Below are 57671 nucleotides of genomic sequence, written 5' to 3'. Positions count from 1 at the left end.
GCACCAGGTGAACCAGCGGATCTGCCAGCGCCTCAACCAGATTCTTGTCCAGATCGGTATCTTCGCCGTGCATCACCAGGCTGACTTCTTTGTTCAGACTTCGCGCCAGATCCCGCACCACCCGTGGAAAGCGGCCGAACACCTTTCTGATCGGCTGCATCCGGGTGTGCATGACCGCCGCCTGCAGGTCGGTGGTCACCACGTCCAGATTGGAGACCGCTTGCTGCATGTGCTCATCCCCGCTCTCGCCCCCCAGGCGCTGCAACCGGTTGCGCACCAAAACCAGCTCACCGACCATGTTCATGATATCGTCGAGGCGTCGGGTATCCACCCGGACGGTGGTTTCCGCAGCCGGTGCGGTATCCCGTGCCGGCGCCGTTTTCTGAGAGGCGACCGCCGCCGTCACCGGCGCGGCGTCCGCCTGTGAGCTGGCGTGCTCCGGGGGCGCAGACGAAGGCCCCGCCGCCGTCGGGCCGGTACCTTGGCCATGCAGTTCATCCAGCAGGCTGTTGAATTCAGCGTCGCTCATGGCGTCGTCAGCGGCGGCAGATCCGGGCTCCGCCGACACCGCCCCCTTGAACTGCCCTGCTCCGTGCAGCTCGTCCAGCAGCGCTTCGAACTCGTCGTCGGTGATGGCATCGTCCCCGACGGTGTCTCCGGCTGTCGCCACCGCCCCCTTGAACTGCCCTTCCCCGTGCAGCTGGTCCAGGAGCGCCTCGAATTCGTCGTCGGTGATGTCATCGCCGCCGGTGCCTGAGTCGTCGGACGGCACCTGACCCGATACCGGTGCTGCGGGTGCGTCTTCCGTCAACGCATCCAGCAAACGCTCGAATTCGTCGTCGGTAATATCGCCATTCCCGGGGTTCTCAACAACGGGCTGCCCGGCAGTGGCCGCATCCGCGACCTCGGCGGATGCGGGTATCGCAAACGCATCCAGCGCGGCAATCAACTCGACGGGTGCCGGCGTCAGCGCCTCCTGTCGTCGCAGTTGCTCGAATATGGCAATGATGTGGTCGTGGGTTTCCAGCACCACGTCCATCAACTCGGCATCGACACGGCGTTTGTGGTTTCGGAGGATATCAAACACATTCTCCGCAGAATGGAGGCAATCCACCAGGGCATCCAGCTGCAAAAAGCCTGCACCGCCCTTGACGGTATGAAAACCGCGGAAAATTGCGTTGAGAAGTTCGCTGTCGTCCGGGTTCTGCTCCAGTTCAACCAGCTGTTCCGAAAGTTTCTCCAGGATCTCGCCGGCTTCAACCAGAAAGTCCTGCAGGATTTCGTCATCCGCATCAAAGGCCATGCCACATCCTCACTCAGAAACCAAGACTGGACAACAGGTCGTCAACATCACTCTGCCCAGATACCACATCCGTCCGTTCCGCAGCATTCATTTGCGGGCCCACGCCCTGCTCGGCACTGATCGCCATGCTGCTCAGGTCATGCACCGTGCCGGTCATCTGATCGACATGGCTGGCCATCACCACCAGACTCAACAGGTTTTCTTCCACCTCCCGCACCAGGCTGGTCACTTTTTGGATCACCTGCCCGGTCAGGTCCTGGAAGTCCTGTGCCAGCAAAATTTCCGACAGGCTGTTGTAAATGCCCTCGGACTCTTCACTCAGGCTGACGAAAAACCGGTCAATGCGACCGTAGAGTTCCCGAAACTCGGCCGGCTGCATTTCGCGACGGCGCAAGCGCTGCCAGTCGTCCCGCAATGAGGTCGCCTGAGCCTGCAGGGCCCGGGCGCGGGGCATCGCATCCTCCACCAGGTCCATGGTGCGGTTGGCCGCCTGACTGGTCATCTGCACCACGTACTCCAGCCGGTCCGAAGCATCCGCCATTTTAGACAGGGCTTCTTTTTGCTCGGAGTTGCGCGGGTCGATCTGAAAGTTATTGATGGCCTCATGGAGGCTCCGCGTCAGCCTGCCCACTTCCCGGTAGAGACTTTGATCACGCACCTCATTGAGATCATTGATCAACGTCATGGCGCGGGCATAGTCGCCGGCATTGACCTGCGCCACCAGCTCGGTCGCCTGGGATTTCAGCGCGTCCACAACGTCCGGATCAAAACTGGAATTTTCTATGCTGTTATTGCCCATGGATAAACATCCGGAAACAGTTACTGAATACGCTCGAAAATCTTCTCGATTTTTTCTTTTAGCACGGCCGCGGTAAACGGCTTCACCACGTAACCGTTCACGCCCGCCTGAGCGGCCGCGACGATCTGGTCCCGCTTGGCCTCGGCGGTCACCATCAGTATCGGCAGGGTATTCAGATTCTCGTCGGCCCTGACTGCCTTGAGCAGGTCAAAGCCTGACATGCCCGGCATATTCCAGTCGGTGACCAGAAAATCGTATTTGCCCGTTTTCAACATGGGCAAGGCTGTGGTGCCATCGTCCGCTTCGTCCGTGTTAGCAAACCCAAGATCTCGTAACAGGTTTTTTATAATCCGACGCATTGTGGAAAAATCGTCCACAATCAGGATCTTCATATCTTTGTCCAATGGGACCTCCAGTTAATAGCGCCCGGGAAAACACCGCGTATTGTGTTAGCTTTGCTCGCTGTGTAAAGCGACAGTTACCAAATGACTACAGTAATGCAACGAGACTGACCATGTGCACCGGGGTTAACCGGTGTTCGGTTGCTGCCAGTCAGCCAGCCTCGCCCGCAACCGCAGGGCAGCCTGACTGTGTATCTGACTGACCCGGCTCTCACTCACGCCGATCACTGCACCGATTTCTTTAAGGTTCAGCTCTTGATCGTAATACAGGCTCAGCACCAGCTGTTCCCGTTCGGACAGCTCGGTAATGGCCTGTGCCAGGCTCTTGCGAAACGAACCTGCCGCCAGGGCCCGCAGCGGATTATCTTCACCGTCTGATTCTTCTATCGGCAGCTCGCCCGATTCATTGAGCTCGTCAAGGCTGAACAGGCGACCACTGCTGGCGTCGTTCAGGCAGGCGTGGTACTCATCGAGCGTCATACCCAGCTCGTCGGCCACCTCAGAGACTTGCGCTTCCCGTCCGTGACGGTCTTCGACCGCCTTGATGGCGCCGGCGACCCGCCGGGCGTTCCGGTGCACGGAACGGGGTACCCAGTCGCCCCGGCGCATTTCGTCGATAATGGCCCCGCGAATGCGAATGCCGGCATAGGTCTCGAAAGACGCGCCCTTGTTGGCCTGGTATTTCTGGGCGGCCTCCAACAGCCCTACCATACCGGCCTGCACGAGGTCATCCAGCTGCACGGAGTCGGGTAGCCGCCCTAGAATATGGAGGGCTATTTTCTTGACCAGCGCGGCATGCTGCTCCACCAGTTGGCGGGTTTGCTGTGCCCCTGTCCGCTGATACACATCAGGACTGGTTGTCAAAGTCATGTATCCCGCTCGCCCACCTCAAACACCCACGAGCCGCTCGACAAAAAACTCCAGATGGCCCCGCGGCGCGGACAAGGGGGGCCAGCGATCCACGTTTGCAGCCAATTCCTTGAGGGCGAGAGACGCCGGAGCGCGGGGGTAAGCGTCGATGACCGCCCGCTGCCGCTGAACCGACTTTTTGACCGCCTCGTCATAGGGCACGTGCCCCTCGTATTGCAAGGCAACGTCAAGGAACCGCTCAGTGACCCGGGCCAGCTTGGCAAATAACTGACGCCCCTCGGCGTCGCTGCGCACCTGGTTGGCCAGCACCCGGAAACGGTCTACCGCGTAATCCCGCTCCATCAGCTTGATCAGGGCATAGGCATCGGTGATGGAGGTGGGTTCATCACACACCACCAGCAACACCTCCTGAGCCGCTCGTAAAAAACTGACCACCGACTCGTTGATTCCGGCGGCGGTATCAATGATCAGCACATCGATCTGATCACTCAGTTCGCTGAAGGCGTTGATCAGACCGGCATGTTCCATGGCGCTCAACTGGGTCATTCTCTGGGTGCCAGACGACGCGGGCACCACCTTGATACCACCCGGCCCGTCCACCAGCACCTCGCTCAGGCTGCACTCACCGGCGAGTACATCCGCCAGGTTGCGCCTGGCCGTGAGCCCCAGCAACACATCCAGGTTTGCCAACCCCAGATCCGCGTCCAGCAACACCACCCGGCGCCCCATCTGGGCCAGCGCAATACCAAGATTGACGGACACATTACTCTTGCCAACGCCACCCTTGCCGCCGGACACTGCAATCACCTGCACAGGACGTGATTTACCCATACCCAATTAATCTCTTGCGATATAGTCGCTGACGCCCGCCCAGCGGGACGCCAGAATGTATTCCCGGGCCGCGTTCACGCGCCCTCCGCCATTATTTGCTGCTGCCGCATCTGCTTTACGCGACCCACTGCCTGTCGCACCAGTGACACCGCACTGGCGGGATGAAGATCGTCGGGGATTTTCTGGCCGTCGGTATAATAGGCCACCGGCAGAGACGTCTCTACGGCAAAACCGAGCGCCTCGCCCAGCGTAAGTGCTTCATCAAGCTTGGTTAATACACAGCCTGCGAGGTTGGTTATCTTATAACAATGCCAAACAGATTTCATGATGCGCGCCTGACTGGTGGCCGCCACCACCAAATGGGAGCGGACGCCGTGACGACTTTGCGCCAGCTCGGTCAGCTGCTCCTGATACCCCTTATCCGAAGGCGTCAATCCCGCAGTGTCAATCAGCACCAGGTGGCGATCGGACAATTCATCAAGAATCGCATCCAGTGAATGGCTGTCGTCGACAACCCGCACCGGCACATTCAGAATCCGGCCAAACACAAACAGCTGCTCATGGGCAGCGATACGATACCGGTCGGTGGTAACCAGGGCCAGCGAGTCAGCACCGTGCTCCAACACGTAGCGCGCCGCCAGTTTGCCGATGGTGGTGGTTTTCCCCGAGCCGGTCGGCCCCACCAGCGCGTACACCCCACCGGTCTCCATCCATTCCGTCCGTGGCGTTTTCACGCCGGCCGCCAGGGTCTTGAGCGCCTGTTTCCAGCCGTCTTCCAGACGCCGGCCTCCCTGGTTAGCGGCGATAGCCTCGGCCAAAGTGGTGCTCAACCCGAACTCCTGCAAGCGTTCCACCAGCCGCTGCTGCACCGCACCCACCGGCGCTGCCGCTGCAGCAACCGCAGTCTGACCCTGCACCAGGTCCCGCAGGGAACTGATCTCCGCCCGCATCATGGCCAGCTCGTCGGTACGGGCACCCCCCGCCTCAACCCTGGCACTACCTTCCGCAGCGACCTCCCCCGCGCGTCTTTCGCGCACCTCCAGAATGCGCTCCCGGGAACGCCCCAATTCCTGTTCGAGGCGGCGATGCTGCTCAGCCTGCAATTCGGCCAGACGCGCACCGTTAGGTGCGGCAAGCCCTGCCTCCCCCAACCGCTGACGCGCCATATTCTCGTCGTAATCCAGCGCCGTCACAATTTCAACGCCATCGTCTACTTTGCGATTGGAGAGGATGACCGCATCCGGCCCCATTTCTGCCCGAACCTGCTTGAGCGCTTCTGCCATGCTCGCTGCAAAGAACCGTTTGACTTTCATCTCTTCCTCCACCGATACCGGCTCACGCCGCCACCTGATTTACCGTTGCGTCTGTAGGGTCACTGCCCCACCGACGCTACTATCGTAATTTGCTTGTTGTCCGGCACTTCCTGGTACGACAGGACGTGCAAGCGATCCACACCGTAACTGGCGAACCTGGCCAGCACCGGGCGCAGCGGTGCCGAAACCAGCAGTATCGCCGGCTTACCCATCATTTCCTGCCGCTGCACGCTGTCCTGCAACGACCGCTGCAGTTTTTCGACCATATTGGGCTCGAGCACCAGACCGATATCCTCGTGGCCGCCGGATTGTTGACTCTGTTGCACTGACTGAAGCAACAACTGTTCCAACTCCGGATCCAGGGTGATGACCGGTATTTCCGCGTCATCGCCACAGATGCTCTGCACGATCATGCGTTTTAACGCCTGGCGGGCGGCTACGGTCAGCACTTTGGGGTCCTGGCTACGGGGATGGATATTCACCATCGCCTCGGCAATCGAGCGCATATCCCGGATCGGTACCTCTTCCTGCAACAGATTCTGGAGCACGCGTAACAGCAGGCTGATGGTGACCGTCGCGGGTACCAGTTCCTCGGCGAGTTTCGGCGAGATTCTCTCCAGTTGATCCAACCACTGCTGCACCTCTTCATGGCCCAACAGCTCGTGAGCGTGTTTTTGCAGTATCTGGTTGAGATGGGTCGCCACCACAGTGCTGGCGTCCACCACCGTATACCCAAGGGTCTGGGCCTGGTCCTTTTTGTCCTCTTCGATCCAGCACGCATCCAGCCCGAACGCCGGATCCTTGCCTTCAATCCCTTCAACTTTCCCGAACACCTGCCCCGGGTCGATGGCCAACTCCCGGTCCGGATGAATTTCCGCTTCGGCAATGGTGACCCCCATCAAGGTGATGCGATAGACGTTGGGCATCAGATCCAGATTGTCGCGAATGTGCACCGACGGCATCAGAAAACCCAAATCCTGCGACAGCTTCTTGCGCACCCCCTTGATGCGCGTCAGCAACTGGCCGCCCTGGGTTTTATCCACCAGAGGGATCAGCCGATACCCCACCTCCAGACCGACAATGTCCACCGTCGGTACGTCGTCCCAACCTAACTCCCGGGTTTCCTGGGGCGCCGACAACAGGGCGCCGTCCTCACCGGTCGCCCCCGGCAACTCCTGACCGCCCGCAGACGCCCGGGGGGCACCTCCCCGGGCCGGGAAGACCGCACCGGTTTCCACCGTTTGCCGGTCACGCTTCCAGATCAGGTAGGCAGCCCCGGCAGCCAGCCCCCCCAGCCCCAGAAAGGCCAGGTGCGGCATGCCCGGAATAAGCCCCAGCAGGATTAAAATGCCTGCTGCAATCGCCAACGCCCGTGGGGCGGTGAACATTTGCTGCAGAATCTGACCGCCCATGTCCTGGGACACGGTTACCCGGGTGACCATGATAGCCGCCGAGGTGGACAGCAGCAGCGACGGAATCTGGGCGACGAGTCCGTCGCCGATCGTCAGCAGGGCGTAATTCTGCATCGCGGTGCCAAACGCCAGCCCGTGCTGCAGCATACCGATGGCAACCCCGCCAATGATATTGATGGCCAGGATCAGCAGCCCAGCCACCGCATCGCCTTTCACAAATTTGCTGGCGCCGTCCATGGAACCGTAGAAGTCAGCCTCCTGGGCAACCTCTTCCCGCCGGGCACGGGCATCGTCCTGACCGATCAGCCCCGCATTCAGATCGGCATCGATGGCCATCTGCTTGCCCGGCATGGCGTCCAGGGTAAAGCGGGCGCTCACTTCCGAGACCCGTCCGGCCCCCTTGGTCACCACCAGAAAGTTAATGATCATCAGAATGGCAAACACCACCAGACCGACGGCGTAGTTTCCGCCAATCAGCACCGCACCAAACGACTCGATCACTTTCCCGGCAGCGTCGCCGCCCTCGTGCCCGTGCAGCAACACCACCCGGGTTGACGCCACGTTCAGCGCCAACCGCAACAGGGTGGCCACCAGCAGCACCGTGGGAAACGCCGCAAATTCCATGGGCCTAAGGGCGTAGACACACACCAGCAGGATCACAATGGACAGGGTTATGTTGAAGGTGAACAGCACATCCAGCAGAAACGCAGGCACCGGCAGGATCATCATGCCCAGCAAAGCCATCAGCAGCAGCGGGACCCCCAGACTCCCCTGAGTCAAGAATTTGACGTTATTCAACATTGACACTCGATCCATGCCAGCATTCACTCCCCATGCCACCCTCCCTTGCGGGATCGGGTTGGTATTTTGACGCTTTCGCGCTTGCCGGGGGAATTAGCGCAAGATCTGTACCAGTCTTGAAAATCAATCAATGAGCGCCTGACGTCAACGCCCATATACGCTATCCTTGCGCTGGATATTTTGCGCCCACTGACAACTGATCCTATAGAAGGTAACCCCATGCCCATTCACGAGGTTCGACACCCGCTGATCCGCCATAAACTGGGACTGATGCGCCGCCGCGAAATCAGCACCAAAAACTTCCGCGAGCTGGCTCAGGAACTGGCCGCATTGCTGACCTATGAAGCCACCAAGGACTTTTCGCTGCACGAGCAGACCATTGACGGCTGGGCAGGCCCGGTCACCATTGAACAAATTTCCGGCAAGAAGGTCACGGTTGTCCCGATTCTGCGTGCGGGTCTGGGCATGCTGGACGGGGTGCTCAGCCTGATCCCCAGCGCCCGGGTCAGTGTGGTGGGCCAGGTACGCAACGAGGAGACCCTCGAAGCCAGCACCTATCTGGAAAAACTCGTGGGTGAGCTCGACCAGCGCATGGCCATCATCGTTGATCCCATGCTGGCCACCGGCAACTCGCTGATCGCCACCATCGATCTACTGAAAAAAGCCGGCAGCACCGAAATTCGTGCGCTGATCCTGGTGGCCGCACCGGAAGGGATCCAGAAAGTTCTGGAAGCTCACCCGGATGTGTCCATCTACACCGCGTCGATCGACCAGGGTCTGAACGACAAAAGCTACATTCTTCCGGGGCTTGGTGACGCCGGCGACAAAATATTCGGCACCAAGCAAAAGGACAACTAAACATGCAAGCAGTACCCGACAACTCCCACTGGCGCAACGCCCTGGCCGGTTCACAAATGCTGCTGGTGGCCTTCGGCGCATTGGTGCTCATGCCGCTGATCACCGGCCTCGATCCGAACGTTGCGCTGTTTACGGCGGGGATGGGCACGCTGGTTTTCCAGGTGGTGACCGGCGGCCAGATTCCAATCTTCCTGGCCTCATCGTTTGCGTTCATCGCGCCGATCCTGGCGTCAAAAACCCGCTTCGGGCTGGAAGAGACCCTCGGTGGGCTGGTCGCAGCCGGGGTGCTCTATGTCATTCTCAGCGGCGTCATCCGGCTGCGCGGTACCGGTTTCATCAGCCGGCTGCTGCCCCCGGTGGTGATCGGCCCGGTGATCATGGTGATCGGCCTGAGTCTGGCACCGGTGGCGGTGCACATGGCATCCGGGCGCAGCGGAGACGGCAGTGCGGTACTGGTGCCTGAAACTCTGGCGCTGGCCATTGCGATGGTGTCCCTGGCGGTGACGGTAATCGCCACCGTCTGGTTCAAGGGGATCTTCCGGCTGCTGCCCATCATGTTTGGCGTGGTGGCCGGCTATGTACTGTCGGTGGTTGCCGGCATTGTAGACTTCACTCCGGTGCAACAGGCCCCCTGGCTGGCAGTGCCCAATTTTGTCGCGCCTGCGTTCGGCTGGTCAGCGATCCTGTTTATGATACCGGTCGCCATCGCACCGGCAATCGAACACATTGGTGACGTCCTGGCGATCGGTAACGTTACCGGCAGAAACTACCTCAGCAAACCCGGTTTGCATCGCACTCTGCTGGGCGACGGTCTGGCCACCAGTTCGGCGGCGCTGCTGGGTGGCCCGCCCAACACCACCTACTCCGAAGTTACCGGGGCGGTCATGCTGACCAAAAACTTCAACCCGAAGGTGATGATCTGGGCCGCCTTCACCGCCATTGTGCTGGCCTTTGTGGGCAAATTCGGGGCGGTCTTGCAGACCATTCCGGTGCCGGTGATGGGGGGCATTCTGTGCCTGCTGTTTGGCTCGATCGCGGTGGTTGGAATGAGCACCCTGATCCGTCATCAGGTGGATCTGTCCGCCGCGCGCAATCTGGTGATCACCGGGGTGACGCTGGTGTTTGGCATCGGCGGCATGATCATCGGCCACATGGAAGGCATTGCGCTGTGCGCGGTGGTCGCTATTGCCCTGAACTGGTCGTTACCGGGCGACCGGGAGGCCTGGGGCAAGGCGGTTCACCAGAACGACAGCGTCTGAATACCGCGCTGACCTGCGGCCGGCTCAGCGGTCACGGCGCAGGTCACCGGGAATCGGAAATTCCGGCAGGGTGGGTTTCTCACCCTGCCCCCGGCGGAATTGGCGCAACTGAAACAGGTACGCCAGCACCTGGGCTATCGCCATATACAGACCGTCCGGAATCTCGCCCCCTATGTCGGTGTTGTGGTAAACCGCCCGGGTCAGCGGCGGCGTACGCAACACATCCACCTTGTGCTCCCGGGCGATTTCCATAATCTTGAACGCGACCTGATCGGCCCCTTTGGCCACCACTATGGGCGCCGCCATGGTGTTCTGGTCGTACTTCAGGGCGACCGCGTAATGGGACGGGTTGGTGATGACCACGTCGGCGCCCGGCACATCCTGCATCATCCGGCGCTGCGCCATTTCACGCTGCAGTTGACGAATGCGGCCCTTCACCTCCGGCTTGCCTTCGGTGTCCTTGTACTCGTCCTTGACTTCCTGCTTGCTCATTCTGAGCTTTTTATGATGGTCGTAGATCTGGAACGGCACGTCGATGGCGGCAATAACCACCGTGGCACAGGCCAGCAGAAAGAAACTCCAGCCAAGGGTCGTGACCACATGCGCCATCGCCGGCACAGCCGGCTGCGAGGCAATGCTGAGCAGGTCATCCGTGCGCAGCCGGAGTATCAGTATGGCGACCGCCATCACCAGCCCCACCTTGGCGATTGCTTTGACCAGTTCCACCAGCGAGCGGGTCGAGAACATCCGCTTGAGCCCTTTGAGCGGGTCCATCCGGTTCAGCTTTGGCATGATCGCCTTGCCGCTGAACAACAAGCCGCCTATACCAATCGACCCGGCAATGGCAGCGATCAACACCAGCAGCATGAAGGGCGCCAGCGCCAGCGCGGCCTCCTGTGCTGCCGCCAGCAGCTTCAGCCCCATAAAATGGGTGTCGAACGCCTGCTCCCGCGCAAAGGAAAAACTGAACCGCATGATGCGCTCGAGGGCCTCTCCCAGCATGGCGCCGAATATCAGCAAACCACTGGCACCGGCCAGCAGGACCGCCATGGTGGCCAGTTCTCTGGAACGCGCGGTCTGGCCATCCTCCCGTGATTTTTCCAGTCGTCGGGGGGTGGCTTCTTCGGTTTTCTCCTGACTGTCGTCGCCGGCTTCGGCCATCGGACACCCTCAGCAAATGTGCGGCTGCGCCCTCAGGGCTGCCCCTGCAACTGCCGCATGAATTCAAAGGTTTGTTCGGTGTACAGCTGAAAGTGGGGCGCAAAATTGGCGTGCAACACCCAGATCGAAAACAGCCCGAAGATGAGCCCGATGGGGAAGCCCAGGGCAAAAATGTTCATCTGCGGCGCCGCCCGGGTCATTACCCCGAACGAAATGTTGACGATCAGCACCGCGGTCACCGCCGGCAGCGCCAACAGCATGGCCGACACAAAAATCCAGCTGATTCGATGGGCCAGATCCCACGCGCCCATCTGCCCCAGACCGGCCAATCCGATCGGCAGGGTGTAGAAACTTTCGATAAACACCTCAAAAGCCACCAGATGGCCGTTCATGGCCAGATACAGCAGGGTGATGGTGATGCTGTACAACTGGGACAAAACCGGCACGCTGACGCCATTCGTCGGATCCACCATGGACGCAAAGCCCAGCCCCATTTGCATGGCGATCATCTGCCCGGCCACCACAAACAACTGAAACAAGGCGGTGAGCGCAAACCCCATCCCCACACCGATCAGGATCTGTTGCAGGGTAATGATGACCGCGTCCGCGCTGAGCGCGTCCACCTGGGGCACCGGCCCGATCATCGGCACCACCAGAATGGTGATCAGCAACGCCAGTCCCAGTCGCACCCGCGCAGGCACCAACTGGGTGCCGATGAACGGGATCACCATCATGAAACTGCCGAGCCGGAACAGCGGCCACAGGTATTGGCCCACCCACTGGCCCAGCAAATCCGCACTGAGTTCGACGCCCATGACGGTGTTACCCGATCAGGAAGGGTATGCTGGATATCAACCCCTGGGCGTGGTCAAGCAGCTGCCCCAGCATCCAGGGCCCGGCAAATATGATGACCAGCAGGGTGATGATAAGGCGGGGCAAAAAACTCAGGGTTTGTTCGTTGATCTGGGTCGCCGCCTGAAAGGTACTGACCACCAACCCGATCACCAGCCCGGGGGTAATGATCAGCCCGGCCAGCATCACTATCATCCACAAGGCATCCCGCATGATGTCGATTACGGTTTCCGGCGTCATCGCAAACGATCCTCTCTGGCAGCCTGTCGGACTTGACCGGTCGTCACGGGGGGAAGTCCGTATTGAGGCCGTGTTAATACGCTTTGGGGACGATTCGTGGTGCTGTTTATCGAACCAGAGCTTGAACAGCCACCAAAACCGGCGTTTTGGCAGCAGGTCCGTGGCAAGCCCGATCGGTTACTAGATGCCATAACTCGCCGCCAGGGTGCCAATGATCAGCGCCCAGCCGTCCACCAGCACGAACAGCATGATCTTGAAGGGCAGCGAGATGATGATGGGCGACAGCATCATCATTCCCATGGCCATGAGCACGCTGGCCACCACCATGTCGATGATCAGGAACGGGATAAACAGGATGAACCCGATCTGGAACGCGGTCTTCAGCTCGCTGGTGACAAACGCCGGCATCAGCACCCAGAACGACACCTCCTCGGCACTGTGGTATTGCTCGTCGGCGATGCGGATAAACAGCGCCAGATCGTCTTCCCGGGTCTGCGCCAGCATAAACGCGCGGAACGGTTCACTGGCTCGGGCCACCGCCTCCAGGGGGGATATTTCCTCCGCCATGTAAGGCTGCAAGGCCACCCGATTGGCTTCTTCGAGCACCGGCTTCATGATGAATATACTGAGAAACAACGCCAGCCCCAGCAGGATCTGATTCGACGGGGTCGCCTGCAGTCCCAGGGCCTGGCGGAGAATGGCGAACACCACGATGATGCGGGTGAACGAGGTCATCATCATCAGCATCGCCGGCAGAAAGGTCAGCGCGGTCATGACCGCCAGAATCTGCAGGGTCACCGAATACTCGGCAACACCTTCGCTTTCACCCGGCGTTACGGTGAACGCGGGAATACCGGGAATACCAGGGGTATCGGCCAGTGCCAGGGGCGCGCCCAGCATCAGCAAGAGTCCCAACCACGCAAGCCTGTTAGCTTTTTTCATTTCTTACCGATCAGTCCTTGCAATCGCTGGGCAAACACACTGGACTCGAACTCACCTGCGTTCACCACCGGCTCAGCAAATACATGCAGCGTGCGGATCGCGGAGGGCGTGATACCCACCAGGATCTGCTGCCCCCCCACATCAATCAGGGCAATGCGCTCGCGGGCCCCCAGGGCCATCACCGACACCACCTTCATGGACTGATTGTGCATGCCACTCAACCCGTTCATGCGTCGCACGAACCAGGCGCAGGCAAAAATCACCGCCAGCACCACCAGCAGGCCCAGCCCCAGACTGACCAGCGAACCGGCCGAGCCGCTGACCGAAGCGGGCGCAGCGGCGGCGGGCTGCGCGGATACGCCATAATGAGGCCCCAGCCAAAGCACGGGCATTGCCAGCGACAGCGATCCGAAGCGCATGTTATTTCTGCAACCGTTTTATGCGTTCTGCGGGGCTGATGACATCGGTCAGCCGAATACCGAACTTGTCGTTAACCATCACCACTTCCCCATGGGCAATGAGGGTGCCGTTCACCAGCACATCCAGCGGCTCACCCGCCAGACGGTCCAGTTCAATCACCGAGCCCTGATTCAACTGCAGCAGATTGCGGATGGGGATCTGGGTGTTGCCCACTTCCATGGAGATAACCACCGGTATGTCCAGGATAACGTCCAGATCCGGGGCTTCACCGGTAGCGGCAGTACCCTGATCGAATTCTTCCATGGGCGCGGTCCGCACACCCGGGGCTGAGGCCTGGTCCACTTCTCCCGCTTCCGCCATGGCGGCTGCCCATTCATCGGCACGGTCCCCCGTGTCGCCGGCCGGTTCGGCATCATCCGATTCGGCCATAGCGACTTGCCATTCGGCGGCAAGCTTTTCATCCTCACTCATTTCCTGCTCGCTTCTGATTCCGTCGTCAGCCATTTCGCCCTACCTTCAGTTGTTTTTTAACTTTGGGCCGGTCGGCCCGATCACTGATCCGCAACGCCAACTTGCCATCCCGGGTGCCCAGAGTCGCCTTGTAGACCGGGATACCGTTGGCGGTAACCATCAACTCGTCCGGCACTTCAACCGGAATGATGTCTCCGGTCTTGAACCCGGCCACCTCCCGCAACGAGATCCGACGCCGGCACAAGGTGGTATTGATGGGCACCAACACCTCTTTGATGTCCTCCTGCAACGCATTGACCCAACGCTCATCCAGGTCATCAATGTCACTTTGCACACCGGCGTCGAGCACGTCGCGGACAGGCTCAATCATGGAATATGGCAACGCCATGTGCACCTCGCCGCCACCGCCATCCAGTTCCACATGGAAGGTGCTGACCACCACCACTTCACTGGGGCTGACTATATTGGCCATTGCAGGGTTGACCTCCGAGTTGATGTACTCGAAATCGATTTTCATTACCGCCTGCCACGCTTCCTGCATGTCATGGAACATCTGGTCAAGCACCATCTGCACTATGCGGCTTTCGGTCGGGGTAAACTCACGGCCCTCAATCTTAGCGTGCCGGCCTTCGCCGCCGAAAAAGTTGTCAACCAGCTTGAACACCAGTTTGGCGTCGAGAATGAACAACCCCGTGCCCCGCAACGGCCGGACCTTCACCAGATTGAGACTGGTGGGCACGTAAAGGGTATGGATATACTCGCCGAATTTCATGATCTGGACGCCGGCGGCAGACACGTCGGCGGTGCGCCGCAACAGATTAAACAGACTGATGCGGGTATAGCGGGCAAATCGTTCGTTGATCATTTCCAGCGTGGGCATGCGGCCGCGCACGATCCGGTCCTGACTGGCGAGGTCGTAGGTTTTGACGCCCGCCCCGTCCGTTTCCTCATAGGTGTCGATATCACCGTCATCAACACCGTGCAACAGCGCGTCGATTTCTTCCTGTGAGAGTAAATCCTGCATACTCAGCCCTGCTCCCGACCGTTGTTAGTCCGCATGGGGACGTTATTGCAATACAAAATTCCGCAGCAACACCGCACGCAGACCCGGTGCGCCTTCCTGTTCGAGGACACGATTGACCGCCGCCAACAGCTCGGAGGTCAACGCGGCACGCCCGTTGGGCGCCTGCAGCGCCATAAAGTCGCTGCCGCTGAGCACCCCGATCATCTGGCTCCGCAGCAACGGCAGGTGTAACCTGGCGGCTGCCAGCGCCTCGCCGTTATCGGCCTCAAAAGCCAGGTGCACTTGCACATACCGTTGCCGGCCTTCCGCCTGCACGGTGGTCACCAATGCCTTATCAAGCACCTGATACTGACTCGGGGTGAATGCCGGTTCCTGAGCGGCCGCCAGCTCTGCCGGATCATCGGTGCCCCCGCCCGCCTCACTGCGGTCTGCCAAAAACCAGAGTGTGCCGGCAATCGACAGGCCGATGGCCAACACCGCCAGGGTCGCAAGTAAAACCGTGGTTTTCAGTGTGCCGCTTCGCGGAGTCACATCCGCCTCAGGTTCCGCTGCCATAATTCGCTTCTGCCAAATTTCCGCCGTTTCAAGAGTCGCACCCAGGATAAAGCAAGAGATGGGCCAACATGCCGTGCCTGCAGCGCGAACGCAGCAGTTTAGCGCCACTGCACGCAGGGGGCAAAAGAGATGGGAAAACGCTGGCGTGGCCGGCGGCTATCAGGCGTAGAGGTCTATGGCTCCGGTCCAGCCCAGATCGATGCTGGTGGCGGTGGCCGCCAGATCTTCGTCGTCCTGACCGGTCGCGGCGGCAACCACGCTGCCGCTGCTCTGGCCCTGTGCATCCGGTTCCTCACCGGACTGGTTTGCTGAGGAGTCGGTCACATCAAACCCGCTCAGCTCCATACCCTGTTCACTCAACATGTCCCGCAGGCGGTGGCTGTTCTGTTCCAGCTGATCCCGCACCGCCTGATTGGCCGAATGCATGCTGATGTGGGCCTGATCCTGCTGCACCTGCACCCTGACCTCCATGGGCCCCATATCCGGCGGGGTCAGGTGAATCTCTGCCGCGGTTAATTTGTTGGCGGCCAGCCAGGTGAGCTTGCCAACCACCTGCTCGCCCCACTGCTGGTGACCCACCGGCAGCTCGACACTGGTTGTATAGGCGCGCAGGACCGGCGTCGCCTCGGGGAGTTTGTGACTGGCCACGGACGTCAGCGAAGACGCACCCGGGGCGACCCGCGCCGCTGGGGTGCGGGCTTCAAGCTCTGCGAAGCTGCCGCTGTCTGCACCTTGCCCTTCAAGGAAGTTTTGCAGTGCCTGAGTAAGGCCCGGATCCGCCCCCAGCACCGCGGCCGGGCCAGACTGTGCCCCCGCTGCCAGCGCCGGGCTCAACAAAGCCGAACCCGTCGCAGATTCGCCGGTAACGCCCCCCGCGCCGCTCCCGGGTAACGGGCTGACCCACGCTTGCAGGGCGGCGAAGGTAAACCCGGCCGAGGCGTCGTCAGCCCCGGCACCGGTCGTTTCCGCCAGGCCGGTGGCGGGGGGCACGGCAGTTTTTGGGGGGGGACTGATCGACCGGCGGGGTCCCGTCTCCGGACCCGCTGCTCTCGGGCTCGGTGTTGCGGGCAGCGCCCTGGCGCTGATCGAGCTTGCGTTGCTCGGCACGGGAGATCGTGTCGTACTGACTGTCACCGCGTTTGTCACGGGGTGAGGCAGATTTTTGTGCCGCCGGCCCGACGGATTCGGGGGCCGGCACCTGGGGAAACACCATTCCGGACATGGCAACCTCTTGCCGCTTAGTGGGATCAGATGCATCTACCACAGTAGCTCAGCAATTAGGATGCCAACATCGACCGCCGGCCCACTGCCCGGCGTATCAGGTTGCCGAGCACAACCAACGTTCAAACAGCAACTCCACGACATGAAACTCATTTTCGATTTCCGCAAGCAGGGCGCGCACTTCGGTCATCTGTCCGGCCCGCCCGGCGACCTCGGCCTGGGCGCACAGCAAACCCAATTGTGGCGCCCCGATGTTGGTGGAACTGCCTTTCAAGCTGTGCACCGAGTTCATGAACGCGTCGTTATCACCGCTCGCCAGGGTCTGCCGCAACGTGGCGATCCGGCTTTTGGAGTCCTCTATAAAGGTTCGGATCAGCACCCCAAATTCGTCTTCCATTACATCTTGCAGTTCGGCCAGTGCGTCCTGGTCCAGGTGCGGTCGGATAGTCATGCCAACTCCCCCGTGATTACGGAAGCCGCCAGTGATAGACGACTTCAATGTGATTACCTTGTGCGTGAAACCGGACGGACTCACTCAGTCCCTGGATGAGAGCCAGCCCTCGCCCCGCATAGGGTGTCCGCCCATGTCCGTTATTCAGGTATTGCTGGACATCGAAACCTTTGCCGGAATCTTCGCAGGCGATAACGAGTTTTCCGCCGGTGTCGGTTGCCGTGTGTCGGAAATGAAAGCGGATGAAGTGTCCGTGGATGTTCTTCAGCCGACGTTCTCTTTCAGCATAGTACCGGCTGAAGCCTTCGGGTGAGTTTTTCCACGCCGATGACAGTTCGAGCACGCCGTGCTCCAGAGCATTCGCGTACAGCTCGGAGAGCAAGGTGTACACGTCGCTGCTGCGATGGCGCAGACCGGGCACTTCAAGACAAATGTGTAGCAGCAATGGCAGCGGATTGAAACTGCTTAACGTGGGCCCCTCGATTTTGTAACTCGATTCCCAGTGCATTGGCCCGTTGCGCGCCTCCAGCACCAGCTGGGCCGACACGGCGGGCAACAGGCTCCCGCTGACCATTTCCAGCACCACCAGGGTCGCATCGTCCTGCATTTGCTGGTCGCCGGTGAACGCCTGCAAGCCTTCCTGCAGGGCCTCAAAGACCGCCGCTGCTCCGGTGTGCGGGCCCAACGCCGCCTGCAAACGCGCTTCACCGTACATTTCACCGTCCCGGTTGGTGGCTTCGACCACACCGTCTGTCGCCATAAGCAGCACATCGCCCGGATCCGTTTTAATGATGACCACGTCGGTGGAAAAGCGGTCGGCATCCAACACCCCCAGGGGCAGATGCGCCGAGCGGACCAGCTGAAACTCGCCATTGGGTCGCAGCAGGTAGCCGTCCGGCAAGCCGCCGTTCCAGATGCGCAGTTCACCCTGATGGAAATTGGCCTGCACCAGACAGGCGCAGCAAAACATGCCGGTGGGCAGTATCCGGTTTAACTTCTGATTGATTTCGCGCAGGATTTCCCCGAGATCAAACCCTTTACTGGTCATGCCGTAAAACATTTCGGCAATGGGCAGCGCTCCGACTGCGGCCGGCAACCCGTAGCCGGTGAAATCGCCGATAAATATGTGCAGTCCGCCGGAAGGCCGGGGGCACGCCAGCAACAGGTCCCCGCTGAACACAGACAAGGGTGAGGCGCGATACATGATATGGGGGGCGTCAAGGCACCCGGTGTGGGCGATGTTGTCGAACACCTTTCTGGCAAGGCGCTGCTCGGCCAGCAATTGCTGATTGTGGGCGTGAATCACGTCCCGTTGCCGACTCAGGGTTTCATGCATCTGCCGCATGCGGTTGAAGGCCTTGATTTTGGCTTCAATGATGACCCGGTTGTAGGGTTTGGGCAAAAAGTCATCGCCCCCCGCCTCCAGACAACGGGCCAGCGCATCCGCCTCTGACAGCGAGGTCAGAAAGATCACCGGCACCATCTGTTCGCCCGCCAGTGCTTTGATTTGCCGGGCCGCCTCCAGACCATCCATCACCGGCATCATCACGTCCAACAACACAATATCAGGGCGGTGCTGGCGGTACCTGTCCACCGCTTCGGCGCCGCTGACCGCTTGGTAGACCCGGTGCCCCAGCCGTCGCACCAGAGATTTCAGAATCAGCCGGTCGACGTCATTGTCGTCCGCAATGAGTATCCGCAATGGGTGTTTTTCCGGCAGATCCTGGTCCATCACAGCGTCCATTCCCGCAGCCCCGACGATTGATCAGCGTGTGATCAGCGGATGTCGAACAATTGCTCGAAGTTGGAAATCGCAAGTATCCGGCGGACGTCACCGTTACAGTTTTCAATGTGGATTCTGGCGGCATCCCCACCGGCGTAATCCCTCAGTAACAGCAACATGCCCAGGGCCGAGCTGTCCAGGTAGGTGGTTTCCGTCATATCGATCACGTAGTGCCCGGTGTCCGTGTTGCCGTCTTCGTAGGCGTCTCGGAATGCCTGATGGGTGCTGAAATCGAACCGTCCGGTAATTTTAATCGTCAGAGTCTGGCCATCGTCACTTCGGCGCGTCTGAATCGGCATTCAGGTATCTCCCTGTAAGGTTGCACGGGTTGGGTATTAGAAGGATAGCGCAGCGCCAACCAACGCACCGAATTTTTACCGCGCCCTACCTCCGCCGCCGGAAGGCAGCAGCGGCCGCTTCGTCCTGTTCTTGCTGCTCGCGGCGGTCGGCTTCCCGCTGCTCCTGTTGGCGACAGCTGGCGATGAAGTTCTCCATGCCCCGCCGCCGTTGGTAGGCTTGCTGCCAGTGTTGCCGGCATTCAGCCAGCCTGGCGTCGGCCTGATCCAGTTGCTGTTGCTGCTGGGCCAGCACCTGATTCAGTTGCGCCACAAAGGCCTGCAAACCTTGCAGGCGATTTACGGCAACCACTCCCAGCTGACTTTCCCGCAGCTGGGCGCAGTAGTCCCGCTGGTAGTCTTCAAGCTCTTGGCGGCGTTGTTGCATGGTCTGGTAGGCCTCCCGGGCCTTGGCCAGTTGCTCCAACGCCTCCTGCTCGCGGCGCCGCTCCAGCGTCAGTACCACTTCCAGTCGCTGAGATCGCAACATTACCCTGCTCCGTTCCCGGCCGCCGGAACAACGCCCAGCAACCCGTCAATGCACTGGTCCATGGGTGCCCGCTCACGCAGCCCCTGTTGCAGGAACCGTCGCATGCTCTCGATATGGGCCATGGCCAGATCGGTTTCAGGGTCGCTGCCCTGCACGTATGCCCCGACGCTGATCAAGTCGCGGGCCTGCTGGTAACGGGCATACACCTGCTTGAAGCGTTGCGCCTGCGCAAAATGAGCGTCGTCGGTCACCTGCGGCATCACCCGGCTGACGGATGCCTCCACATCGATAGCCGGGTAATGGCCTTCTTCGGCCAGTCGGCGGGACAGCACAATGTGGCCGTCCAGAATGGCGCGCGCCGAGTCGGCGATTGGATCCTGCTGATCGTCCCCTTCAGTGAGCACGGTATAAAACGCGGTGATCGAGCCGCCCCCGGGACGGCCGTTGCCGGTACGCTCGACCAGCTGCGGCAATTTGGCGAATACCGACGGCGGGTAACCTTTGGTTGCCGGGGGTTCTCCCACCGCGAGCGCGATTTCCCGCTGCGCCTGGGCGAAACGGGTCAAGGAATCCATCAGCAACAACACACGCTTACCCTGGTCCCGGTAATATTCGGCGATGCGCGTGGTCAGCATCGCGGCCCGGAGGCGCATCAGCGGGGAATCGTCAGCCGGAGAGGCGACCACCACAGCGCGGGCCAATCCTTCTTCACCGAGAATGTCCTCAATGAACTCCTTGACCTCACGGCCACGCTCGCCGATCAACCCGACCACGGTGATGTCGGCATCGGTAAACCGGGTCATCATGCCCAACAGGACACTTTTCCCGACCCCACTGCCGGCAAACAGCCCGAGCCGCTGCCCCTGACCGACCGTCAGCAGGGCATTGATCGCACGGATCCCCACGTCCATGGGCTGGCGCACCGGGGCGCGATCGAGCGGATTGATGATCTCGCCGTGCAAGCTGACGTGGGCCGATGGGGACAAGGGCCCCTTACTATCCAGCGGCACCCCCACGCCATTGATGACCCGGCCGAGCATTTCCGGGCCCACCGGGACCCGGCTGGCGGCCGCCAGAGGGACCACCCGGGCACCGGGGCGCAACCCTTCGATGGCCGTCAGCGGCATGAGGTACACCCGGTCGTCGTCAAAGCCGATGACCTCCGCCTCCACGCTGTCACCGCCCTGTCCCTGAATAAGGCAGCGGTCGCCGACCACCATGGGGCAGCCCACACATTCGAGGGTCAACCCCACCATGCGGGTCAGCCGGCCGGACAATTCCGGGGTGATGTTATCGGGCAGGTAATTTTGCAAGTGCCGAAGACGGTCAGCCAGCGTTGTGGTCGTCATGCTCACCCTGAGTTTCGCCCTCTGTCAGCAGGTCGCGGTGGAAATCGGTTAACTCCCCCATGGCCGCCCCCAACGCCGGCGAATCACCGCCGACGTCGCTGGCAAGCTCCCTGTCCAGCATACTCTGTACCGCTTTCTGGAAGCGCTTTTCAACCGTGAAATCCACCAGACTCTGGCGGGTCTCGAGCGTGCAGCCGCCCGCCAGAATACCGGCGTCTTCCACAATGCTGGTGGCGGCGTCGAACCGCTCAGCCACCTCGCGCACCCACTTGGCATCCTCGGGGTTGACCCGCACAGTGACGCTGTCACTGCTGGAAGGTAAGGAGGCCAGGGCCTGGGCCACCACCTGGCCCACATGGGACGAATCCATGCGCAGTTCCCGATAGACCACCGCCCGCGCCAAGGCCGTGGTCAAATTGACCAGCGCGGCTTCCACCTCGTCCTGATGTTGGCGGACCGGGGCCAGCAATGCCCCCATCAGTGTTTCGAGTCGCGCCAGACGGGCCTCCACTTCGGCCCGGGTATCCCTGACTGCCGTGTCATGGCCTTCAGCTCTGCCGGCGGCCAGGCCGGTTTCGTACCCCTCCTGATAGCCGGCTTCCCGCCCTGCGGCAAACCCTTCGGCATGACCGGTCTGCCGCCCTTCAGCGTGTCCGTCTTCAATGGCTGCCGTACGGATTGCTTCCAGGTCGGCCGCAGTCAGGGGCTGCACGGGACGAACTTCTTCCCGGGGCACCTCGTTACCCTGCTGATCAAGCAGCGGCAACTCCCAGCGCTCGTAGGCGGTCAGCTCCCGATCAGGAGCGTCGCGGTAGTCCTTGTCGTCATCTTTCATCACATCATTTCTTCGCCTGAGCCGCCGAGACTGATCTCACCCGCCTCCGCCATCCGGCGGGCTATGGTGATTACGTCTTTCTGCGCCGCTTCAACCTCACTGACGCGCACCGGGCCCTTCGCTTCCAGGTCATCCTGGAGCAATTCCGCCGCCCGCCTGGACATATTGCGGAAGATTTTTTCCTGCACCGCTTCGTCCGACCCTTTGAGCGCGATCACCAGCACATCGGACGACACTTCGCGCAGCAGCGCTTGTATTCCGCGATCTTCAATATCCTTGAGGTTATCGAATACGAACATCAGGTCTTCGATGGTGGTCGCCAGATCGGCGTCGAGATCCTTGATGGAGTCCATCAGGCTACCCTCAATGCTGCGGTCCATGAAGTTCATGATGTCCGCTGCCCGTTTGACGCCGCCGATGCGACTGGTCTTGGCGGCATTGCCGCCGGAGAACTGTTTTTCGAGTATGTCGTTGAGTTCCTGCAAGGCCTGCGGCTGAATGGTTTCCAGTGAGGCCACCCGCATCATCACGTCCAGGCGGACCTTGTCGTTGAGTGTCGCCAGTATTTCGGCGGCCTGATCGGGGTCCAGATAGGAAATGACAATGGCTTGAATCTGCGGATGCTCGTAGCGGATGATATCGGCCACGGCACGGGGTTCCATCCATTTGAGCGTGTCCAGCCCGGTGGTGTTGCCACCGATCAGAATGCGGTCAATCAGACTGGCGGCTTTGTCGTCGCCCAGGGCCTGGGTGAACATGGCGCGGATATATTCATCGTTGCCCACCCCGAGGCCGGTCTGCCCGCCCACCGCATCCACAAACTGGTTCAGCACAAAAACCACATCGTCCTTGCTGACGTCCTTCATCTGGGCCATGGCGATGCCTACACGCTCCACTTCTTTGGGGCCCATGTGTTTGAGAATGGCCGCCGCGTCTGTTTCCCCCAAGGTCATCAGCAGGATGGCGGCTTGCTCAACCCGGGAAATCTTGCGTTTCGGCGCCGGGGGCGTTTGCCCTGCTGCGTTGTTCTGATCAGTCATCGACGTTCACCCACTGGCGCATCACCTGAGCTACCCGGGCCGGGTCCTCAGCAATCAGCCCTCTAAGCGCATTAAGCTGCCTATCATAGCCATCTGTGGCGCCGGGCAAAAGCAACTCGTTGCTTGAGCCCAAGGCGGCCTGCAACGCGTCGTCGCCGCTTTGGTCTTCAATACCGTCAAAACTGTCATTGCCCGCCAACTGGCGGTCGCGACCCAGCCGACTGCCGCCAGACAGGCTTTTCAGCGTCGGCCGCAGTAACCCCAGCACCAGCACCAGAATAACCAGCCCTGCCAGTACCTGCTTCATCAGATCCCAGAACCAGGGCTGCTCCCAGAAACCCGGAGGGTCGAACACCAGCGCTTCTTCGGGCGCAAACGCGGTGTTCATGACGGTCACGCTGTCCCCACGGACCGCCGAGTAACCAACCGCGTCGCGCACCAGCATGGTCAGACTCTGGAGTTCGTTTTCAGGCCAGGGTTTGTAGCTGACTTGCCCGGTTTGCGGATCCACCACTTTCATATCGTCGACGGCGACCGCCACCGTCAATCGTTTGATCCGTCCCTGCTGCTGGCGCACATAACTGACCGTGCGATCCATTTCATAATTGCGGGTCGATTCACTGCGCACATTGACGGGGGGAGACGCGGGTTCGCCGGTATCGTCCACAACCGTAATTTCATTGTCCGCCACTTCAGGAACGGTGGCTGCCGCCGGAGGCTGGTTGGACAATGCCCCGGGCACACCGCCCTGAAAACCACTGGTGCGCTGTTCTGTTAACTGACGCTCACTGCGAATGGCCTGGGGCTCGGGCCTGAACTGCTCTTCTGCCTGTTCCACCGATGAAAAATCCAGATCAGCGGCTACTTCGGCGCGGAAGCGGCCCCCCCCACAATGGGGCTCACAATCGATGCGACCCGCTGGGTCAGGCGTGCCTCCACCCGGGCGTGGTAATCGTACTGATCCTGCATCTGCTGGCGACCGGTGCCTTCATCCCGCCCGGTCAACAGGTTGCCGTTCTGGTCCACCACGGTCACATTGTCTTTACTCAGTTCCGGAATGCTGCCCGCCACCAGATTGACGATCGCGGCGATCTGCTCCTTCTCCGGTACCCGCCCGGCCAGCACCTCAAGAAACACCGACGCGGTAGGCGCCCGGGCATCGCGGACAAACACCGAGCGCTTGGGAATGGCAAGATGCACCCGGGCGTTGCGCACCTGCCGCATGCTGCTGATGGTGCGGGCCAGCTCCCCCTCCAGGCCGCGCCGATAGCTGATGGTTTCCATAAACTGCGACGTGCCCAGCCCCCGGTCCTGGTCGAGCAGCTCGAACCCGATGGCCCGGTCGTCGGTCACGCCCTGGGCTGCAAGCCTGAGTCGGGCGTTGTACACCTGATCGGAACGCACCAACAGCGCGCCTGATCTGGGGTCCATCCGGTAATCAATGCTGCTTTGATCCAGGATGGTGGTAACGTCCTGAGGGTTGTAACTGGAAAGATCGCCCAACACCGGCTGGTAATTGGGCTCCTGAGCCCACAGCACCACAGCGACGCCCAGCGCGACGCTGGCCGCCAGCCCGACCATCAGGCCGATTTGCCGGAGCAAGGTCAGGCGGTTGAAGCCGAAAAACAACTCACTGTGCTTCTCCAGTCCGCCGCCGGAGTCGGTCGCGGGCAGGCTGCTGGCTGTTGGTTCTGCAGGTACACTCGCCATCTCGGGACTCCGCTATTACATCGGCATGTTCATGATGTCTTCGTAAGCTTTCACCACCCGGTTGCGCACCTGGGTGAGCGCTTCAAAAGACACAGTCGCTTTTTGCGAGGCGATCATAACCCGGGTTATATCCACCGACGGATCGCCCATATCATAAGCGGTACGCAATTCGTTCGAATTCTGTTGTAACTCGTTGACCGAGCCGACCGCCTTGCTGAGCATATCGGTAAACGTGGCGGGTTCCCGGGTTTTTTGCACCCTGGCGGGGTTGTCCACCCCGCCGCGGATCGCATTCTCCTGCTCGACCCGCTGGTTTTGCATCATTTGCGAACGCAAGGAACGAATGTCTGCAAGAACACTGTTGATGTCAGCGCGCTGAACCATGATTACCTCTCTGCCTCCCGGCCGCAGCCGAAGACCGTCTTAATTGTTAACCTTACCCCCACTCAAGCAAGTTACCGGCCACTTATAAATTACCATTTAACATCAACAGCTTATGACGACAAAATCGCACACTAACTGACATCACGCCAAACATTTGACGCCTCCTGCGCGTACAAAAAACGGCACCCGAAGGTGCCGCTTGAAGACATCTGGGTGCACCGGCTCAGGCAACTGCCAGCTCGGCCTCCAGATCAATGCCGGCCTCACGCATTTGCGCCAGCTTGTAACGCAATGTACGGGGACTGATGCCCAACGCCTCGGCGGCCCTGTTACGGCGCCCTCCCTCACGTTTCAGGGTGTCAATAATGATGCGAAACTCCTGCTGCCTCAGGTCCTCGCCCAGCGACCCCGGCTCTGCCTCTGGCACCGCATCGACCGGGTCGGCAGCCACCACTTCAGCTCCCCGGGGTGGCGCCACCGCCGCGGACGGGGTAGTCGTCGTCACAGGGACACTGCCATCAACCCGGCCTGAAATGCCCAGATCGAGACATAAATCGCCGGCGTGAATCACGTTGCCCTGGTGCAACACCAGGGCCCGCTGGATGGCGTTGTCCAGTTCCCGTACGTTGCCGTACCAGGGGTGCGCCATGAGCGCTGCCTGCGCATCCGCGGCAAAGCGGATACCCGCGAGTTTCATTTTCCGGCAATGCTGCCTCAACAATGCCCGCGCCAGAGGCATTATGTCGAGCGGGCGCTCGCGCAAGGGCTGCCAGTGCATGGGGAAAACCGTCAACCGGTAATACAAATCTTCACGAAACTGTCCTTCCCGGACGTAGTCCGACAACTCCCGGTTGGTGGTGGCCAGTACCCGGACATCCAGCTTGATCGGTTTCCGGCCACCCACCCGCTCGACCTCCCGCTCCTGCAGCACGCGCAGCAATTTGGACTGCAGTCCAAGCTCCATTTCGGAGATCTCATCCAGCAGGATGGTGCCGCCATTTGCCTGCTCAAACTTGCCCGGCGACGACGCATGGGCACCGGTGAAGGCACCTCGCTCATGGCCAAACAGGATGGCTTCCAGCATATTTTCAGGGATGGCGGCGCAGTTGATGGCCACAAAAGGTTGCTTGGCGCGGGGTGATTGCTCATGAATATAACGGGCCAGCACCTCTTTACCGGTACCACTCTCACCGGAAATCATCACTGTGGAATCGGTTGCCGCTACCTTAGCCGCCAACTGAAACAGGCGCTTGCTGACCGGATCTTCGGCCACCGGCGCGTCCGCTGAGGCCGACTGGGCACCGCCGACAATGCGCCGGACGGCATCCGTGAGCACCTGCGGCTCAAAGGGCTTGACCAGATAATCCGTGGCTCCTGCTTGCATCGCAGACACGGCGTGACTGATCTGGCCGTAGGCGGTGATCAGCATCATCGGCAACCCCGGGTACAGGCGTTTCACCTCACCCAGCAAATCATGCCCGGACATGCCGGGCATGTTGACGTCGCTGACCACCATATCGACCGGACCTTCCGCGAGTCGCCGCAATGCCTGCTCGGCACTGTCCGCCTCAGAGACCCGAAATTTGGCCAGCTCCAGTGTTGTTACCAGAGCCTCCCGCAAACCATGATCATCTTCCACAATCAGTATGTTCGGCCTTGACACAATGCTTCCCCCCTATTGCTGACAGCCACTCGATACCGGCGCACCGGTCATTGCTGGCAGGCGGATAACGGCGCGCACCCCCCCTTCCGCCGGTGACGTCATCACAAATTCCCCCTGGTGCGCCTTGGCGACCGCCTGGACCACCGCGAGCCCCAGGCCGGTGCCGTGGGATTTGGTGGTGTAAAACGCCTCCATCAGCTGCTCGCGCAGGGCGCCGTCAAATCCCGGTCCGTCATCGGTCACCCGAATTTCAAGCTCCCCGCCGGCAGCCACCACCGCCAGTTCAACATGACTGGCGCCGGCCTCAAGTCCGTTATTGACCAGATTCATGCAGGCGCCAACCAACGCCTCCCGGTTGCACATCAGGCGCACTTCCGTGGTCGTCTCGGCAAAGTGGATCAGCTTCCTGGATGCGGGGGGCAGGCCCTCAAGCGCGGACTGCAAGGACTGCACCAAGGCAGCCGAGCTCAATTCTTCCGCCAACCGGGTTTCACCCCGGGCGAAAATCAGCATATCCCGGACCTGCTGTTCCAGATGGGCCAGTCGTTCCATCAACCGGGTGGCACAGCGTTGGCGCAGCTCGACATCCAGATCGTCCTGGCACAAGTGGCCTCCGTACAGGATCGCTGCAGACAAGGGGGTGCGGATCTGGTGGGCCAGTGACGCCACCATCTTCCCCATGGCCGATAACCGTTGGGCATGGGCCAGCTGAGCCTGCAGCTGCCGGGTTTCGGTGAGGTCGGTCAGCAAAATCAGCTGGCCCGGCTGGTTTTCCATGGTGCGAATCTCAATGCTGACCCGCCGACCGTCCCGCAAGGAGATCTCGTGACCGTCATCGCTTCGGGGCGCAAAACAGCGTTGAATCACGCTCAGCCAGCGCTCTCCCTCAAGCGGTTCCCCCAACAGATTAACAGCGGCGGGGTTGGTCTGGGTGATCACCCCGTGGCTGTCCAACACCACAACGGCGGCCGGCAAGGCTGACAACAGGGTCGACAGCCGGTCCGCCAGACGTTCCTTTTCCTCCAGCTCGCGCTGGCGCTGCTGGGTTTCCTCGTTCAACTCCCCGGACAGCTGATTAACACGGGACTCCAGGGTGCGGTAGGAATCGGTAATCTGGCGGGACATCTGATTGAACAGTTCCAACGCAGAGTCAACGGGCTGCTTTGCCTGGTGTTGCGGAAACAGTGCGGTGACTTTGTCGTTGGCATCGGCGGCGGCACCGGCGCCTGCGGCCAGATGCGACGACGATCCTATGGACTGCAGTTGACTCATGACATCCCCCTGATGAACACCTCGACCCCAGCAAACGGAAGCCGACACAATCACTTTGAGGGATACTATGCCACTTCTGTGCCACCACAGTTATTGCCAATTAAATCAATAAGTTACCAGAGGCGGCCAAATCGCAGCGTCATTATTTTGTCGCTCAACCCTGCTCCGCCTCGGTTTCGCGGAGCCCGTACTTGCGCACCTTTTCTACCAGCGTGGTGCGGCGTATGCGCAGTTTCTCCGCCGCCCGGGCCACCACCCCGGCAGTGTCCTCCAGCGCCTGCTGAATCAACTGCTTTTCGAGACTGGCCAGATACTCACGCAGGTCCAGGCCGTTCACGGGCAGTAACGCGGGCGAATCCATCCCGGTCAGACCCGGCGACGCGGAGGGCAGGGTAAATTCGTCCACCTCGCGACCTTCATCAATGTCGTCAACGTAACGAAATTTCTTTGGCAACTCTTGCACCCCGATCACACCATAGGGGTTCATGATCGCCAGACGCTCCACCAGATTAGCCAGTTCACGCACATTGCCCGGCCAGTCGTGCCGGCACAGGCTCATGATCACCGCCGAGTTCATGCGCAACGAACCCCGCTTTTCCTGCTCCATGCGGGACACCAGCTCGTTGATGAGCAGCGGTATGTCCTCGACCCGCTCCCGCAGGGCCGGCATCTCGATGGGGAACACATTCAGACGGTAATACAGGTCTTCGCGGAAATCACCGCTCTCAATCATGTCTTCCAGATGCTGGTGCGTCGCGGCAATGATGCGCACATTGGCGTGCAAGGTGCGGTTGCCGCCCACCCGCTCGTAGGTACGCTCCTGCAACACCCGCAGAATTTTCACCTGCATCCCCAGCGGCATATCTCCGATTTCATCCAGAAACAGGGTACCGCCCTCGGCCATTTCAAACCGTCCGGCCCGGGCGGTGATGGCGCCGGTGAACGCGCCTTTTTCATGGCCAAACAATTCACTTTCCAACAGCTCGGCCGGTATGGCACCGCAGTTTACCGGGACAAACGGCTTGTCACGGCGACTGCTATGGTAATGCAAATTGCGGGCAACCACTTCTTTGCCGGTACCGGATTCACCGGTGATCAACACACTGACGTCTTTGTCGGCGACCTGTTCAATCAACCGTCTGACCGCCTGAATACCCCGACTGGTGCCCACGAGGCTGCGGAACAGTTTCACGCTGCGCTGTTGCCCCTGTGGCCGGGAGTGCCTGTGCTGGTCGCTGAAAACGTGGGCGCGATACAAAGAGTCGATAACTTTGGTGTAGTTCAGCGGCCAGGCGAGGCGGGCGATAATGCGTTTGCTCTCCTGCTCCGACAGCCGGGGCAAATCCGGGTCGCCGATCAACAGGATGGGGACACTCTCGCCGAGCGCGCAGACCGCCTGCACGGCCCGGGTGGCACCGGTGTCTTCACCATTAATGACCGCAACCGATACCGCCATTGCCTGCTGGGGATCAGCGGTTTCAAGCAGCTGCCAGGCCTGTTCGCCAGAACAAAGCTGCGCCTCACCGACAAAACCAAAAATCGTCTCAAGATCATGCCGACGAGCTTCGTCCTCACTTAAAATCAAAGCGATGTTGTTGCTGGACATTCCGTGAAATCTCTCTTTCTGGACCTTGCCGGTTTGGGTGCCGCAATGGGCACGTTGATCAGAAGCGGCGTGAAGTTGAAGATTACAGGGCTGTCATTTAAGACTGTTCGCACAACCGAGTCAATTTAATGGCGCGGAATCTAAGGTTATTTCAGCTGATTCATGGCGATCTTGTGGTACGCGGATACCGCTTGTCGGTTTTGCCGCATCTCATCCAGTGCGGTTTTAGCCGCTGCGCGGGCGGCCTGCGCGCCCTGTAGCCCCAGATCACACACCCGGCGCAGTTCCTCCAGTCGCTGCCGCACCACGTCAGCACTGTATGCCCCGGTGGCAACAGCGTTCATAACCCGGGCCACATTCGGCTGCACCGCTTCATGGAGTTCACTCAGACGGTCCCAGTTTTCGGTGGCTGCGGCGTGACGCAGGTCATCGATCAACTGATCAAGCTGTTCCAGGTTTTCGGCCATGCTGTTCTCCTGTGTAACAAGTAGGGGGACGTGCCGCTCCGATCATACCGCAAACGGTTCAGCCCGGCGGCATGCTGCGCATGCCGCCCGGGGCATTGCATGATGCTGCCTGAACGTCGATTAGAGGCGCCCCAGCCATGACGCCTCCCGGGCGCTGGTTCTGACCGCCACCCACAGATCTCCACCCTGCCGCCCGTGGTTGCGGTGCGGTTATCTCACAAAGCAGGCAACGGGACTGGTTAGCTGGTATGATGGAGGGCTTGTAGATTCAAAACTAAAGGTTAACGGCATGTCACCATCTTTTTTCGAAATAATACAACTGAGTGACGGGGACTACGCACTGCGTCGTGTTGATGATGACAGCGCCCCTCTGGTACGGATCGCCTTCTCTGAGGAAGCCCGGGAGATTATGGACGGCCGGGATCTGGCCGTCGCCAAGGCCATGATTGCCGCCGGCATCGAGGCGGTGGGCAATATTGCGCACGACATTGACTGGGAAGACGAAGACCTCGAAACATTTGAAGCGCGCCCTGCCTATACCCTGCACTGAGCCGGGCGTTGCCGCAAAACGACTCCGTGACTGTTACCGCTGGCGGACGCTTGCTGTAAGGTGACCAGCGCACTGCGGCTCAGCTTGCCGGTCCACATGACCACGGCGTGACAGGTGCCGGCGCGGAGTGCGCGCTCGGCGAGCTGCTGGGCGGAATAGCCTGCGGTCGAGCGCAACACCAGCAACTGGTTGGCAACGATTCCGTGCATGGTCTGCCACCTGGCCACCAGACGCTGTGGTGGATCAATCCATGCCAGCCAGCGATGCTCCCGGTTCAACTGCGTCAGCATGGGCAACAATAACTGGAAATTCTCCACCTGCCCCTCGGGCACGATGATTTCCGTTACATTGCCTTCCACGGCCGGTGCCGCGTCCGGTTGCGCCTGCGGCACCGTCAGAGCTCCCGTGCGCCGGCCCCGCCCTCCAGCCCGCGCCAGGGCAGCGACGCTGAACAGCTGGTCATGGTTGAAACTCGGACCCTGATTGAAACTTAGTTGCTCCATGATGCTCCGTACCCCCGAACCTGGTTCTCTGTCTGCGTCAGCTGCGCTCAATGCATGTCGGAACGGCGAATGACGCCCACCCCGAGCCCTTCGATAAATAGTTCGCTCTCGCGCAGGTCGATCTCAATGGGTGCAAAATCCTCATTTTCCGCCAGCAGAAACACCTTGCTACCGTCCCGCCGGAAGCGCTTCACGGTCACTTCATCGCCCACCCGGGCGACCACTATCTGGCCGTTGTGCACATCCTGGGTACGGTGCACCGCCAGCAAATCACCCTCCAGAATGCCAATATCTTTCATGCTCATGCCGCGCACCCGCAGCAGGTAATCAGCGGCCGGCGCAAAAAAATCAGGCGCCAGCGCACAGTAGTCTTCAATGTGCTCCTGGGCCAGGATCGGGCTACCGGCGGCAACCAGACCGACCACCGGCAAACCGGTATCGTCCGCAGTTTCTGGTAAACGGATGCCCCGACTGGTGCCCGGGACCATTTCAATGGCGCCTTTGCGAGCCAGCGCACGCAAATGTTCCTCCGCCGAGTTGGCTGAGCGGAACCCCAGCTCAGAGGCGATCTCGGCCCGCGTGGGGGGGTAACCGGTTTCATCAAGGTGGCGCTTGATGATGTCCAGCACCTGGCTTTGACGTACAGTCAGCTTCATGATCAGCCCCTGTTCTTTTATACAGTAACTGGAATATATACAGTGTTTTGACCTGTGTAAAGGCTTACCGGGGCATTCCCGCTCCTCCGGCGAGGCAGGGGTGCGCGAAATCCGGTCTGCAGGGTCAGAAGTCCCGGGTGTAGAAAATATCCAGTGACGCGGCCAGGCCGCTGGCCGCCTCCAGGTAAAAATAGCGCCCCAGGTCATAACGCAAAGCCACCGTAGTGGTCGGGCTGAATATGCCGACCCCGTAACGCAGACTCAGATCCTCGGTGATATAACCACTGGCCACCACCGAAGCGTCTTCACCCGCCCCTTCGGCTTCGAGCGTCAGCTCGCGAATACCCAGCTCCTCGCCCAGCCCCTGAGTCACCTTGCTGGCCTGGGTAAGCCCCAGTGACAATGCCGCCTGGCGCATATCCCCTTGTTCGCCACTGTCCTGCAGCGGCCGGCCGAGTATGACGTAAGACAGGGCTTGATCCTGGGGCATGTCCGGCTCCGAAAATACTTCGGTTTCCGGACTGGCTGCAGGGCCGCTCAACCGGATCCCGGCCACCACATCGTCGACCCGGCGAATCGCCTCGATGTCCAGATAGGGCTCGGAGATGGGGCCCACAAAAACCAGTCGCGCACGCCGCAGAGTCAGCTCCTGGCCGTAGGCTTCGTACTTGCCGTCCACCAGCTGGAGAGCCCCCCGGGTATCCATGGCGTTACCTATACGGATGCTGCCCTCCAGATTTCCCTCGACACCAAAACCGCGAAAACTGACCCGGTCCTCCCCGACCACTACGGTCACGTCCATATTCAGCGCCCGCAACGCCGGCGCTTCTTTTTCCACACCCACGATTTCTTCATCGGCAGACACGGATACCGCCTGGTCTGGCAGCCGGCGCACTTCAATCGAGCCACGGGGAACCGCGACCCTGCCACTCACGGTGAGATCGCCACCACGGAAGGCGATGGTCAGGTCCGGGCTAAGCTGCACCTGGGCGTAAGGCTCGTAATGCAGCGGAATCCGGTCACCACGGATCGCCAGCTCCAGCGACGGCTCACCGGCCCAGTCAATATGCCCGCCCAGCTGACCCTGGCCCTGCTCAGCACTGCGCCAGCGGCCGTTGAAATCCCCCTCGGTGCCGGTCAGCGTTAACCCCAACTCAATGGCTTCCAGAGGCACGGGGATGCGTTCATCGATCAGTCGGCCGCCGCTGAGGGTGACGTCCCCATAGATTTCCGGCGCCAGCAACGGCCCGCGGATCCGGCCTGCACCGCTCAACTCCCCGGCTACCTCGTCCAGATCGGCGAGGGCAACCAGCAACGCCAGATCCAGACCGGTGAGGCTGAAGTCACCTGTTACCGGGCGCTCTGCCGCATGGGGGTCAACCTGTATGTTGATCGCCAGCTGGCCCAGATCCGGCCCTTCCAGATTGAATGCCAGCTCGGCGACATCCGGTTTCAGATTGACACTCAGTCCAAGCCTGCTGTAATCGAGAGCGACCCAGTCATCGTCGACACTCACGTCAATACTGCCAGGGGACACGTTGAGTTCGATGCGACCATCGGGCTGCCCCTGATTCATTTGCACCCGCAGTTCCGCGTCAATTTCTGCCTGCCAGCGCACACCCTCCGGAAGCAACGGAGCCAGTGCCAGCGTGGGGAAGCGTTCCAGCCGGTAATGGATATCCGGCTCCGGCAACAAAGTCTGGTCCTGCGCGCACACGGCACTGCCTTGCCAGCGCCAGCAGTGAGCCCCCACACTCAGATGATTATCGTCCGTTCTGTAACGAATATCGGCAGGCCCGGCAAGTCGCCACAACTGTTGCTGCTCGATCAGGTCCAGCCTTCCTTCACTCAACTGCCCGTCCCACCCCCGGTGCCACCGGCCATTGAAACGCAGGTAGGATTTCAACTGGTCGAGTACGCCGGCCACCGTCAGCTGATGGTCATCCGGGGTGCCCGTTAACCGCACCTCAAGCTCATCAATGACCTGCCCGGCTGCTTCAATACGGGCCGCGGCCAGATCACTGTCAAGAGTCAGCTGGTCACGGAGACGGGCAGTCAGGGTGAGGGTGTCAACCTTGAGGCTGTCCTGCCAGGCGAAATCACTGCCCTGCAATTCGAGCTGACCATTGGGTTCGTCAAGGGTTCCCGACGCCGACGCCCGCCCTTTGATCTGGCCCTGCAGTTGCGGCACAAACGCACTCAGGTCGGGGAACGCCACAGTCACTTCGGCCGTCAACCCTTGCCCCAGCTGGCCATTCCCGGTCAGGGTATTCTGTCCCACCTGCAGGTCCAGACCGGTCAACGCCCAATCGCCCTGCTGCGCGTTCAAGCGGCCCGCAACCCGAGTCTCCTGATCCCGCCAGCTGCCCGTCAGGCGCCAGTTCGCCGCCAGTTCGGGGGCTCCGTTGGGTGGCAGCGCACCCCGGGTGGTCACTTCGCCGTCCAGACTGGCCTGCAAAGGGGGTACCCAGTAACCCGGATTGAATCCGGCCAGCTGCAGACGGGCCTGCCAGGTCAAGGGTCCGTCGAAACCCAGCGTGCCCTCACCCTGCAGACTGCCCGCCCCGGTTTGCGCGTTGAATTCGGTGATTTTCACCCCGGCGAGGTCACCGGTGAGTGTGGCAGACGCCCGGGCATCGCCCATGGGCCCGCTGGAGGTTAGTGTCAGGGAGCCCTGGTAGCGACCGTCGTCGTATCGGACACGGCCGCTCAGATGCTCGAGTGCGACCGGTGGCGGCTCCACCCCGGGCAGCAGGCTGTACCATGGGAAACGGTCGAGCTGAAGATCGGCGCTCGCCTGCAACCCCTCGCTCCAACCCGCCTCTCCGGTGATTTTCACCGTCCCTTGAGGGGTGTCCCCACTCACCGCAGTGTGTTCCTGCGGCCCGGTCAATTCAATCTCCAGATCGCGGGCGCCGGTGGCCGTCACCACACCACCGACCGACGCCGCAATGTCGCCTTCGGTCCCGGGCAGCCGCGCCCCCGTTGTCACCCGGACACCGTTGGTCAGGTCGCCTTCCAGGGTGGCACGCCAGTCCTTCAGGGTCAGCGTGGCGGGAAGTGCACTGTGGGTCCGAAATCGGTCTGCCTCGAGTTCCAGGCGCAAGGGCAGGTCCGGCTGCAGCGGTGCGACCCGCCCCTCAAAATCCGCATCCAGGTAACCGGAACTGGATCCCAGCAAGCGCAGATCGGCCACACTGCCCCGCGCATCAATCTCTATGCGCCACTGGTCGCCCTCCGGCGGTGGCAAACTTGCGCCCAGATCCACAGCAACCGGCCAGTCTCCCCGGGTCGACACCCGTCCGGAGGCGTCCACCACCATGTCGTCACGCTGATAGCGCAGTGTGGTCAGCTCCCAGTCGGCCCCCGACCCCCGGGCGCTCGCGTCGAGACGATCCCAGACAGGCGTGCCGTTGAGCGTAAAAGGGCCGAGACGGACATCCTCGACCACCACCCCCAAGGGCGACCGCAGGGTGGGTAAGGTTAGGGTCTGGCGGTCTGCCTGGGCAGTCGGTTCCCGCGGCTGTATTCTGAGATCGAGGTGGTCGGCATGGATCACATCCACACACAGCCGCTTCTCAAACAGGCACCCCGGCGACCATTCGACCACCGGGGAATCCACGTCCAGCCCCACGCCATACCCCTGCCAGTGGAGACTGTCGGCCTGCCACCGGCCCAACAGGGAACCCTGCCCGCGCGCTACGTGCAATCCGGGAATCTGATCGATCACCCATTGGGTGCCGGTTTCGGAGCGCAGCGCCAGCAACACGCCCGCGACCAGCAACATCGGAACAATGACCGCCACCAGCGAGACCACAAGCAGCCAACGCTGATACCGTTTCATTTTGTTCCAGAATGCTTTCATGGTTATGCCAGCCTGGTCATAGCTCGGGGCCCATGGAAAAGTGCAGCCGCCAACCGCCCCCGAAATCGGGGTTAAGGCCTTTCGCGATATCGAGCCGCAAGGGTCCTACCGGACTGATCCAGCGCACCCCGACACCCGCGCCGGAGGCCAACGGGTCGTTCAGGTTATTGATCGCATTGCCCGCGTCGTAAAATGCAGCAACGCGCCAACGATTGGCGAACGCATACTGATACTCCGCACTGCCCACCAACAGATACCGCCCACCCTCAGTATTCCCCGCGTCGTCCTGCGGAGAGAGGGTTTCATAACCGTAGCCCCGCACACTCTGATCACCACCGGCGAAGAAACGCAACGAGGGCGGAACATCGTCAAAACTGCTGGTTGCTACCCCACCCGCTTCCAGCCTGACCAGCAAGCGGTGTTTGTCGGCCAGGGTCATCAGCCCTTTGGCCATGATTTGCAGGTGCAGCAGGTCAACGTCTGACAACACACCACGGTGTGCACCGGCCACGCCAAGCTGCAGGCGGTACCCCTTGGAAGGATCGAGGGCCGAATCCGCCTGCAGCTTGGTATAGTCCGCCCCCGGCAACAACAGCTGACTGGACTGTTTCACTTCACGGCCGATCCGGTAGCGCTCGCCCTCCCAACGCAACGACAAGATCTGCATCCACCCCGACTCGAGCCCATGCTGCCATTGCTGCCCGAAGGTCAGGCGCTCAGAGGTCACATCTTCAATATCTTCACTCTGGTAACCCGTGGTAAAGCGGATGGCATCCGTCATCGGCGGGTCCAATGGCAACTCGTACCAGGCGCTGATGTTTTGCCGGGGCGCAGAAAGCTCGGTGTCCGCACCGCGGCGGTGCCCGCTCGGGTTCACCCAGTGTTCGGTCCAGGTACCGCGAAAACGGGGGCCGACATCGGTCGAGAAGCCCACACCGGCGGCCACCGACCGCGGCGCCCGGGGCCGTAACCGTACGTTTACCGGTATCACGCGATCCTCTGCGTCCGAAGGCACGGCATCGACCAGCACCTGGGCAAAGTAACCACTGTTGAGCAGGTCCCGGTTGAGGCCCGCCACCTTGTCGGCGTGGTAAGGCTCGCCGGGCTCGATGGTCACGAATTGCCGCAACAGCATCTCATCAAAGCCGTGGCCGTCTTCGAACGTTACCGCACCAAGCTGGTAGCGCTCACCGCTCTCATAGACCAGCACAATATCGGCAACCCCGGCTTCCGGGTCGACAATCAGTTTGTGAGTGGTGAATTCGGCATCGAAATACCCCAGCCGTGACCCGCGGTTTTGCAGGGTCTGCCGCAACGCGTCGTAACGACCGTGATGCAGCACATCGCCCACCTCGGGCCGGCGAGGCAGGGTCGCCGAAAACTGGGGGTCCGACCGGGCGGGGCCGGAAATGTCCACGGTGCGACTGCGAATGCGCACCGGTTCGCCGGGCACTGCGGTCAGCCGCAGTTGTGGTTCCGCGCCGTTCGTCAGCTCCCAGCGCACCTCCGGGTGGTAATAACCCAGTGCCTGAAAGGCCTGCTTAACCTGCGCGACGGCGGTGGGTGCATAACGCCGCAAACTCGATTTGCTGCGTCCGCTGACTTCGCCCAAGAATACCCGCGCATTATCTTGCAGTTCAGGATAATCCCCCTCCACGGTGACACTAACCTGCTGCGCCACCAAAGGAAGCGGCAAGAACAGCAGCAACAGTAGGCGTCGCAGTATCAGCATGCGCAATGTCCGTATCGCCGGGCGCTCAGGGTGGACTGGCAGCAGATCCAGGGTGACCGCCACTCGCAGGTAACATGGACCCTTGAGTGTACCGGCACACAGGCCACCCATGCCAGCTTCACGCTGCGCTCGTCCCTTGTCTGTGCTCTGCGACCGGCCATGCTATTCAATGTGCATTACTCTACCGCTAACCTTATGATCAAGACAGACAATCATCCACATGCCTGCGGACACCCTGCCACATGGTAACAATCAACAGAGCAAACCTCCGGGCCAGTCACCAGCTTCCCTGGTTCCTTCTCGACTTGCTGATGCTCGGGCTACTGCTGCTCAATCTGGCGCTGCTGGTTTTTGATTCCGTATACAGTTTTATAGCCGTTCAGAACCTGCTGGCACAACACGCCCCGGTGATTACTCAGTATTACCAGCCCGTTCACGAAAACTTTATTTTTTACGACTTGCTGTTCGTCACCGTGTTTCTTGCCGAGTTTCTGCTGCGCTGGGGTTACGCCGTCAAATCCAACAGTTACGCCCGCTGGTACTTTTACCCCTTCATCCACTGGTACGACCTGGTGGGTTGCATTCCCGTCGGAAGCCTGCGTTTTTTGAGGATATTGCGCGTTATTTCAATCCTGTATCGACTGCACAAATACAACATCATCGACGTTACCCGCAACCGGCTGTTCCAATTTGCCAATTTTTACTACGAAGCCTTCATGGAAGAGCTGTCCGACAAAATTGCCCTTAAGATTCTCTCCGGCATCCAGCTAGAAATCAGTCGCGGTGCGCCATTGCTGGACCGCGTCAAAAACGACATCCTGTACCCGCGCCGGGACCTGCTGACGGGATGGCTGTCAAACCGGATCGCCGAGACCGCGCAACAAGGCTACGTGCCCAACCGGGGTGCGCTGACGCGGTATATTGAAAGTCGCGTCGACATTGCCCTGCAGGACAACCTTGAGATCTCCCGGCTGCGTTACGTGCCGGTGGTCGGAGGCACCATCAAGGACACGCTGGAAGACGCCATCGGTGACATAGTGGCCAGAGTCATCCACCAGATCCTCGACGACCTTGCCACCTCCTCCAATCACGGTTTTATTGAAGACATAGTGCAGGTGCTGCTTCCGGAGCCGGGCAATCCGGACGACCAGCACGCCACCAATGAGGCCCTGATCGCCCTGATCAACGAGATTATCGAGGCCGTGAAGGCCCAGATCCGAATCAAGCACTGGCGTGCGGAACTCTGACGCCCGCTACAAGGAATTGCCATTCGCCGAAAACCGGGGTAGCAACACCGCAATAAACAGCAGCATCAACAGGGTGAACACCCCACCGAGGGTAAACGCAACAGCAAAACTGGTGTATTCGGCCAGCGCGCCCAACAGAAACGGGGCCAGAAACTGAACCCCGCGGTTTGCCATCAACCGCATGCCCAGTGCGCTGGGCCTGCGCTCGGGGGCAACATGTTCCGCCAAAATGACCATGGACAGGGGTTGCGACACCCCCGAGCCGATACCCACCAGCACCGTCAGCAGGGCCAACACAAGCACATTGTTTATAACACCGGTGAATACAATGCCCAGCACCAGGCACACCACGCACCCAACAACCGCTTGGCCGCGCCCCCCCACCAGCATGATCACAGTCGACATAAACGGGCGCACCGCCATGGCGCTCAAGGCGCGCAAACTCAACAGCGCGCCAATGGTAGTGGCGGAAATCTCGAGGTTTTCCAGGTAGACCGGCAGGAACCCCCCGTGGGCGCCGAGAACAAACATCCCGGCCACCGTGAGAGCAATGGACATCTGCACGCCGTGGTTACTTTTCAGCAAGCGCGCCTGGGCGCGGTACCCCGACAGGGCTCTATCGTTAGCATACCGCCGGCTCGCGTCTCCGACCAGAAATGCGGCCCCCAGTACGCCGATCAGCGCCAGGGTGCTCATCACCCCGAAGGTCAGCCCCATCCCGCGCTGATCGATCAGCCAGCCGGCGAGTAACGGACCGACCAGCTGGCCGCCGGAAAGACTGGTGGTGTACCAGCCAAAATACTTTTCCAACGTTGTTCCGGACCCCATCGCAGAGATCACCGTCTGTGCAGCAAGAACCATCAGAATCTGCGCCAACCCGACCATCACCTGCGCGAGGATCAGCCCCGGGTAACCCGGCACCAGCAGCAAGATGACGGGGGCCAGACTCATACCTGCGCCGCCCAGCAGAATCACCTTGCGTCCCCCGAGCGTGGTGATCACGCCACCCATGGGGATCGCCAGTATCAGCGGCAGCAGATAGGGCGCACTGATCACCGCGCCAATCACGAGGGGAGTCGCACCCAGTTGCAGGGCGTACAAAGGGATGGCGATCAGCAGCATCGACTGCACCAGCAGCGCGCTGGTCAGCGCGACGCAGACGGCGTACAGGTTGCGGGTGATGTTGGTGGGAGCTGTGGGATCGGTCGCCTGCACTGGTAGTACACCTGTCCGCTCCGGCAAGAGCGTTGCTGATTGGTAAATGGTGCCGGAAAGGTCGATTGGGCCCGGACACTCTCGGCACCGACCCTGTCGAACCGCCCCTCCGCTGTCAATGCTGACGCCAGAGCCGCCCTCTAAGCACTGGCGATATCAACGGGAGAAGACAGCAAAGTATCCAGAAGCGCCTGCCCCGCAACCGACAATTCGTGATCAGAACGCTGCAAAACACCCACCGGCCGTTCAATGACCGGGGCACGCAGCGGGATACAGACGGCCCCCAATTCGTTCATCTGCCTGATGCACAGAGTGGGAACCGCACTCACTCCCAACCCTCTGGCCACCATGCGACCCACCGTTGCCAGATGATGGCTTTCAAACTCCACCGGAAGGGCGTGCCCACTGGCGGCCAGTGCCTCCTCCAGGGTGTAGCGCACCGCGGACGGCCGTTGCAAAGCGATGAACGGGTGGCACAGCAGCTGATCCCAGACAAGTTCGCTGGCGCCGGCCAAGGGCGAATCCTGGGGCACCACGGCCACAAACCGGTCCCGGTAAAGCGGGGTAAACTGCAGCCTGGACGCGGCGGGAGGCTCAAAAGCGATGCCCAGCTCTACCTTGCCGATCTGCAAGAGATCGAACACCTCTTCATTGATGACGTCCTGAATGGTTACGCCTATATTAGGGTATCGGACCCGAAACTTCTTGAGAATGTCGGGCAGGGTGTTGCCGGCAAATGAGGGGATGGCGGCGATGGTCACCCGCCCCAGGTCCAGACTGAATCGCTGGCGCAATTCATCCTGGGCATTGTCCCAATCTGCGAGCAAACGGCGCGCCAACGGCAACAAGGCTTCCCCTTCTGGCGTTAACTGGACACTCCGGGTGGTGCGACTGAACAGCGCCCCTCCCAGACTCTCCTCAAGCGCCTTGATCGACAGACTGAGGGCTGGCTGGGACAGATGCAGGCGCTCACAGGCCTGAGCAAAACTCAACGTCTGCGCCACGGCAAGAAACGCACGGATCTGTTTCACGGTCATGGGGTCATACCTTCGGTCACGCACTGGTAAGTCCCAGTTTAGCGCCACCAATTAATTTGGAAACCCTATTAATGAATTAGTATTTCAAACTTAACAAATTAACCAACGAGCGTTAGACTTTAATCGATACGCCAACAAAAAAGAGGAAGCGGCACTATGTCCGGTTTTGATAAGCGAGTCAGTTCTTACGAGGAAGCCCTGCAAGGGCTGGAAGACGGGATGACCCTTCTGGCTGGAGGATTCGGCCTGTGCGGTATCCCCGAAAACCTGATCACTGAAATTAAACGCAAGGGCACCCGTGATCTGACGGTGGTGTCAAACAATTGCGGCGTTGACGGGTTTGGCCTGGGTCTCTTGCTTGAAGATCGCCAAATTCGCAAGATGATCGCCTCTTACGTCGGCGAGAACGCCCTTTTTGAGAAACAACTGCTGAATGGCGACCTGGAAGTAGAGCTCACCCCGCAAGGCAACCTGGCAGAACGTTTGCGTGCCGGCGGCGCAGGCATCCCCGCCTTTTTCACCGCCACCGGCTACGGCACCCCCGTCGCGGAAGGCAAGGAAGTGCGCGATTTTAACGGCCGCCCCCACATCCTTGAGCCCGCCATCACCGGCGATTTCGCTATTGTGAAAGGCTGGAAGGCCGACACCTATGGCAACGTGATCTATCGCCACACGGCGCGCAACTTCAACCCGTTGGCAGCCATGGCCGCCAAAGTCACGGTGGTTGAAGTGGAAGAAATTGTTGAACCGGGCATGCTGGACCCCGACGCTATCCATACTCCGGGCATCTACGTCAATCGCCTCATCTGCGGTACTTTCGAGAAGCGGATAGAGCAGCGAACCGTCCGTAGCTAATGGCCAGGCGTTTCAAGTTATCCGACGACCGATACAGAATAAGAGGAAAGGACAATGGCACTCACCCGTGAACAAATGGCACAGCGCATCGCCCAAGAGCTGGAAGACGGATTTTACGTAAACCTGGGCATCGGCATTCCCACCCTGGTGGCAAACTACGTCCCCGACGATATCGAGGTCATGTTGCAATCCGAAAACGGCTTGCTCGGTATGGGCCAGTTTCCCACCGAAGATGAAATCGATGCCGACATGATCAATGCGGGCAAACAAACGGTCACCGCTCTGAAGGGCGCGTCCATCATGGACTCCGCCGATTCCTTTGCAATGATCCGCGGTGGTCATATTGACCTCACAGTTCTGGGCGCCTTCGAGGTGGACGTGAACGGCAACATCGCCTCCTGGATGATCCCCGGAAAGCTGGTCAAGGGCATGGGCGGCGCCATGGACCTGGTAGCCGGTGCAGAAAACATCATCGTCACCATGACCCACGCCTCCAAGTCGGGGGAGTCAAAACTGCTGCAAGAGTGCACCCTGCCCCTCACCGGTGCAGGCTGCATCAGACGCATACTGACCGACCTGGCGTATCTGGAAATCGAAAACGGCGCCTTCGTTCTGAAAGAACGGGCCCCCGGTGTAAGTGTCGACGAGATTGTTGCCAAGACCGCCGGCGAACTGGTGGTCCCCGACCACGTACCGGAAATGAACATCCCCGCCTGACGGCCCGATGTTCGCCTCGGCTAAACAACAAAGCCCCGCCCAGCGGGGCTTTGTTGTTTGACAGCCTCCCCGTACTCCATCCCGGTCGCCTCTCCCGCCTCGCCCAATCGCAATCTGCCAGGTAATCTTCAGGCCGTGCGTTTACTTACTGGCAGGCCGCTGTTAATAGTGGGGACGCTCTTCAGACCAACAACAACCTACTTGCGGGACTTCGCCAATGCAGCAATTCAACCCACGTGCCCTGGAATATCTGAACGCTGTGAAGCGCTTTGGCTCTATCCGTAAAGCAGCGGCCCGCCTGAATGTTGACCCATCCGCCATCAGTCGCCAGATATCGCAACTTGAAGACACGGTCGGCATGGCTGTGTGGGACCGGATGAACACCAGCAACCCTGTTACTCCCGCCGGAGCCGAGCTGCTGCGTTACTATAAACAAATGAAGGCCAGCGAAGCTGCGACACTTTCCCGCCTTCAGGATTTGATTGGCCTGCGCACCGGTGACGTCAGGATCGCGGTCGGTGAAGGTTTCATCAGCGACCTGATATCCTCCTCGCTACAGAGTTTCCTGACGGCCTACACCGGCATTCACATCGACGTGGAGATTGCCGGCGCCAAGGATGCAGTGCAAATGCTGGAAGACGATCAGATTGATTTTGCCGTCACTTACGCACCAGCCCGCAACCCCAAGATGCACTGCCTGGTGGAGAAACACCATCCGCTGGATCTGATTACCCCATACGGCCACCCGCTGTCGCGCACCGATACCCCGTTAACCTTCAGCGACATTGTCAATACCCCCCTGGCCCTCATTGACAGTTCCACCGGTATCGGCCGTCTGGTGAGTCTGGTGCAGGAGGTCAGCCATGTTCGCCTTGAGCCCCGCCTGAAAACCAATTCCGTGGCGGTGGTGAAGAACTTCGTCACCTCCGGTATGGGCATCACGTTTATGCCCCGGCTAACGGTCATCGGGGAAATCCGGGCCCGCAAGATCAGCACGGTGACCATGGCCCACTCTGCGCTGTCGCAGGCACGCGTGTGTGTGCTCTGCGTCAAAGGCCGGGAACTCACGCTGGCAGCCCAGGCGTTTCTGGACCACCTGAAGCAATCGATGTCGTTTCTGATGGTCAACGCTGACGAGGTCGGGTGTTGACTTAAGTGCAACGGCACAGGCCTTGCGATGTCAACACCGCAACAGCTAAAGTACGGGCGCATTCTAAAACTACAAAAAAGGTGATAGTAATATGAAAGTCCTTCGTTTTTTGAAGCCACTGACACTCGGTATCAGCCTCGCAGCGCTGGCCGGCGCCCTCCAGGCGGCTACCATCAACCTCAGCTATAACGGTGCTCCGGATGCCGAAAAAAACGCAGTCCATCTGTTCGCCACTAACCTGAAGCGACTGACGGAGGAGAAGACCGGCGGTGAAGTGACCATCAAGCTGTACCCAAACAGCATGCTCGGTGAAGAACAGGAGCGCATGGAGCAGGTGATCAACACCCCGAGTCTGAACATTGCGTCCTTCGGGGGTATCTCTCCCCTGTTCCCGGAGATCTTCGTCAGTTCCATACCTTTCCTGTTCGACGGCTTTGACACCGCCCGCGCGTTTTTCGACGAGGGCGAGTACTGGCAAGCGGCACGCAAGGCGTTCCATGAAAAAACCGGTGCGCACCTGATGACGGTTGTTGAAGAAGGGGGGTTTCTGGCGTTCACCAACAACAAGCGCCCCATCCGTACTCCGGATGATTTCAAAGGTCTTCGATTCCGGGCCATGGACAGAAGCCAGGTAGCGCTTTACGAGGCCTTTGGTGCGTCCGGGACACCCATCCCCTGGACTGAGGTTTACCTGGCCCTGCGCACTGGTGTCGCTGACGGTCAGATGAACCCGCCGATGTACATCATTCTCGGCAGTCTGCATGAAGTACAGCAATACATGACGCTGGCCAACATTCAGTACTCCGACCAGTTTCTGGTGGCCAATGACGGCCTGCTTAACAATCTGAGCGCCCAGCATCGCACCGCATTGGAAGAAGCTGCCGCCGAAGCCAACGCGATCAATCGCACAGCGGTTCAAAACCAGGTCGAATCACGCATTCAGTTCCTCGCTGATAATGGCGTCGAAGTATACCGCCCCACCGCAGAAGACCTGCGCAAGTTCAAAGAAATAGGCCAGCCGTCTTACCTTGAATGGCTGGAAGAGCAGTCCATCGACAAGAAGTGGATCGACATGGCTCTGCGGGATGCAGAGACCCTGCGGTAACCGGATCAACCAGGGTGCTCGAACGAGCACCCCTGTGAGACTCTCCATGAACATCAAAAAAATCAGGTCCGGTCTGGCCGCAGCTTTGCTGACCGTGGCGACCCTGTTGCTGTGCGCCAACGTCGCTGTGCTTCTGTACGGCGTCGTGACCCGCTATCTGTTAAACCAGTCACCCTTTTGGATGGACGAATTATCACGCTACCTGATCATAGCCAGCGTGATGCTGGTAATGGGCGTGGTCTATCTCAAAGATGCCCACATGCGCGTCACCGTGTTGCAAAACAAACTGCAGGGCAAACTCAGAAAACCCCTCCTGATCTACCACTGGATCATCATTACTACTCTGAGCAGCTATGTATGTTACATCAGCGCACAATACGCGTTATCGGTGGCCAAATTCACCACAATCGGTCTTGGTGTCAGTAAAGCCATTCCCCTGATGGCACTGCCCATCGGCTTTGGCTTGCTCGCCTTGACGTCTTTATTGATGGGGCCTTTTTACCATGAAAACAATAAAGACCTGGAGCACCCCTCATGCTACTAGCGATTTTGGGCACCTTCATAACCAACGTCCTGCTGGGACTGCCGTTATTCATCTGTTTAATTGTCGCGGCCATTATTGGTTTTACCTTTGTGGACATCAGCCTGCTCAGCCGGATGCTTCCGCAGCAGGTGTTCAGTGGCATTGACGTATTTTCACTGATGGCCATTCCCCTGTTTATTCTGGCCGGGAACCTGATGAACGGTTCGGGCCTGACCCCTCAGCTTATCCGTCTGGCCAACTCGATCGTCGGCCACCTCCGGGGCGGCCTCGGTTATGTCAACGTGGTATCCAGTGTGTTTTTTGCCGGCGTTAACGGCTCTGCGGTCGCGGACACCTCGGCCCTGGGGTCGTTACTTGTGCCGCCAATGAAAAAAGAAGGCTACGCGGCCAGCTACGCAGCCGGTCTGACCGCGGGGAGCTCCCTGATAGGCCCCATCATACCGCCAAGTATTTTCATGATCCTGTACGCCTCGCTTACCAACACGTCCGTGGGCGACCTGTTTCTGGCCGGTGTTGTTCCCGGCCTGGTCCTGGGGCTGGCGTTCATGGTCATGAACTGGTTCTACGCGCGTAAAGCCAACATTGCGCCGCAGCACGAACGCGCCAGCATCCAACGCATCCTGATTTCCTTTATTCACGCGTCGCCGGCGCTGATTGCTCCGTTCATCATTGTGGCCGGCATCGTATTCGGTTTTGTAACGCCCACCGAATCGGGTGCCTTGATTGTGGCCTATGCCTTTGCGGTCGGGTTCATCAGTCGCAATCTGACCCTGAAGGCGGCCTGGCAGGCAGTCGCAGAAACCGCGCTCTTGTCCGGCGCCATTTTCCTGATCATTGCCGCGTCAGCCGTGGTCAGCTGGCTGCTCGCCTATGCCCAGGTGCCGGAACACTTTGCCATCTTTTTACAACCCTTTGTGGACAACCCGATAACCATTCTGTTGCTGCTGAGCCTGATTACCTTTGGCGTGGGCATGCTGATGGAAGAAGTGTCTGCACTGATGCTGCTTACCCCGGTGTTTCTGCCGGTTGCGCTGCAGGCCGGCATTGACCCGGTGCATCTGGGCATCGTAATTACCATGAACATCACCATCGCGCTCATCACCCCTCCCATGGGTGCCTGTGTCTTTGTCGCGGCCGCAGTCAGCAAGCTGGATATTACGGTCATGTTCAAAGCCATCTGGCCGTTTGTGCTGGTGGCGCTTATGGCCTTGCTGGTCATTATTTTATTCCCGTCCCTGACGCTATTTCTTCCGAGACTGTTTCAATAAATCATGAATATTTTTAACAATAAAATGATACCTGAACGACCGATGCCCGATTGGAACAAATATCAGGCCACGCCCATCCACGAGAGTTCCGACCCCCTGGTGCCGGTCAGTGTGTCGAAAAAGGTAGGCGTTTATCCGGCCTATTATAAAATGAATGTGGCTAACGCCGTCCCCGAGTGCTACGTGCGCGCACAAGTATTTGAACGGCTGTTGCATGCGGCGAGCCTGCTGCCGGAGGACATCCAACTGGTGGTGCTCGATGGCTGGCGACCTTTCTCGGTACAACAATACTTGTTTGATACGCTGATCGACCTCATCCGGCAGGCCAACACGTATTTAAGCCATGAGCAGGTCGAACTGGAAGCCCGCAATCTGGTATCACCGCCCAGCGCAAACCCCCGAGCACCCAGTCCCCATCTTACCGGCGGATCGGTGGATGTAACTCTGGCCGACCTGGATGGCCGCTTCCTTGATATGGGCACCCTGTTCGACGAAGCAAGCCCCCTGTCCTGGACTTGCGCGCTGGAACGCAAAAACCGCGATCCTAAAGAGCAACAGGCGCGGGACAACCGGCGCCTGCTGTATTCCGCCATGAGCAAGGCGGGGTTTACCAACTTGCCCAGTGAATGGTGGCACTACGATTACGGCAACCAGCTTTGGGCGTACCATTCGGGGGCTGATGCCGCCGCTTACGGGGCCGTCACGCTGCCCGGCATCGATCAGTTATGGCAGAACCAGCTCACCACTCACGCGGCATCGCGCTAGTGTGCAGCCTGCTGGCTGTTCTGAACACCAGGTTTGCAACACGTGGTTATAGCGCGAGTTTCCGGGGATGAAGAAGGGCCAGTCATTGACTGCCGCGCATTCATGCCCACCTGTACCATTTAGAAGTTTACGCAGACTTCAACCAGCCTCGCTCCTTCGCCACACCAGCAACGGAGTGACGAAAAGCGGAACTGTTACCGGGCAAGTCAGCCGGTAACGGCCGCGCCGACCCGGGGGCGAGGTTTCATGCCGCCAGGACCGGCGTCATGCAGAAACACACTGGATTTGGAGTTGATCACCAGACCAATTTCAGAGCCGTCCTGCAACAGTTTACCGTCGGCGCTGTGGCTCTGGTCCACCACAAGCTGGGTGCCGGCAGCGTCAATCAGATAACGCACCTGGGCGCCCAAAAATTCGCGATGGGCGATCTTGCCAACCATCATGCCCGGTGTAATCTGCTCCGACAAGCTGATATTCTGCGGCCGCAGGACCAGGTTGCCCGGGCCCGGCTGCGTGGCGTGCAAACTGACTTTCTCGCCCGATTTCAGGGTCATGATATGCGCACCGTTTTCGACCGACACCTCTCCCGCAATGATGTTGGCGGTGCCTAGGAATTTCGCCACAAACAGGTTTTCCGGATGATCGTACAGGTGCTGGGGAGTGCCCACCTGCTGGACAATCCCCTGATCCAGCAGGGCCATGCGATCGGATGTGGTGTTGGCCTCTTCCTGGTCGTGGGTCACGAAGATTGTGGTCAGCCCCAGCGTGCGTTGCAAACGCAGTATCTCCCGCCGCATTTGGACGCGCAGATTGGCGTCCAGGTTCGACAAGGGTTCATCCAGCAATAATACGTCCGGTTCGATGGCTACCGTGCGGGCAAGAGCCACCCGCTGTTGTTGGCCACCGGACAGTTGCGACGGCATCCGTGCATGAAAATCCAGAAGCCCGACCAACTCCAGCGCCGCATCCACTTTTTCGTTGATCTGCTTTTTCGGCATCTTTTTCTCAACCAGACCAAAGGCCACATTGTCACGGACGGACAGGTGGGGCCACAGGGCATAGCTCTGGAACACCATGCCCACGTTCCGTTCCCATGGGGGCAGCTTGGTGATATCGCGCCCACCGATTTCAATGCGCCCAACCGGAGCCGGGCCAAAGCCGGCAATCGCCCGCAACAGGGTGGATTTCCCCGACCCTGACGGGCCAAGAAACGCAAAAAACTCACCTGGCTCGATGGACAGGTTCACGCCTTTAAGGACTTTGGTTTTGCCAAACGACAGGTGGACATCCGAAATCTCGATACCCAGTTTTTTTGATTGTTTCATGTCGATTCCTTATGCAGCTTCGCTGCCGCTGCGATTTTTACGTTCTTTGTCAATGATGAACTGCGCAGTGAGTGTACCCAGCGCAACAATCACCACGGCAAGAATGCCGAGGGCTGCACCGGTACCGCGCCCGGACGGTGTTTGCATGAACACATAGATGCCGTAGGACAGTGGCGCGTCGTTGGCGGAACTGACCAGCATAAGCGTCGCTGACAGCTCAACGGCGGCTGTGGCAAAGCTGGTGACAAATCCGGCCAGAATACCGCCCGACATCAACGGCACCACCACCCTGCGTATGGTGGACCCTTTGGTGGCACCCAGGCTCTCGGCCGCTTCTTCAAGACTGAGACTGATCTGTTGCAGTGCCGCCATACAGGCACGCAACGCATAGGGTAGCCGGCGAATAGTGAGCGCAATCACAATAATGACCCACCAGGACGCCAGTGGTTTGCCGATCAACGGCACATCAAAGTCATTGAAGGTTCTGAGATAGCCGATGCCAAGCACAACCCCGGGAATGGCAAGCGCTGCCGTTGCCATATAGTCCAGCCACTGTCGCCCCACCAGTTTGGTGCGCAAGACAATGTAGGCAATGGCCGTCCCCAGAATAATATCCAGGAATGCCGCCGCTCCAGCGTAGATCAGCGTATTCATGATGTAGCCGCCGGACTGACTAAACATGTCGACGAAGTTTTGAATCGTGTAGCCGTCTGGCAGCGGTGCAAAAGACCAGATGGTGCCAAACGCAAGCAGCAACAATGCGATGTGCGGTGACAACACCAACAGAAGAATCAAGCCCACGATGGCGTACGCCAGCAGGTTTTCTGAAGGCGATAAACTTCGGCGTGCCAAGCCTCCGCCACCCTTTTGTGTGGTGGTGTAATCCTTGCCTCGCATGAACAGAAAACTGACCCAGAGCGAAAACACGGAGAAGGCCACAAGGATGAAACTGATTACATAGCCCATCGGATCCGAAATACCAATGGAGGTGATCCGCAGATAGGCTTGCGGGGCCAGCATATTGTTGACGTTGAGCAGCAGCGGCGTGCCCAGATCATCAAACACCTTGATGAACACCAGGGCGGCACCCGCCAAATAACCCGGCGAGGCAAGTGGAAAGACCACCCGCCGAAACAGCCGGAAGCCATGGGCGCCAAGGTTCTGGGCGCTCTCTTCCATGGAGCGATCTATGTTGCGCAAGCTGGTTGAGAGATTGATCAGAATGAAGGGGAAGTAATGCACGCTTTGCACAAGAATCACGCCGTTCAGCCCCTCCATGAACGGAATGTTAATGCCGTAATCTGCCAGCAGCAGGTTGATCGTGCCATTTCGGCCGAACAATAGCTGCATCGCCACCGCGCCGACGAACGGCGGCATGATCAGCGGAATAAAGCCCAAACTCTGGATTACGGTAGAACCGCTGAATTCGAAGCGGGTCGTGATATAGGCGAGCGGCAGCGCAATGATGGTCGCAAGAACCACCGACATTGCGGAGGCGTAGAAACTGTTAAAGAAGGATTCGCGAAACAGCGAAGAGCTAAAGAAGTCCCCGAAGTTTTGAAGCGTGAATGCGCCGGTGCCTGGATCAAGAAAGGCAACGTAAATCACCTTGGCCACCGGCAGGATCAAAAACCCGAACAAGAAGATCGTGATACATATCGCAGCAATTACCGGACCAGACAGGCGTGGGAACAATCGATCGGCAAACCCGGACCAACCCCTCTTTATCGTCACAGAAGAACTCATGGCAATATCCCTTTTAAACCGGAAACCATGCCAGGCCTGGCGGCCCGGCATGGACGGGGAAGAGGCTTAGAGCAGGCTGGCTGCCCGATCGGCAAGCTCTGTGGCTTTGGCGTAGTTGGCAACGACCTCAGCATCCCACTGCTGCTCGATCTGTGCCTGACGTCCTTCGACAACGTCCGTTGCGGCTTTGCGCTTTTGCTTGAAGATCGCAACGAATTCCGGGTCATGGGCTCTGGCTTTATCGACTGGCATCGCGGCTATCAGAGCACGGGCTTCATCGATCAGCTTCTGGGCTTCTGCATTATTCTGGCTGCCCAGTTTTTTCTCCGCCTTCTGCACAGCTTGCACGGCTTTTTGCAGATCGTTCAGGCGGTAGGTGATCATCACGTCGAACAAGGAGTTGACCACGTTGTAGCGCTGGCCTGACAGGTCTACGTCAAAATTTACGGTTGCCTTGATCGAGCCATCAAACGGGTTGGGAAAACCTTCCGGGGTGTTTTTATAGGCGTCGACGTTCACCGGCAGACGGCGAATTTCAGGTAGCATCAAGATCTCCTGCCCTTCAGTGGACAACAGAAACTTCACGAAATCCGCAGCAATCTCGGCATTCGGTGCATTTTTTACAATACCGACATTGGCCGGCACAATGGCGGTTGTACTTGGATAAACAAAATCAACCGGGAATCCTGAGGCCTTGGAGGCGAGGCCAAAGAAATCGATCACTATGCCGAGGCCGGTCTGGCCAGAGTTGACGCCGTCGGGCACACCAAAGCTGCGCTCGGTAACGGTTGAGAAGTTACCCGCAATGAACTTCCATTTAGCCCAGCCGTCTTCCCAGCCATCCCCTTGCAGCAACGCTTCCACCGTCAGATGCGTGGTGCCGGAGCGTGACGGCGCGGACATACCCACATGGCCAAAATATTCCGGTTTGGCCAGATCTTCCCACTCGGCAGGAACAGGAAGCTTTTTTGCGGCCAGATAACGTTCGTTATACATGATGCCGTAACCGGCGGCCGCGAACCCCTGGTAATAGCCTTCCGGGTCATTCATCGGAAAGCCGCTTATGTTATCCGGGATTTGCTCATTCGCAATACCAGTCTTCAGCAGCAAACCATCATTTTTCAATACTTCGAAGGCATCCGGTGCAGATGCCCAAAACAAATCAGTGGTGTTTGATGAGGCAGTTTCCTGAATGTATTTCACGCCAGAAGACGTGGACTTGTTAATGATTTCCACATCGACATTGGGGTACTTCTTTTCAAAAGCCGCTTCGAATGGCCCGGTCAGGGTCACAGGGAAAGATGTGACGACCACAAGCTTTTCGGCTGCCAAGGCTGGCGTTGCGAGACTCACAACCAGGGCGGAGGCGCTGAGCGCGCGGGTCAAGAACTTCATAGCGTTTCCTCTTGTTTATTATTGTTAAGGTGTTGCCCACCTTACCAAACAAGAGTCGTGCCAAACCTGCAGCTACGCTAACAACCTGAATTACAGAGCATTGACGGATTAGCCGCCGAACCAATGTGTCAAAACCGACTCACGAAGGGTCATAACCGTCCCAAAGCATCAGCCCCGGAACCGCTCTTTGAGGAGTCCGTATTTTTTCATTCGCAGATAAAGCCGTTTGCGCGGAATTTCCATCAACTCAGCCGCACTGGATATTGCGCCATTGGTTTTTTTCAGTTGGTCTGCAATAAAGCGCTTTTCAAAGGCGCCGAGCGCTTCATCAAGATTGGATGCATTTGATGAAGCGGCACTTGAGTCGGGCTGTTCAACGTCAAGCTGGGGTGATAGGCCAACCACGAAACGCTCGGCAAAATTGCGCAACTCCCGGACATTCCCAGGCCATGCCTGTCTGCGAACTTTGTCGAGAAACTTCTGCGTTGGCTCTTCGAATTCAATGTTATGCGCGGTAGCCGCCAGCCTGCAAAAATGCAAAAAAAGCAGATCAATATCCGGCTGTCGCTCCCGCAGAGGCGGCAAACTAATCGAAGCAACATTAAGCCGGTAAACCAGATCGGAGCGTAAGCGCCCTTCGGCCACCAGTTTGTTCACGTCGCCTTTGACCGCGGCAATCACCCGCACATCAAGCTGTTTCGGCCCGTCATTACTGCCAAGGCGCTCTATACTTCTGCTTTCAAGCACGCGCAGCAATCTGGCCTGCAATTCCAGGGGCATGGATTCCAGCTCATCCAGAAACAACGTGCCCTGGTGCGCCCTCTCAAAATAGCCAAGGTGCCGGTTCTCAGCCCCGGTAAACGCACCCCGTTCATGCCCAAAAAAAGCGCTATCCACCAGTGTGTCGGGCAGGGCACCGCAATTGACCGCGATAAACGGGCCATTTCTCCGGGTGGAAAATTCGTGCAGGCAGCCGGCGACTACATCTTTTCCTGTGCCGGTCTCACCGATTACAAGTGCGTCGATATCGATGGCGGCCAGCGCGCCGATATTTTTTCTCACCTCAATTGCCGCTTCCGATCTGCCGATGAACGTCTTGGCCAGACTGTTACTGTCCACGGAGTCGGCTTGCAACTTACGGCTTTCCAACACGAGAGAACGTTGGTCGTGTGCGCGACGAAGGGTTTGGCCCAGGGTCTGCAGATCCACAGGCTTTTCCAGAAAGTCGAAAGCGCCGGTCTTTACCGCCGATATGGCGTCTTTGATCTCGCCATAACCAGTGATCATGATGAAGGGTATGTCTGGATCAATGCGCTGGACCTCATCCAGAAACTGATGTCCGTTCAGTCCCGCCATGCGCAAATCGCTGACAATGACGCCGGGCCAATCGTCACTGAGCTCTTTCAGCGCATCTTCGGCGTGGCAAAAGGCCGATACCGGATAGCCCTCCAGGCCAAAACTTTCGGCAATTTCCTCCAACAGATCGAGATCATCGTCGATAAAGAAAACTGGCTGATTAGCGGTCGAATCGAGCGTCATTTTGCTACCCTTGGCACCAATTCCGTAGACTTATCGATAATTTTAAGACCCAGAGTAGCACGAACGCCCCCACGGGCCTCATTCTTCAGCGTCAGGAAGCCTTTCAGGTCCTGGGCGATATTGTAGGAAATACTCAAGCCCAGGCCGGTGCCCTCGCCCGTCTCTTTCGTCGTCACAAACGGGTCGAACACGGATTGCGACACATCTGGCAAACCTGCGCCGTTGTCAGTGATTTCAACAAGAAAACAACCATTTTTTCGAGAACCAGAGATGGTGATTTCCCCCTCAGCCGTACCGCTAACACGAATCGAGTCCCGGGCATTTGAAATCAGGTTAACCAATACCTGTTCAATCAGAATCAAATCCCCCATTACTTTGATTCCCTCAAACGAAGCTCGGTCAACTCGAATTACAAGTCCGCTCTTATCATTGTATTGCGGGCGAAACAGATCAATGGCACCTTCCACGGCCGCGGCCAGTGTGACCGCTTTGAGCTCAAAGTCCGCGCGCCGGGCAAAGCGGGAGAACTGCTTCACCAAGGCGGCCATGCGGTCGGATACCCGGATGATTTTGCCAAGCGCGTTGGCCTGAGTGACCCGCAATTCGCCGGGGTCATTGTCACACCTTGCCAGCTTGAACCGTGCATTCTGGGCCGCGTATTGAATGGCCGTGATGGGCTGGATCAGTTCGTGTGAGATACCGGCTGAGAGTTGCCCAAGTGCCGCGAGCTTTCCGGCCTGTATCAGTTCAGTCTGCGTGCGTCGCAATTCCTGAACCACTTCTTCACGCTGGGCTATTTCAACCTGCAACCGTTGCAGGTTGCGTTCCCGATCAACGACGGATTGACGAAAAACCTCAATGGCATGGGCCATGCGCCCTATTTCATCGCCTCCGGCATCCAGTGCAGCCACATCGGTCTCACCACGCACAATGGCCTGCATGGCATGGGATATGGCTTTCAGGCGTCTGGTAATTCGGTTACGCACATAAAACCACATAATGGCGACAACGGCGACCAGCCCCAGCACGGCAAGCATCATAATACGAAGCCCGGCACGACGGGTTTCATCGGCGGAATAGTCTGCAACCGCAAGAGCAGTCTGGCGTTTCTCCATGCCCAAATCCTTGAGCGCATTTTGCAGCCCCTCAATTTGACCATGCAGGTGCACTAAAGACTGCAGGGCAGCATCTCTGGCAATGAGATAATCCAAACGCGCCTCCAAAACACTGCCCGGACCTGAAACCATCCCATGCAGTAACAGGATCGATTGCCTTAATGTGATTAATTCCGACAACACCCCAAGCACCTGCAAGTGGTGATCAAGCGAGTCGAGAGTCTCGCCTGCAATATCCTTGAATTCGTTGAGTATTTTAACGTCGTTCGCAGTGGCTCCTTGCAGGATGGTATTGATCGCGAAAGCGCCATCCCGTTCAATTTCCTGCACTATGGCCCGGCGCTTTTCATCTCTCGCCAACCAGGATGCAGCCTGCGCACGTTCCGCCTCGTTCGTGGCATTGACCGCCTGGCGCGCCGAATTGTCCATGTTATAAGACAAGTCTCGCAATAACGGCCTGATCTCACTCTGGAAGTCCGATTGCAACCATCTCAGCTCGTTTATCGAACGGTTTATTGTAGCTTCAAGGGTTTGGCGCCTGGCTGAAAGCTTGGAGAGCAGATCAAGCGCTTGAGCGATTTCCTTCTGGTATTCAGTCAGCTGGTGTTTTTCAATATTGGCTGACTCATCAATTCGGTCAATCAATATTCGCAAGTTATCCAACACCGGCTGATACCCGAGACTCTGCTTATCTGTCACGGCTTTCAGTCGCGGCTCCGCCAGTTTCGTGGCAACGTTGGATAGGTGGTTCGCACTGCTTGCAAGTTCGTTTGCCAGCGTAATGTCGGGGATATGATCCTGGACCAAATCAGAGATGTGCTTTTGTACCTGGGCAAATTGCCAGAGCGTCAGCACCGTAACAATTGAGAGAATTCCGCCGATCAGGACAAACGACGCCAGCAGACGCCCCCAAACACTTTTCATAAATCTTGGTGTTTTGGCTGCTTGCCACACAGACGCAAAAAGAGGGTTACTCATGGTGCCCCAGCCGCGTTGCCGCTGCTTCCAGCCATTCCAATGCAAGATCGCCCCATTCGTTTATCGCTTGTTTTTGTATTGGAAGCAGCGTCGCATAAAGCGAGCCTGGCCCCGGTGCCACACGTAATTTTTCCGCCATGGCCTCAGCTTCAGGTACCGGCATTCGGGTCAGCAGCTGCCTCACCTTTGCCAGATCCGCTCGCATTGCCGGATCCTGCCTCGCCTCCAGAACCCTCAATTTCCGCCAAAGTTCCCTGCGTTGATTCAACTGCAGGGTGATAAACTGATCAAACAATGCATTCACCGCCCAGTAACGATCGGCGGCAAGCTTGGGATCATAGTGAGTCCAGCTGAACTGCAACGCCGCTTCAAGTGCTGGAAAGTCGCTATAATCAACCTGCGCTCTCACACCGGGATCGACTGGAACTCTTCGGATTGAGGGCGTTAAAAGCAAGCGTTGCCCCTCTTCCGATCCCACAAACCGGATGAATCGGTCGGCCAACTCAGGTGACGTACTATTCTCCAGCTTGGCAATCCTGGCTGTTGCCAGAGTTACCGGCCGAGCATAGCGAAATTTCAGGCCATTGCCGGCCTCTGACAGCGCCAGAAAATCAATGTTCAGACCCAACAAAAATCTGGAAGATTTCAGGCCGTCGATAACACCAAAACTGCGCGATGTGATGGTGGCAAGGTTGGCACTCAGTTCAAGCAAGTACGCCCAGCCGTTGTCCCAGCCTCTGTTCTGCAGTATCTGTTCAACAAGCATGTGCGTGGTCCCCGATCGGGACGGGCGCGCTATCCCTATTTGCCCTGCAAATCGCCCATCCAGCAAATCGTTCCACTGCGTGGGTGCCGGCCCGGTCAGTCTGTCCTCGCGCCAACTCCACCCAACAGAAGACAAGGCAAACCCTCTATAGGGCACACCATCCAGGGTTGAGAGATGACCGGACTCACTCAGAAGTTCGAAAGCCTCGGGAGAAGAAGCCCAAAATATGTCAAACCCTCTCTGATTGCCAAGAGCGATCTCGCCCACCGCAAAGTTGGTGTTCTTGTTCAACACCAAAACGTCAACCCCGGGGTTTCTGGCTCTAAAAGCTGCCACGTAGGGTTCGTACACCTGCTCTGTCATTGACGTCAGAATGCGCAAATTCGGTTCTGCATCCGCCACCGTGGAAAGTACCAACAGCACCATGGTTCGAGTAAGAGCGCGAAACCAGTCTCTACAATTCATATACTTTTCCATAAGTATCAGAGCAATCCTTCAAAGGTGGAATCCGAAAGGTTTCGACTAACCCTCTGCACACGCTTTCAACTATGCCTTAAATCTGACGCATGCGTAACCAGCGCTCTCCAAGCGTTGATACTGCGAACGGAGAACGGCAACTGGTGACTGACCTGCACCAGCGGTGCGGGGTCAGTGAACGCCAGGCGGTTGGGGTGCTGTAATTTTCAATGGGCGTCCTGTCGACAGCAAGCCATGGCGCAGGATTCCTCAGCCCCCCCCTTCATTCCAGCAATCGACCTGTGTAACTCCAGCGGCAACGGAAAGGCTGGCGTGAAAGCCACACCTGGGTCTGCCGGCATCATCGCAACCAGGGACTATCACTCCGCCTTAAACGCCCGTAGCGAAACAAGGCGGTCAGGATCCGACAGCCTCCCACGCAGGCGACCAGGTCTGCCGACGATCTTTAAATTGTTCTCTCGCGAGCGCCTTGGCATCGCGGTTGGACAAAGCTTGAAAGGACAGGGTGCTCAGGAAGCCCGGACCGATTGCACCCTTTCGGGGGCACCCCAAATCTCAAAACCGACAACGCAACGGTGCAATCTTTAAAGGGCGACACCGGCAGGAGTGTCTGATCGAAAACCGGTCCTTGTCATTGGCGGACGCCAGAAAGCAGAAAGGCCAGTCATTGACTGGCCTTTTTCAATAGTGGTAACCGGGAGTACAAGCGACCAGCTGCTGCGGCCGCAGCACTACCGCGCGAGGTGCTCCTGAAAGGTGCTGACTCAAATGCCCCACCAATAAAGACAAAAAAGACCAGCTATTCACTGGTCTTTTTTCATGTGGTAGCGGGGAGCAGAAGCGCTCAGCTTCTGCGGCAACAACATCTGGCGCGAAGCGCTCATAAACAGGGCTGCCCCAAAAGCCCCCACAAAAAATCAAAAAAAATGACCAGTCAGTGACTGGTCTTTTTTGATTTGGTAGCGGGGGTCTGGATTCGAACCAACGACCTTCGGGTTATGAG

At 59.1% G+C, this 57671-nt stretch carries 52 protein-coding genes and 1 pseudogene (1 of these 53 cut by a window edge); 11 read left to right on the top strand and 42 right to left on the bottom strand.

Features of this window, described 5'->3' with window-relative positions:
• The 7 genes from BG841_RS11880 to flhA form a co-directional block, all read right to left on the bottom strand.
• Positions 1–1303, bottom strand: the 5' portion of a protein-coding gene (locus BG841_RS11880; protein WP_070057859.1) for a chemotaxis protein CheA. 812 nt of this gene lie to the left of the window's left edge; only the first 1303 of its 2115 coding nucleotides appear in the window; the start codon lies at positions 1301–1303; the stop codon falls past the left edge of the window.
• 13 nt (positions 1304–1316) lie between these two features.
• On the bottom strand, positions 1317–2102 hold the full coding sequence (locus tag BG841_RS11875; RefSeq protein WP_070057858.1) for a protein phosphatase CheZ: 786 nt from the start codon (positions 2100–2102) through the stop codon (positions 1317–1319).
• 20 nt (positions 2103–2122) lie between these two features.
• Positions 2123–2506, bottom strand: coding sequence for a chemotaxis response regulator CheY (gene cheY, locus BG841_RS11870; RefSeq protein ID WP_070057857.1), 384 nt, complete (start codon positions 2504–2506; stop codon positions 2123–2125).
• 123 nt (positions 2507–2629) lie between these two features.
• Positions 2630–3373 carry an RNA polymerase sigma factor FliA gene (locus BG841_RS11865; protein ID WP_070057856.1) on the bottom strand — a complete coding sequence of 248 codons (744 nt, stop codon included), beginning with the start codon at positions 3371–3373 and terminating at the stop codon, positions 2630–2632.
• Positions 3374–3391: 18 nt separating this feature from the next.
• Positions 3392–4204, bottom strand: coding sequence for a MinD/ParA family protein (locus tag BG841_RS11860; RefSeq protein ID WP_070057855.1), 813 nt, complete (start codon positions 4202–4204; stop codon positions 3392–3394).
• A 74-nt stretch (positions 4205–4278) separates the two neighbouring features.
• Entirely contained in the window at positions 4279–5517 is a 1239-nt protein-coding gene (gene flhF, locus BG841_RS11855; protein ID WP_070057854.1) for a flagellar biosynthesis protein FlhF, read from the bottom strand.
• A gap of 59 nt (positions 5518–5576) precedes the next feature.
• Positions 5577–7745 (bottom strand): flagellar biosynthesis protein FlhA, encoded by a 2169-nt coding sequence (gene flhA, locus BG841_RS11850; RefSeq protein ID WP_070057853.1) that lies wholly within the window; start codon positions 7743–7745, stop codon positions 5577–5579.
• A 204-nt stretch (positions 7746–7949) separates the two neighbouring features.
• Between flhA and upp the strand changes: the two genes are divergently transcribed.
• Both upp and BG841_RS11840 read left to right on the top strand, forming a co-directional pair.
• A complete protein-coding gene (gene upp / locus BG841_RS11845) occupies positions 7950–8588 on the top strand; it encodes a uracil phosphoribosyltransferase (RefSeq protein ID WP_070057852.1) in 639 nt (212 codons plus the stop codon).
• 2 nt (positions 8589–8590) lie between these two features.
• Positions 8591–9847 carry a uracil-xanthine permease family protein gene (locus BG841_RS11840; RefSeq protein WP_070057851.1) on the top strand — a complete coding sequence of 419 codons (1257 nt, stop codon included), beginning with the start codon at positions 8591–8593 and terminating at the stop codon, positions 9845–9847.
• 24 nt (positions 9848–9871) lie between these two features.
• Here BG841_RS11840 and flhB read toward each other — a convergent pair whose 3' ends face one another.
• The 23 genes and pseudogenes from flhB to BG841_RS11725 all read right to left on the bottom strand — a co-directional run bounded on the left by flhB (position 9872) and on the right by BG841_RS11725 (position 30118).
• Complete coding sequence (gene flhB / locus BG841_RS11835; protein ID WP_070057850.1) at positions 9872–11008, bottom strand: flagellar biosynthesis protein FlhB; 1137 nt, start codon at positions 11006–11008, stop codon at positions 9872–9874.
• A 32-nt stretch (positions 11009–11040) separates the two neighbouring features.
• On the bottom strand, positions 11041–11823 hold the full coding sequence (gene fliR, locus BG841_RS11830) for a flagellar biosynthetic protein FliR (RefSeq protein ID WP_070057849.1): 783 nt from the start codon (positions 11821–11823) through the stop codon (positions 11041–11043).
• Between the two features lie 7 nt (positions 11824–11830).
• Positions 11831–12100: a flagellar biosynthesis protein FliQ gene (gene fliQ / locus BG841_RS11825; protein WP_070057848.1), complete on the bottom strand. Its 270-nt coding sequence runs from the start codon at positions 12098–12100 to the stop codon at positions 11831–11833.
• 180 nt (positions 12101–12280) lie between these two features.
• Positions 12281–13042 carry a flagellar type III secretion system pore protein FliP gene (gene fliP, locus BG841_RS11820; protein WP_070057847.1) on the bottom strand — a complete coding sequence of 254 codons (762 nt, stop codon included), beginning with the start codon at positions 13040–13042 and terminating at the stop codon, positions 12281–12283.
• Positions 13039–13461 carry a flagellar biosynthetic protein FliO gene (fliO, locus tag BG841_RS11815; RefSeq protein ID WP_070057846.1) on the bottom strand — a complete coding sequence of 141 codons (423 nt, stop codon included), beginning with the start codon at positions 13459–13461 and terminating at the stop codon, positions 13039–13041. The genes fliP and fliO overlap by 4 nt, the downstream gene beginning before the upstream one ends.
• A gap of 1 nt (position 13462) precedes the next feature.
• Complete coding sequence (gene fliN / locus BG841_RS11810) at positions 13463–13966, bottom strand: flagellar motor switch protein FliN (RefSeq protein WP_070057845.1); 504 nt, start codon at positions 13964–13966, stop codon at positions 13463–13465.
• Positions 13959–14957, bottom strand: coding sequence for a flagellar motor switch protein FliM (gene fliM / locus BG841_RS11805; protein WP_070057844.1), 999 nt, complete (start codon positions 14955–14957; stop codon positions 13959–13961). Before fliM ends, fliN begins: the two co-directional genes overlap by 8 nt.
• 42 nt (positions 14958–14999) lie before the next feature.
• Complete coding sequence (locus BG841_RS11800) at positions 15000–15512, bottom strand: flagellar basal body-associated FliL family protein (RefSeq protein ID WP_070057843.1); 513 nt, start codon at positions 15510–15512, stop codon at positions 15000–15002.
• Positions 15513–15671: 159 nt separating this feature from the next.
• Positions 15672–16502 carry a flagellar hook-length control protein FliK gene (locus BG841_RS11795; RefSeq protein ID WP_070057842.1) on the bottom strand — a complete coding sequence of 277 codons (831 nt, stop codon included), beginning with the start codon at positions 16500–16502 and terminating at the stop codon, positions 15672–15674.
• Entirely contained in the window at positions 16456–16734 is a 279-nt protein-coding gene (locus tag BG841_RS17080; RefSeq protein WP_070057841.1) for a hypothetical protein, read from the bottom strand. The genes BG841_RS11795 and BG841_RS17080 overlap by 47 nt, the downstream gene beginning before the upstream one ends.
• A gap of 96 nt (positions 16735–16830) precedes the next feature.
• Positions 16831–17184, bottom strand: coding sequence for an Hpt domain-containing protein (locus tag BG841_RS11785; protein ID WP_070057840.1), 354 nt, complete (start codon positions 17182–17184; stop codon positions 16831–16833).
• Positions 17185–17200: 16 nt separating this feature from the next.
• The gene (locus BG841_RS11780; protein WP_228141651.1) at positions 17201–18928 is read right to left on the bottom strand and encodes an ATP-binding SpoIIE family protein phosphatase; all 1728 of its coding nucleotides are present in this window, start codon (positions 18926–18928) and stop codon (positions 17201–17203) included.
• Between the two features lie 32 nt (positions 18929–18960).
• Positions 18961–19266, bottom strand: a complete 306-nt coding sequence (locus BG841_RS11775; RefSeq protein WP_070057838.1) for an STAS domain-containing protein — start codon at positions 19264–19266, stop codon at positions 18961–18963.
• A gap of 85 nt (positions 19267–19351) precedes the next feature.
• Complete coding sequence (gene fliJ / locus BG841_RS11770) at positions 19352–19792, bottom strand: flagellar export protein FliJ (RefSeq protein ID WP_070057837.1); 441 nt, start codon at positions 19790–19792, stop codon at positions 19352–19354.
• Positions 19792–21141, bottom strand: coding sequence for a flagellar protein export ATPase FliI (gene fliI, locus BG841_RS11765; RefSeq protein ID WP_070057836.1), 1350 nt, complete (start codon positions 21139–21141; stop codon positions 19792–19794). Before fliI ends, fliJ begins: the two co-directional genes overlap by 1 nt.
• Entirely contained in the window at positions 21119–21976 is an 858-nt protein-coding gene (locus BG841_RS11760) for a flagellar assembly protein FliH (protein ID WP_070057835.1), read from the bottom strand. Before BG841_RS11760 ends, fliI begins: the two co-directional genes overlap by 23 nt.
• Positions 21976–23016 (bottom strand): flagellar motor switch protein FliG, encoded by a 1041-nt coding sequence (gene fliG / locus BG841_RS11755; RefSeq protein ID WP_070057834.1) that lies wholly within the window; start codon positions 23014–23016, stop codon positions 21976–21978. The genes BG841_RS11760 and fliG overlap by 1 nt, the downstream gene beginning before the upstream one ends.
• Positions 23009–24726, bottom strand: a pseudogene (gene fliF, locus BG841_RS17630) (flagellar basal-body MS-ring/collar protein FliF). The gene fliG and the pseudogene fliF overlap by 8 nt, the downstream one beginning before the upstream one ends.
• Positions 24727–24741: 15 nt before the next feature.
• A complete protein-coding gene (gene fliE, locus BG841_RS11745) occupies positions 24742–25110 on the bottom strand; it encodes a flagellar hook-basal body complex protein FliE (protein ID WP_070057833.1) in 369 nt (122 codons plus the stop codon).
• A gap of 223 nt (positions 25111–25333) precedes the next feature.
• Positions 25334–26773 carry a sigma-54-dependent transcriptional regulator gene (locus BG841_RS11740; RefSeq protein WP_070057832.1) on the bottom strand — a complete coding sequence of 480 codons (1440 nt, stop codon included), beginning with the start codon at positions 26771–26773 and terminating at the stop codon, positions 25334–25336.
• Positions 26774–26785: 12 nt separating this feature from the next.
• Entirely contained in the window at positions 26786–28045 is a 1260-nt protein-coding gene (locus BG841_RS11735; protein WP_070057831.1) for a sensor histidine kinase, read from the bottom strand.
• A gap of 154 nt (positions 28046–28199) precedes the next feature.
• The gene (locus tag BG841_RS11730; protein WP_070057830.1) at positions 28200–29651 is read right to left on the bottom strand and encodes a sigma-54 dependent transcriptional regulator; all 1452 of its coding nucleotides are present in this window, start codon (positions 29649–29651) and stop codon (positions 28200–28202) included.
• 146 nt (positions 29652–29797) lie between these two features.
• The gene (locus BG841_RS11725) at positions 29798–30118 is read right to left on the bottom strand and encodes a hypothetical protein (RefSeq protein ID WP_070057829.1); all 321 of its coding nucleotides are present in this window, start codon (positions 30116–30118) and stop codon (positions 29798–29800) included.
• Positions 30119–30407: 289 nt separating this feature from the next.
• Here BG841_RS11725 and BG841_RS11720 point away from each other — a divergent pair, with 289 nt between their 5' ends.
• Positions 30408–30668 (top strand): hypothetical protein, encoded by a 261-nt coding sequence (locus BG841_RS11720; RefSeq protein ID WP_070057828.1) that lies wholly within the window; start codon positions 30408–30410, stop codon positions 30666–30668.
• Here the strand turns inward: BG841_RS11720 and BG841_RS11715 are convergent.
• From BG841_RS11715 to BG841_RS11700, 4 genes are all read right to left on the bottom strand, one after another.
• Positions 30653–31171 carry a cell division inhibitor SulA gene (locus BG841_RS11715; protein ID WP_070057827.1) on the bottom strand — a complete coding sequence of 173 codons (519 nt, stop codon included), beginning with the start codon at positions 31169–31171 and terminating at the stop codon, positions 30653–30655. The genes BG841_RS11720 and BG841_RS11715 overlap by 16 nt on opposite strands.
• Positions 31172–31218: 47 nt before the next feature.
• Complete coding sequence (gene lexA / locus BG841_RS11710; RefSeq protein ID WP_198929228.1) at positions 31219–31830, bottom strand: transcriptional repressor LexA; 612 nt, start codon at positions 31828–31830, stop codon at positions 31219–31221.
• A gap of 121 nt (positions 31831–31951) precedes the next feature.
• Positions 31952–35692: a translocation/assembly module TamB domain-containing protein gene (locus tag BG841_RS11705; RefSeq protein WP_070057825.1), complete on the bottom strand. Its 3741-nt coding sequence runs from the start codon at positions 35690–35692 to the stop codon at positions 31952–31954.
• A 16-nt stretch (positions 35693–35708) separates the two neighbouring features.
• Positions 35709–37424, bottom strand: a complete 1716-nt coding sequence (locus BG841_RS11700; RefSeq protein ID WP_198929184.1) for an autotransporter assembly complex protein TamA — start codon at positions 37422–37424, stop codon at positions 35709–35711.
• A 242-nt stretch (positions 37425–37666) separates the two neighbouring features.
• Between BG841_RS11700 and BG841_RS11695 the strand changes: the two genes are divergently transcribed.
• The gene (locus BG841_RS11695) at positions 37667–38671 is read left to right on the top strand and encodes a hypothetical protein (protein WP_070057824.1); all 1005 of its coding nucleotides are present in this window, start codon (positions 37667–37669) and stop codon (positions 38669–38671) included.
• Between the two features lie 6 nt (positions 38672–38677).
• Here BG841_RS11695 and BG841_RS11690 read toward each other — a convergent pair whose 3' ends face one another.
• Together BG841_RS11690 and BG841_RS11685 are read right to left on the bottom strand one after the other, a co-directional pair.
• Positions 38678–39886 (bottom strand): MFS transporter, encoded by a 1209-nt coding sequence (locus tag BG841_RS11690; RefSeq protein WP_074454344.1) that lies wholly within the window; start codon positions 39884–39886, stop codon positions 38678–38680.
• Positions 39887–40026: 140 nt separating this feature from the next.
• Positions 40027–40923, bottom strand: a complete 897-nt coding sequence (locus tag BG841_RS11685; protein ID WP_070057823.1) for a LysR family transcriptional regulator — start codon at positions 40921–40923, stop codon at positions 40027–40029.
• A gap of 156 nt (positions 40924–41079) precedes the next feature.
• Here BG841_RS11685 and BG841_RS11680 point away from each other — a divergent pair, with 156 nt between their 5' ends.
• From BG841_RS11680 to BG841_RS11650, 7 genes are all read left to right on the top strand, one after another.
• Positions 41080–41778, top strand: coding sequence for a CoA transferase subunit A (locus BG841_RS11680; RefSeq protein ID WP_070057822.1), 699 nt, complete (start codon positions 41080–41082; stop codon positions 41776–41778).
• A 54-nt stretch (positions 41779–41832) separates the two neighbouring features.
• On the top strand, positions 41833–42495 hold the full coding sequence (locus tag BG841_RS11675) for a CoA transferase subunit B (protein WP_070057821.1): 663 nt from the start codon (positions 41833–41835) through the stop codon (positions 42493–42495).
• Between the two features lie 217 nt (positions 42496–42712).
• Positions 42713–43645, top strand: a complete 933-nt coding sequence (locus tag BG841_RS11670; RefSeq protein ID WP_070057820.1) for a LysR family transcriptional regulator — start codon at positions 42713–42715, stop codon at positions 43643–43645.
• A gap of 91 nt (positions 43646–43736) precedes the next feature.
• Positions 43737–44750: a TRAP transporter substrate-binding protein DctP gene (gene dctP, locus BG841_RS11665; protein ID WP_070057819.1), complete on the top strand. Its 1014-nt coding sequence runs from the start codon at positions 43737–43739 to the stop codon at positions 44748–44750.
• A 46-nt stretch (positions 44751–44796) separates the two neighbouring features.
• Positions 44797–45294 (top strand): TRAP transporter small permease, encoded by a 498-nt coding sequence (locus BG841_RS11660; protein WP_070057818.1) that lies wholly within the window; start codon positions 44797–44799, stop codon positions 45292–45294.
• The gene (locus tag BG841_RS11655) at positions 45285–46562 is read left to right on the top strand and encodes a TRAP transporter large permease (protein ID WP_070057817.1); all 1278 of its coding nucleotides are present in this window, start codon (positions 45285–45287) and stop codon (positions 46560–46562) included. The genes BG841_RS11660 and BG841_RS11655 overlap by 10 nt, the downstream gene beginning before the upstream one ends.
• 42 nt (positions 46563–46604) lie before the next feature.
• Positions 46605–47327 (top strand): M15 family metallopeptidase, encoded by a 723-nt coding sequence (locus BG841_RS11650; protein WP_198929183.1) that lies wholly within the window; start codon positions 46605–46607, stop codon positions 47325–47327.
• A gap of 206 nt (positions 47328–47533) precedes the next feature.
• Here the strand turns inward: BG841_RS11650 and BG841_RS11645 are convergent, their stop codons facing one another.
• The 6 genes from BG841_RS11645 to BG841_RS11620 all read right to left on the bottom strand — a co-directional run bounded on the left by BG841_RS11645 (position 47534) and on the right by BG841_RS11620 (position 56668).
• Positions 47534–48652, bottom strand: a complete 1119-nt coding sequence (locus BG841_RS11645; RefSeq protein WP_070057815.1) for an ABC transporter ATP-binding protein — start codon at positions 48650–48652, stop codon at positions 47534–47536.
• 9 nt (positions 48653–48661) lie between these two features.
• The gene (locus tag BG841_RS11640; RefSeq protein WP_083260252.1) at positions 48662–50398 is read right to left on the bottom strand and encodes an ABC transporter permease; all 1737 of its coding nucleotides are present in this window, start codon (positions 50396–50398) and stop codon (positions 48662–48664) included.
• A 66-nt stretch (positions 50399–50464) separates the two neighbouring features.
• Positions 50465–51793, bottom strand: a complete 1329-nt coding sequence (locus BG841_RS11635; RefSeq protein WP_070057813.1) for an ABC transporter substrate-binding protein — start codon at positions 51791–51793, stop codon at positions 50465–50467.
• Between the two features lie 168 nt (positions 51794–51961).
• Positions 51962–53332 (bottom strand): sigma-54-dependent transcriptional regulator, encoded by a 1371-nt coding sequence (locus BG841_RS11630; protein WP_070057812.1) that lies wholly within the window; start codon positions 53330–53332, stop codon positions 51962–51964.
• Positions 53329–55425 carry an ATP-binding protein gene (locus BG841_RS11625; RefSeq protein WP_083260251.1) on the bottom strand — a complete coding sequence of 699 codons (2097 nt, stop codon included), beginning with the start codon at positions 55423–55425 and terminating at the stop codon, positions 53329–53331. Before BG841_RS11625 ends, BG841_RS11630 begins: the two co-directional genes overlap by 4 nt.
• A complete protein-coding gene (locus tag BG841_RS11620; protein WP_070057810.1) occupies positions 55418–56668 on the bottom strand; it encodes an ABC transporter substrate-binding protein in 1251 nt (416 codons plus the stop codon). The genes BG841_RS11625 and BG841_RS11620 overlap by 8 nt, the downstream gene beginning before the upstream one ends.
• Positions 56669–57671 lie beyond the last annotated feature (1003 nt).

This window comes from Marinobacter sp. X15-166B, assembly GCF_001752365.1.
Taxonomy (GTDB): domain Bacteria; phylum Pseudomonadota; class Gammaproteobacteria; order Pseudomonadales; family Oleiphilaceae; genus Marinobacter.
Note: the sequence above shows the minus strand (reverse complement) of the source record. Positions and strands in the feature narration are given on the sequence as shown.

Excerpts from the sequence above, each read along its gene's own strand:
- BG841_RS11875 (WP_070057858.1), bottom strand. The coding sequence starts at position 2,102 with ATGGGCAATAACAGCATAGAAAATTCCAGTTTTGATCCGGACGTTGTG.
- BG841_RS11865 (WP_070057856.1), bottom strand. The coding sequence starts at position 3,373 with ATGACTTTGACAACCAGTCCTGATGTGTATCAGCGGACAGGGGCACAG.
- BG841_RS11860 (WP_070057855.1), bottom strand. The coding sequence starts at position 4,204 with ATGGGTAAATCACGTCCTGTGCAGGTGATTGCAGTGTCCGGCGGCAAG.
- flhF (WP_070057854.1), bottom strand. The coding sequence starts at position 5,517 with ATGAAAGTCAAACGGTTCTTTGCAGCGAGCATGGCAGAAGCGCTCAAG.
- flhA (WP_070057853.1), bottom strand. The coding sequence starts at position 7,745 with ATGGATCGAGTGTCAATGTTGAATAACGTCAAATTCTTGACTCAGGGG.
- upp (WP_070057852.1), top strand. The coding sequence starts at position 7,950 with ATGCCCATTCACGAGGTTCGACACCCGCTGATCCGCCATAAACTGGGA.
- BG841_RS11840 (WP_070057851.1), top strand. The coding sequence starts at position 8,591 with ATGCAAGCAGTACCCGACAACTCCCACTGGCGCAACGCCCTGGCCGGT.
- flhB (WP_070057850.1), bottom strand. The coding sequence starts at position 11,008 with ATGGCCGAAGCCGGCGACGACAGTCAGGAGAAAACCGAAGAAGCCACC.
- fliR (WP_070057849.1), bottom strand. The coding sequence starts at position 11,823 with ATGGGCGTCGAACTCAGTGCGGATTTGCTGGGCCAGTGGGTGGGCCAA.
- fliQ (WP_070057848.1), bottom strand. The coding sequence starts at position 12,100 with ATGACGCCGGAAACCGTAATCGACATCATGCGGGATGCCTTGTGGATG.
- fliP (WP_070057847.1), bottom strand. The coding sequence starts at position 13,042 with ATGAAAAAAGCTAACAGGCTTGCGTGGTTGGGACTCTTGCTGATGCTG.
- fliO (WP_070057846.1), bottom strand. The coding sequence starts at position 13,461 with ATGCGCTTCGGATCGCTGTCGCTGGCAATGCCCGTGCTTTGGCTGGGG.
- fliN (WP_070057845.1), bottom strand. The coding sequence starts at position 13,966 with ATGGCTGACGACGGAATCAGAAGCGAGCAGGAAATGAGTGAGGATGAA.
- fliM (WP_070057844.1), bottom strand. The coding sequence starts at position 14,957 with ATGCAGGATTTACTCTCACAGGAAGAAATCGACGCGCTGTTGCACGGT.
- BG841_RS11800 (WP_070057843.1), bottom strand. The coding sequence starts at position 15,512 with ATGGCAGCGGAACCTGAGGCGGATGTGACTCCGCGAAGCGGCACACTG.
- BG841_RS17080 (WP_070057841.1), bottom strand. The coding sequence starts at position 16,734 with ATGTCCGGAATGGTGTTTCCCCAGGTGCCGGCCCCCGAATCCGTCGGG.
- BG841_RS11785 (WP_070057840.1), bottom strand. The coding sequence starts at position 17,184 with ATGACTATCCGACCGCACCTGGACCAGGACGCACTGGCCGAACTGCAA.
- BG841_RS11780 (WP_228141651.1), bottom strand. The coding sequence starts at position 18,928 with ATGGACGCTGTGATGGACCAGGATCTGCCGGAAAAACACCCATTGCGG.
- BG841_RS11775 (WP_070057838.1), bottom strand. The coding sequence starts at position 19,266 with ATGCCGATTCAGACGCGCCGAAGTGACGATGGCCAGACTCTGACGATT.
- fliJ (WP_070057837.1), bottom strand. The coding sequence starts at position 19,792 with ATGTTGCGATCTCAGCGACTGGAAGTGGTACTGACGCTGGAGCGGCGC.
- fliI (WP_070057836.1), bottom strand. The coding sequence starts at position 21,141 with ATGACGACCACAACGCTGGCTGACCGTCTTCGGCACTTGCAAAATTAC.
- BG841_RS11760 (WP_070057835.1), bottom strand. The coding sequence starts at position 21,976 with ATGAAAGATGACGACAAGGACTACCGCGACGCTCCTGATCGGGAGCTG.
- fliG (WP_070057834.1), bottom strand. The coding sequence starts at position 23,016 with ATGACTGATCAGAACAACGCAGCAGGGCAAACGCCCCCGGCGCCGAAA.
- fliE (WP_070057833.1), bottom strand. The coding sequence starts at position 25,110 with ATGGTTCAGCGCGCTGACATCAACAGTGTTCTTGCAGACATTCGTTCC.
- BG841_RS11735 (WP_070057831.1), bottom strand. The coding sequence starts at position 28,045 with ATGAGTCAACTGCAGTCCATAGGATCGTCGTCGCATCTGGCCGCAGGC.
- BG841_RS11730 (WP_070057830.1), bottom strand. The coding sequence starts at position 29,651 with ATGTCCAGCAACAACATCGCTTTGATTTTAAGTGAGGACGAAGCTCGT.
- BG841_RS11725 (WP_070057829.1), bottom strand. The coding sequence starts at position 30,118 with ATGGCCGAAAACCTGGAACAGCTTGATCAGTTGATCGATGACCTGCGT.
- BG841_RS11720 (WP_070057828.1), top strand. The coding sequence starts at position 30,408 with ATGTCACCATCTTTTTTCGAAATAATACAACTGAGTGACGGGGACTAC.
- BG841_RS11715 (WP_070057827.1), bottom strand. The coding sequence starts at position 31,171 with ATGGAGCAACTAAGTTTCAATCAGGGTCCGAGTTTCAACCATGACCAG.
- BG841_RS11705 (WP_070057825.1), bottom strand. The coding sequence starts at position 35,692 with ATGAAAGCATTCTGGAACAAAATGAAACGGTATCAGCGTTGGCTGCTT.
- BG841_RS11700 (WP_198929184.1), bottom strand. The coding sequence starts at position 37,424 with ATGCTGATACTGCGACGCCTACTGTTGCTGCTGTTCTTGCCGCTTCCT.
- BG841_RS11695 (WP_070057824.1), top strand. The coding sequence starts at position 37,667 with ATGGTAACAATCAACAGAGCAAACCTCCGGGCCAGTCACCAGCTTCCC.
- BG841_RS11685 (WP_070057823.1), bottom strand. The coding sequence starts at position 40,923 with ATGACCGTGAAACAGATCCGTGCGTTTCTTGCCGTGGCGCAGACGTTG.
- BG841_RS11680 (WP_070057822.1), top strand. The coding sequence starts at position 41,080 with ATGTCCGGTTTTGATAAGCGAGTCAGTTCTTACGAGGAAGCCCTGCAA.
- BG841_RS11675 (WP_070057821.1), top strand. The coding sequence starts at position 41,833 with ATGGCACTCACCCGTGAACAAATGGCACAGCGCATCGCCCAAGAGCTG.
- BG841_RS11670 (WP_070057820.1), top strand. The coding sequence starts at position 42,713 with ATGCAGCAATTCAACCCACGTGCCCTGGAATATCTGAACGCTGTGAAG.
- dctP (WP_070057819.1), top strand. The coding sequence starts at position 43,737 with ATGAAAGTCCTTCGTTTTTTGAAGCCACTGACACTCGGTATCAGCCTC.
- BG841_RS11660 (WP_070057818.1), top strand. The coding sequence starts at position 44,797 with ATGAACATCAAAAAAATCAGGTCCGGTCTGGCCGCAGCTTTGCTGACC.
- BG841_RS11655 (WP_070057817.1), top strand. The coding sequence starts at position 45,285 with ATGCTACTAGCGATTTTGGGCACCTTCATAACCAACGTCCTGCTGGGA.
- BG841_RS11650 (WP_198929183.1), top strand. The coding sequence starts at position 46,605 with ATGCCCGATTGGAACAAATATCAGGCCACGCCCATCCACGAGAGTTCC.
- BG841_RS11645 (WP_070057815.1), bottom strand. The coding sequence starts at position 48,652 with ATGAAACAATCAAAAAAACTGGGTATCGAGATTTCGGATGTCCACCTG.
- BG841_RS11640 (WP_083260252.1), bottom strand. The coding sequence starts at position 50,398 with ATGAGTTCTTCTGTGACGATAAAGAGGGGTTGGTCCGGGTTTGCCGAT.
- BG841_RS11635 (WP_070057813.1), bottom strand. The coding sequence starts at position 51,793 with ATGAAGTTCTTGACCCGCGCGCTCAGCGCCTCCGCCCTGGTTGTGAGT.
- BG841_RS11630 (WP_070057812.1), bottom strand. The coding sequence starts at position 53,332 with ATGACGCTCGATTCGACCGCTAATCAGCCAGTTTTCTTTATCGACGAT.
- BG841_RS11625 (WP_083260251.1), bottom strand. The coding sequence starts at position 55,425 with ATGAGTAACCCTCTTTTTGCGTCTGTGTGGCAAGCAGCCAAAACACCA.
- BG841_RS11620 (WP_070057810.1), bottom strand. The coding sequence starts at position 56,668 with ATGGAAAAGTATATGAATTGTAGAGACTGGTTTCGCGCTCTTACTCGA.